52 protein-coding genes and 1 pseudogene (2 of these 53 only partly in view) are annotated in these 57,671 nt (G+C 44.8%); 34 read left to right on the top strand and 19 right to left on the bottom strand.

Features of this window, described 5'->3' with window-relative positions; all coding sequences use genetic code 11:
• Positions 1 to 665, bottom strand: the 5' portion of a protein-coding gene (locus J2W69_RS12910; protein ID WP_310279156.1) for a ComF family protein. The gene continues 37 nt to the left of window position 1, outside the view; only the first 665 of its 702 coding nucleotides appear in the window; its start codon is at positions 663 to 665; its stop codon lies off the left edge, out of view.
• A gap of 54 nt (positions 666 to 719) precedes the next feature.
• Between J2W69_RS12910 and bioH the strand changes: the two genes are divergently transcribed.
• From bioH to J2W69_RS12925, 3 genes are all read left to right on the top strand, one after another.
• Positions 720 to 1,475 carry a pimeloyl-ACP methyl ester esterase BioH gene (bioH, locus tag J2W69_RS12915; protein ID WP_310279158.1) on the top strand — a complete coding sequence of 252 codons (756 nt, stop codon included), beginning with the start codon at positions 720 to 722 and terminating at the stop codon, positions 1,473 to 1,475.
• Between the two features lie 127 nt (positions 1,476 to 1,602).
• Complete coding sequence (locus tag J2W69_RS12920; protein WP_310279160.1) at positions 1,603 to 1,872, top strand: excinuclease ATPase subunit; 270 nt, start codon at positions 1,603 to 1,605, stop codon at positions 1,870 to 1,872.
• A gap of 9 nt (positions 1,873 to 1,881) precedes the next feature.
• Positions 1,882 to 2,757, top strand: coding sequence for a putative metalloprotease CJM1_0395 family protein (locus J2W69_RS12925; protein WP_310279161.1), 876 nt, complete (start codon positions 1,882 to 1,884; stop codon positions 2,755 to 2,757).
• A 63-nt stretch (positions 2,758 to 2,820) separates the two neighbouring features.
• Here the strand turns inward: J2W69_RS12925 and J2W69_RS12930 are convergent, their stop codons facing one another.
• The 3 genes from J2W69_RS12930 to greB all read right to left on the bottom strand — a co-directional run bounded on the left by J2W69_RS12930 (position 2,821) and on the right by greB (position 7,128).
• Complete coding sequence (locus J2W69_RS12930; protein ID WP_310279162.1) at positions 2,821 to 5,148, bottom strand: Tex family protein; 2,328 nt, start codon at positions 5,146 to 5,148, stop codon at positions 2,821 to 2,823.
• 121 nt (positions 5,149 to 5,269) lie between these two features.
• Positions 5,270 to 6,634, bottom strand: a complete 1,365-nt coding sequence (locus J2W69_RS12935; RefSeq protein WP_310279164.1) for an aldehyde dehydrogenase family protein — start codon at positions 6,632 to 6,634, stop codon at positions 5,270 to 5,272.
• An 8-nt stretch (positions 6,635 to 6,642) separates the two neighbouring features.
• On the bottom strand, positions 6,643 to 7,128 hold the full coding sequence (gene greB / locus J2W69_RS12940; protein WP_310279166.1) for a transcription elongation factor GreB: 486 nt from the start codon (positions 7,126 to 7,128) through the stop codon (positions 6,643 to 6,645).
• A 300-nt stretch (positions 7,129 to 7,428) separates the two neighbouring features.
• Here greB and J2W69_RS12945 point away from each other — a divergent pair, with 300 nt between their 5' ends.
• The 3 genes from J2W69_RS12945 (at position 7,429) to envZ (ending at position 9,783) form a co-directional block, all read left to right on the top strand.
• Positions 7,429 to 7,632: a hypothetical protein gene (locus J2W69_RS12945; RefSeq protein WP_310279168.1), complete on the top strand. Its 204-nt coding sequence runs from the start codon at positions 7,429 to 7,431 to the stop codon at positions 7,630 to 7,632.
• Positions 7,633 to 7,740: 108 nt separating this feature from the next.
• Positions 7,741 to 8,466, top strand: a complete 726-nt coding sequence (ompR, locus tag J2W69_RS12950) for an osmolarity response regulator transcription factor OmpR (RefSeq protein WP_008897937.1) — start codon at positions 7,741 to 7,743, stop codon at positions 8,464 to 8,466.
• Positions 8,467 to 9,783 (top strand): two-component system sensor histidine kinase EnvZ, encoded by a 1,317-nt coding sequence (gene envZ, locus J2W69_RS12955; protein ID WP_310279171.1) that lies wholly within the window; start codon positions 8,467 to 8,469, stop codon positions 9,781 to 9,783. It abuts the gene before it with no gap.
• Between the two features lie 46 nt (positions 9,784 to 9,829).
• Here envZ and J2W69_RS12960 read toward each other — a convergent pair whose 3' ends face one another.
• From J2W69_RS12960 to hslR, 4 genes and pseudogenes are all read right to left on the bottom strand, one after another.
• The gene (locus J2W69_RS12960; protein ID WP_310279173.1) at positions 9,830 to 11,371 is read right to left on the bottom strand and encodes a phosphoenolpyruvate carboxykinase; all 1,542 of its coding nucleotides are present in this window, start codon (positions 11,369 to 11,371) and stop codon (positions 9,830 to 9,832) included.
• Positions 11,372 to 11,584: 213 nt separating this feature from the next.
• Positions 11,585 to 12,433: an Hsp33 family molecular chaperone HslO gene (gene hslO / locus J2W69_RS12965; protein ID WP_233079602.1), complete on the bottom strand. Its 849-nt coding sequence runs from the start codon at positions 12,431 to 12,433 to the stop codon at positions 11,585 to 11,587.
• A gap of 16 nt (positions 12,434 to 12,449) precedes the next feature.
• Positions 12,450 to 12,779 (bottom strand): annotated as a pseudogene (locus tag J2W69_RS12970) (S4 domain-containing protein); the annotation flags it as partial.
• A gap of 282 nt (positions 12,780 to 13,061) precedes the next feature.
• Positions 13,062 to 13,460, bottom strand: coding sequence for a ribosome-associated heat shock protein Hsp15 (hslR, locus tag J2W69_RS12975; protein WP_300996473.1), 399 nt, complete (start codon positions 13,458 to 13,460; stop codon positions 13,062 to 13,064).
• A gap of 538 nt (positions 13,461 to 13,998) precedes the next feature.
• Between hslR and J2W69_RS12980 the strand changes: the two genes are divergently transcribed.
• Positions 13,999 to 15,756 (top strand): P-loop NTPase fold protein, encoded by a 1,758-nt coding sequence (locus J2W69_RS12980; protein WP_310279177.1) that lies wholly within the window; start codon positions 13,999 to 14,001, stop codon positions 15,754 to 15,756.
• A gap of 603 nt (positions 15,757 to 16,359) precedes the next feature.
• On the opposite strand, the gene J2W69_RS12985 is transcribed toward J2W69_RS12980, so the two are convergent.
• Positions 16,360 to 16,701: a hypothetical protein gene (locus tag J2W69_RS12985; RefSeq protein WP_310279179.1), complete on the bottom strand. Its 342-nt coding sequence runs from the start codon at positions 16,699 to 16,701 to the stop codon at positions 16,360 to 16,362.
• Positions 16,702 to 17,155: 454 nt separating this feature from the next.
• Between J2W69_RS12985 and umuD the strand changes: the two genes are divergently transcribed.
• The 5 genes from umuD (at position 17,156) to J2W69_RS13010 (ending at position 23,237) form a co-directional block, all read left to right on the top strand.
• Positions 17,156 to 17,599 carry a translesion error-prone DNA polymerase V autoproteolytic subunit gene (umuD, locus tag J2W69_RS12990; RefSeq protein WP_310279180.1) on the top strand — a complete coding sequence of 148 codons (444 nt, stop codon included), beginning with the start codon at positions 17,156 to 17,158 and terminating at the stop codon, positions 17,597 to 17,599.
• Between the two features lies 1 nt (position 17,600).
• The gene (gene umuC / locus J2W69_RS12995; RefSeq protein WP_310279182.1) at positions 17,601 to 18,878 is read left to right on the top strand and encodes a translesion error-prone DNA polymerase V subunit UmuC; all 1,278 of its coding nucleotides are present in this window, start codon (positions 17,601 to 17,603) and stop codon (positions 18,876 to 18,878) included.
• A 328-nt stretch (positions 18,879 to 19,206) separates the two neighbouring features.
• Positions 19,207 to 19,776, top strand: coding sequence for a hypothetical protein (locus J2W69_RS13000; protein ID WP_310279184.1), 570 nt, complete (start codon positions 19,207 to 19,209; stop codon positions 19,774 to 19,776).
• A gap of 102 nt (positions 19,777 to 19,878) precedes the next feature.
• Entirely contained in the window at positions 19,879 to 20,538 is a 660-nt protein-coding gene (locus J2W69_RS13005) for a hypothetical protein (RefSeq protein ID WP_310279186.1), read from the top strand.
• Between the two features lie 323 nt (positions 20,539 to 20,861).
• On the top strand, positions 20,862 to 23,237 hold the full coding sequence (locus J2W69_RS13010) for a DUF4238 domain-containing protein (RefSeq protein WP_310279188.1): 2,376 nt from the start codon (positions 20,862 to 20,864) through the stop codon (positions 23,235 to 23,237).
• 795 nt (positions 23,238 to 24,032) lie between these two features.
• Here the strand turns inward: J2W69_RS13010 and J2W69_RS13015 are convergent.
• Complete coding sequence (locus tag J2W69_RS13015) at positions 24,033 to 25,424, bottom strand: DEAD/DEAH box helicase (RefSeq protein ID WP_310279190.1); 1,392 nt, start codon at positions 25,422 to 25,424, stop codon at positions 24,033 to 24,035.
• Positions 25,421 to 25,936, bottom strand: coding sequence for a hypothetical protein (locus J2W69_RS13020; RefSeq protein WP_310279194.1), 516 nt, complete (start codon positions 25,934 to 25,936; stop codon positions 25,421 to 25,423). The genes J2W69_RS13015 and J2W69_RS13020 overlap by 4 nt, the downstream gene beginning before the upstream one ends.
• Positions 25,937 to 26,069: 133 nt before the next feature.
• On the opposite strand from J2W69_RS13020, the gene J2W69_RS13025 reads away from it, so the two are divergent.
• The 5 genes from J2W69_RS13025 to J2W69_RS13045 all read left to right on the top strand — a co-directional run bounded on the left by J2W69_RS13025 (position 26,070) and on the right by J2W69_RS13045 (position 32,775).
• Positions 26,070 to 26,390: a helix-turn-helix domain-containing protein gene (locus J2W69_RS13025; protein WP_310279196.1), complete on the top strand. Its 321-nt coding sequence runs from the start codon at positions 26,070 to 26,072 to the stop codon at positions 26,388 to 26,390.
• 1,594 nt (positions 26,391 to 27,984) lie between these two features.
• Positions 27,985 to 28,242 (top strand): hypothetical protein, encoded by a 258-nt coding sequence (locus J2W69_RS13030; RefSeq protein WP_310279198.1) that lies wholly within the window; start codon positions 27,985 to 27,987, stop codon positions 28,240 to 28,242.
• A gap of 891 nt (positions 28,243 to 29,133) precedes the next feature.
• On the top strand, positions 29,134 to 30,315 hold the full coding sequence (locus tag J2W69_RS13035) for a DUF262 domain-containing protein (RefSeq protein ID WP_310279200.1): 1,182 nt from the start codon (positions 29,134 to 29,136) through the stop codon (positions 30,313 to 30,315).
• Positions 30,316 to 31,467, top strand: coding sequence for a HEPN domain-containing protein (locus J2W69_RS13040; RefSeq protein ID WP_310279202.1), 1,152 nt, complete (start codon positions 30,316 to 30,318; stop codon positions 31,465 to 31,467).
• A gap of 504 nt (positions 31,468 to 31,971) precedes the next feature.
• A complete protein-coding gene (locus J2W69_RS13045; RefSeq protein ID WP_310279204.1) occupies positions 31,972 to 32,775 on the top strand; it encodes a hypothetical protein in 804 nt (267 codons plus the stop codon).
• A gap of 218 nt (positions 32,776 to 32,993) precedes the next feature.
• Here the strand turns inward: J2W69_RS13045 and J2W69_RS13050 are convergent, their stop codons facing one another.
• From J2W69_RS13050 to J2W69_RS13070, 5 genes are read right to left on the bottom strand one after another with little or no spacing between them, the layout of a single operon-like run.
• On the bottom strand, positions 32,994 to 33,503 hold the full coding sequence (locus tag J2W69_RS13050) for a hypothetical protein (protein ID WP_310279206.1): 510 nt from the start codon (positions 33,501 to 33,503) through the stop codon (positions 32,994 to 32,996).
• Entirely contained in the window at positions 33,496 to 33,855 is a 360-nt protein-coding gene (locus J2W69_RS13055) for a hypothetical protein (RefSeq protein ID WP_310279208.1), read from the bottom strand. Before J2W69_RS13055 ends, J2W69_RS13050 begins: the two co-directional genes overlap by 8 nt.
• Complete coding sequence (locus J2W69_RS13060) at positions 33,852 to 36,632, bottom strand: hypothetical protein (RefSeq protein ID WP_310279209.1); 2,781 nt, start codon at positions 36,630 to 36,632, stop codon at positions 33,852 to 33,854. Before J2W69_RS13060 ends, J2W69_RS13055 begins: the two co-directional genes overlap by 4 nt.
• A gap of 9 nt (positions 36,633 to 36,641) precedes the next feature.
• Entirely contained in the window at positions 36,642 to 38,903 is a 2,262-nt protein-coding gene (locus J2W69_RS13065) for a hypothetical protein (protein WP_310279211.1), read from the bottom strand.
• Positions 38,896 to 40,137, bottom strand: a complete 1,242-nt coding sequence (locus J2W69_RS13070; RefSeq protein ID WP_310279213.1) for a hypothetical protein — start codon at positions 40,135 to 40,137, stop codon at positions 38,896 to 38,898. The genes J2W69_RS13065 and J2W69_RS13070 overlap by 8 nt, the downstream gene beginning before the upstream one ends.
• Before the next feature lie 294 nt (positions 40,138 to 40,431).
• On the opposite strand from J2W69_RS13070, the gene gspC reads away from it, so the two are divergent.
• From gspC to J2W69_RS13130, 12 genes are all read left to right on the top strand, one after another.
• Positions 40,432 to 41,340 carry a type II secretion system protein GspC gene (gene gspC / locus J2W69_RS13075; RefSeq protein ID WP_310279215.1) on the top strand — a complete coding sequence of 303 codons (909 nt, stop codon included), beginning with the start codon at positions 40,432 to 40,434 and terminating at the stop codon, positions 41,338 to 41,340.
• Between the two features lie 26 nt (positions 41,341 to 41,366).
• On the top strand, positions 41,367 to 43,439 hold the full coding sequence (gene gspD, locus J2W69_RS13080) for a type II secretion system secretin GspD (RefSeq protein ID WP_310279217.1): 2,073 nt from the start codon (positions 41,367 to 41,369) through the stop codon (positions 43,437 to 43,439).
• Entirely contained in the window at positions 43,439 to 44,947 is a 1,509-nt protein-coding gene (gene gspE, locus J2W69_RS13085; RefSeq protein ID WP_310279219.1) for a type II secretion system ATPase GspE, read from the top strand. Before gspD ends, gspE begins: the two co-directional genes overlap by 1 nt.
• The gene (gene gspF / locus J2W69_RS13090) at positions 44,947 to 46,167 is read left to right on the top strand and encodes a type II secretion system inner membrane protein GspF (RefSeq protein ID WP_310279222.1); all 1,221 of its coding nucleotides are present in this window, start codon (positions 44,947 to 44,949) and stop codon (positions 46,165 to 46,167) included. Before gspE ends, gspF begins: the two co-directional genes overlap by 1 nt.
• A 3-nt stretch (positions 46,168 to 46,170) precedes the next feature.
• On the top strand, positions 46,171 to 46,608 hold the full coding sequence (gene gspG / locus J2W69_RS13095; RefSeq protein ID WP_310279224.1) for a type II secretion system major pseudopilin GspG: 438 nt from the start codon (positions 46,171 to 46,173) through the stop codon (positions 46,606 to 46,608).
• A gap of 3 nt (positions 46,609 to 46,611) precedes the next feature.
• Positions 46,612 to 47,229: a type II secretion system minor pseudopilin GspH gene (gene gspH, locus J2W69_RS13100; RefSeq protein ID WP_310279226.1), complete on the top strand. Its 618-nt coding sequence runs from the start codon at positions 46,612 to 46,614 to the stop codon at positions 47,227 to 47,229.
• Positions 47,226 to 47,597, top strand: coding sequence for a type II secretion system minor pseudopilin GspI (gene gspI, locus J2W69_RS13105; RefSeq protein ID WP_310279229.1), 372 nt, complete (start codon positions 47,226 to 47,228; stop codon positions 47,595 to 47,597). The genes gspH and gspI overlap by 4 nt, the downstream gene beginning before the upstream one ends.
• Positions 47,584 to 48,195, top strand: coding sequence for a type II secretion system minor pseudopilin GspJ (gene gspJ / locus J2W69_RS13110; protein ID WP_310279231.1), 612 nt, complete (start codon positions 47,584 to 47,586; stop codon positions 48,193 to 48,195). Before gspI ends, gspJ begins: the two co-directional genes overlap by 14 nt.
• Positions 48,195 to 49,175 carry a type II secretion system minor pseudopilin GspK gene (gene gspK / locus J2W69_RS13115; RefSeq protein ID WP_310279233.1) on the top strand — a complete coding sequence of 327 codons (981 nt, stop codon included), beginning with the start codon at positions 48,195 to 48,197 and terminating at the stop codon, positions 49,173 to 49,175. Before gspJ ends, gspK begins: the two co-directional genes overlap by 1 nt.
• Positions 49,172 to 50,362 carry a type II secretion system protein GspL gene (gene gspL, locus J2W69_RS13120; protein ID WP_310279235.1) on the top strand — a complete coding sequence of 397 codons (1,191 nt, stop codon included), beginning with the start codon at positions 49,172 to 49,174 and terminating at the stop codon, positions 50,360 to 50,362. Before gspK ends, gspL begins: the two co-directional genes overlap by 4 nt.
• Before the next feature lie 144 nt (positions 50,363 to 50,506).
• On the top strand, positions 50,507 to 50,974 hold the full coding sequence (locus tag J2W69_RS13125) for a type II secretion system protein GspM (RefSeq protein ID WP_310279237.1): 468 nt from the start codon (positions 50,507 to 50,509) through the stop codon (positions 50,972 to 50,974).
• Positions 50,975 to 51,733, top strand: coding sequence for a type II secretion system protein N (locus tag J2W69_RS13130; protein ID WP_310279239.1), 759 nt, complete (start codon positions 50,975 to 50,977; stop codon positions 51,731 to 51,733).
• On the opposite strand, the gene yrfG is transcribed toward J2W69_RS13130, so the two are convergent.
• On the bottom strand, positions 51,708 to 52,397 hold the full coding sequence (yrfG, locus tag J2W69_RS13135) for a GMP/IMP nucleotidase (RefSeq protein ID WP_310279241.1): 690 nt from the start codon (positions 52,395 to 52,397) through the stop codon (positions 51,708 to 51,710). The two genes, J2W69_RS13130 and yrfG, sit on opposite strands and share 26 nt — an antisense overlap.
• Positions 52,398 to 52,458: 61 nt before the next feature.
• Between yrfG and nudE the strand changes: the two genes are divergently transcribed.
• A complete protein-coding gene (gene nudE / locus J2W69_RS13140; protein ID WP_310279243.1) occupies positions 52,459 to 53,037 on the top strand; it encodes an ADP compounds hydrolase NudE in 579 nt (192 codons plus the stop codon).
• On the top strand, positions 53,024 to 53,851 hold the full coding sequence (cysQ, locus tag J2W69_RS13145; protein ID WP_310279245.1) for a 3'(2'),5'-bisphosphate nucleotidase CysQ: 828 nt from the start codon (positions 53,024 to 53,026) through the stop codon (positions 53,849 to 53,851). Before nudE ends, cysQ begins: the two co-directional genes overlap by 14 nt.
• A 2-nt stretch (positions 53,852 to 53,853) precedes the next feature.
• Here cysQ and J2W69_RS13150 read toward each other — a convergent pair whose 3' ends face one another.
• Both J2W69_RS13150 and J2W69_RS13155 read right to left on the bottom strand, forming a co-directional pair.
• A complete protein-coding gene (locus J2W69_RS13150; protein ID WP_310279247.1) occupies positions 53,854 to 54,111 on the bottom strand; it encodes a YheU family protein in 258 nt (85 codons plus the stop codon).
• Entirely contained in the window at positions 54,111 to 55,118 is a 1,008-nt protein-coding gene (locus tag J2W69_RS13155; protein WP_310279249.1) for a hydrolase, read from the bottom strand. Before J2W69_RS13155 ends, J2W69_RS13150 begins: the two co-directional genes overlap by 1 nt.
• Positions 55,119 to 55,175: 57 nt before the next feature.
• On the opposite strand from J2W69_RS13155, the gene J2W69_RS13160 reads away from it, so the two are divergent.
• The 3 genes from J2W69_RS13160 to J2W69_RS13170 form a co-directional block, all read left to right on the top strand.
• Complete coding sequence (locus J2W69_RS13160) at positions 55,176 to 55,673, top strand: hypothetical protein (RefSeq protein WP_310279251.1); 498 nt, start codon at positions 55,176 to 55,178, stop codon at positions 55,671 to 55,673.
• Complete coding sequence (locus tag J2W69_RS13165) at positions 55,670 to 57,247, top strand: GMC family oxidoreductase N-terminal domain-containing protein (RefSeq protein ID WP_310279253.1); 1,578 nt, start codon at positions 55,670 to 55,672, stop codon at positions 57,245 to 57,247. Before J2W69_RS13160 ends, J2W69_RS13165 begins: the two co-directional genes overlap by 4 nt.
• A gap of 261 nt (positions 57,248 to 57,508) precedes the next feature.
• Positions 57,509 to 57,671: the 5' portion of a hypothetical protein gene (locus tag J2W69_RS13170; protein WP_310279255.1), read on the top strand. It continues 53 nt past the right edge of the window; 163 of the gene's 216 nt are visible here — the first part of the coding sequence; it begins with the start codon at positions 57,509 to 57,511; its stop codon lies off the right edge, out of view.

The raw sequence follows: 57,671 nt of genomic DNA on the forward strand, positions 1-57,671 counted from the left end.
ACGGTCTGGACTCCTTTGGCTTTGAGCAAACTGCTTAGATAATCCAGCGTGGCTCCTGTGGTGATCACATCGTCTACCAATACTATATGCCTGGGTAAAGCAGCGTGCTGCAGCTGAATTTTCCCTTTTAAGTTATCCAGTCGTTGCCTGCGGTTTAAGCCTATCTGATGAGGCACTAAATCCGGGCTTTGAAATAAACTCAGGCAGGGTATCTGCCAGGCTTGTGCCAGTTCCGACGCCAATAACTTTGCCTGATTAAAGCCCCGCTCCTGCAGCCTTTTTACCGAGATAGGGGTATAGCTGATGCAATCAGGTAAATCCCCACCTTGTTGTTGATAAAGCAGTGCCTGCTGGTAAAACAGCTGGCGTAACAATTCACCCGCAGCATGCTGTTGCTGAAACTTCCAGCTGCTGATCCAGTGTTTGTAAGGTTGCCTGTACCAACTCAGGCTATAGAGTCTGTCAAACTTTACTCTGGGCAAACCTTTGGCGACATCAGGCAATAACAAGGCATTGTGATCCACCCAGCTTAAATCCAGCTGGGGTAAATGGCCGTGGCAATAGTCACAAAGCTGGGTTTGTGCTTGCTGCACCTGCATATGGCACCATAAACAACAATTGGGAGCCAGCAGATGTACCAGTTGCTGCAATAAAGTCGCTTGCATCTGCATCCCTGCTTTGATAAAAGGCCAGACATAACACTAAGTATGGCCGAGCTGATGACAGAACAAACAAAATTTACCCAAAACCCGCTGGTGTTATTGCATGGCTGGGGTTTAAACCATCAGGTCTGGTCTCAGTTGCTGCAGGCTTTGCCAAAGGATCTTGCTGTTCACACGCCGGATTTACCTGGTTTTGGGTTATCACCTTGCCCAGCCTCTTATGATCTCGACAGTGTTTTAGCTGTGCTGGCCGACCAAATCCCGGATCAAAGTATCGTCATCGGCTGGTCATTAGGTGGTTTGCTGGCTATAGCTTTAGCCAGCCGATACCCGCATAAAGTGAAAAAGCTGGGCTTAATAGCCAGTTCGCCTTGTTTTATGGCCAAAGACAATTGGCCTGGTATGCAAAGCAGGGTGATGCAGCAGTTTGCCGTGCAATTGCAGCAGGATCTGGCTTTAACAGTGGAGCGTTTTTTGGCTATTCAGGCAATGGGCAGCAGTACGGCACGACAGGACATTAAACTGTTAAAACAGGCTGTGCTGAGTGTGCCTTTACCATCAGCTTTCGCCTTGCAAGGCGGGTTGGAGTTATTAGCGAGTTTAGATTTGCGGCAGGAATTTGCCGCCTTAACTCAGTCTGTTTTTATCATTTTGGGCCGTTTAGACTCTTTAGTGCCTGTTGCTATAGCGCCTTTACTGCAAAATTTGCGGCCAGGATTGCAGCTGGAGATACTGCAAAGAGCCTCACACGCGCCTTTTATTTCGCATCAAGAGGAGTTTGTTTCCCTGTTATCCCCACATGTTTCGCCATAAATCTTCACTAAATTAGAAAAAACTGCATTTTGGCGGCAAATACTTGCCGCCGGCCTTTCGTTTTTCCAAAAAATGGCTAATAATTACTCAGTTCAATTGGTCAGTTTAATTAGTCAACGAGGTCATGATGGAAATCAGTTCTGCCTTTGCGAGCGGTTTTCAGGGCTTTCAGCGTGCATCTGACGCTGTGACTGAAGCAACCGTCAATATAAATCAGCAAGCTGCTCAAAGCAGCAATCAGCGGGCACTGGAAACTCCGGTCGAGTCAAGGACTGGCCCATCGATGGAGCAAAGTCTGGTGACCTTAGGTAGTGAACAAATTAACGCTGAAGCCAATCTGAAGTCGGTAAAAACCGCTGACGAGATGTTGGGTTCTATTATTGATTTAAGGGTGTAAAAGGCTTTTATGTTACTCACTTCGAATTATCCAAATGTGCCATTGCACACTGGTAATCCGGCTATGGATATGGCCCGGCGCGATAACCTGCGCCGTGAAGTGATAGAACCTGTTGCCGCTATGGAACGCTCTGCCGCTGAAAAAGGCCTGATGGCAGATGAAAAAAGCCGCAATGGCAACACTTCTACTTATGAAGACGTGAAAACCAAAGGTCTGGAGTACCGTCAGGCCGTAGTGGAAAAAGAACAACAGTCTGATTCAGAGCAAAACAAACAAAATTCTTCCGGTCAGCAAGAAGATGACCCACAGCAGCAAAAAGAAGAACAGGCTGAACAAAAACGTATTGCTGAATTAAAAGCCCGTGATCGGGAAGTAAAAATTCATGAACAGGCGCATGCTGCTATTGGTGGTCAGTATGCCAGTGCTCCAAGCTACGAATACGAAACAGGCCCAGATGGTCAGCAGTATGCGGTAGGCGGTGAAGTCCGTATTGATATCTCAGAGATTCCGAATGACCCCCGCGCTACCATCCAGAAAATGCAGCAGGTGAAAGCCGCAGCCTTGGCGCCAGCTGAACCTTCAGGTGCAGATCGCTCTGTAGCAGCACAGGCCAGCCGGACTTTAATGGAAGCTCAGGCTGATTTGACCGCAGAAATTGCGGAAATGGTCAGAACCCGATCAGAACAGGTATCTCAAAGTTCAGTGTTATCTGACACTGGATGGGAACCCTATGAAGTGTCTGAAAGCAATCAGAGTGATTTTGCTGTGCCTCAGTTTGAGTCTTTGCAACGTGATCCGCTGATGACATTAAGAGCGGATGTTATTTCAGGTTTTTATGCCAAAGCCACCATGCCAGCAGAGCGCCCTTTGTTGCAAATGGCATAACAGCAAATACAGATAAAACAAAGGCCGGGAATTCCCGGCCTTTGTTTTATGACGGTAAAAAAACTACTTTTTAAATTTGGCAAAAGCCTGAGCAAAAGCATCACCCATAGCTGCATTTGGCACTTCAGCTGTTTTAGCTGGCTTAGCTGGCTTAGCTGCTTTAGACTGAGTTGAGCCAGAGCGTGACGCCTCTTTACCCGCTCCACCAGCGCCTTTCACTGCAGGTTGTTCGTCCATCCGCATGGTCAGAGCTATACGCTTACGGTCCAGTTCTACTTCCAGTACTTTGACTTTGACAATATCGCCTGCTTTGACCACCTGATGTGGGTCTGAGACAAACTTGTCGGTTAAAGAGGAAATATGCACTAAACCATCCTGATGCACACCTATATCAACAAAAGCGCCAAAATTGGTGACGTTGGTGACTACACCTTCCAGTAACATGCCAGGTTTTAAATCGGCCATGGTTTCTACGCCATCTTTAAACACAGCTGTTTTAAATTCAGGGCGAGGGTCACGGCCTGGTTTATCCAGCTCTTTAATGACGTCTTCTACTGTAGGTAAACCAAAATGTTCGTCAACAAATTCAGCCGGGTTCAGGCCTTTTAAGAAAGCGCTGTTGCCTAGCAATTGCTCTATTGGTTGACCAAATTTCGCCAGAATTTTTTCCACTAAAGGATAAGCTTCAGGGTGAACAGAAGACGAGTCCAGCGGATCATAACCTTTGTTAATACGCAGGAAACCGGCGGCCTGTTCATAAGCTTTAGGGCCTAAACGGGCTACTTTGAGTAAATCTTTACGCTGCTGGAAACGACCATGGGTATCACGGTACACCACGATATTTTGTGCCAGAGTTTTGTTTAAACCAGCGACGCGGGACAATAAAGGCACTGAAGCCATATTTAAATCCACACCCACGGCGTTTACACAGTCTTCCACTACCGCATCCAGTGACTTGGCCAGCAAGCTTTGGTTGACGTCGTGCTGATACTGCCCAACACCTATAGCTTTAGGCTCAACTTTCACCAGTTCAGCCAACGGGTCCTGCAAACGTCGGCCTATAGACACAGCACCACGTAAAGACACATCCAGATCCGGGAATTCCTGTGATGCCAGCTCAGAGGCTGAATACACCGAAGCGCCAGCTTCTGACACCATAATTTTGCTGATGTTTTGTTCTGGCAGCAGTTTGATCACATCGGCGGCTAACTTGTCGGTTTCCCGCGAAGCCGTGCCGTTGCCAATAGCAATTAGCTCAATTTTATGTTGTTTGGCTAAAGCAGCTAAAGTGCGGACTGACTTGTCCCAGTGATTTTGTGGTGCATGCGGGAATATAGTGGTTTGATCCACCAGCTTGCCGGTTTCATCAATAGCCGTCACTTTTACACCAGTGCGTAAGCCAGGGTCCAGCGCTAATGTAGCGCGCATACCGGCAGGGGCGGCCATTAATAAGTCTTTTAAGTTACGGGCAAATACCTTAATGGCTTCTTCTTCGGCCTGCTCCCGTAATTCACTTAATAAATCATTTTCTAAATGCAGGTGTAATTTTACTTTCCAGGTCCACTGCACAGCAGTACGCAGGAAGTCATCGGCGGCGCGGCCTTGCTGGCGTACATCAAAATGATTGGCAATCATTTGCTCACAGACTGCATGAGCAGAAGCATCATCGGCATCTGGCTGTAATTGCAGATTTAAAATACCTTCGTTACGGCCACGGAACATCGCCAGAGCGCGGTGTGATGGCACAGATTTAAAGGATTCTTTGTGTTCAAAGTAATCGCGGAACTTGGCGCCTTCCTGCTCTTTGCCCGCCACCATGCTGCTTTTCAGCACAGCGTTTTGGCTTAAATGACGGCGTAACTTGGCCAGCAAAGCTGCATCTTCAGCAAAACGTTCCATCAGAATGTATTTCACACCATCCAGCACAGCTTTAGTGTCAGCAAAACCTGCTTCGGCATTAAAGTAATTAGCCGCTTGTTGCTCAGGTACCAGGCTTGGGTCGTTAAATAAAGCGTCGGCTAAAGGCTCTAAACCTGCTTCAATCGCAATTTGGCCTTTAGTGCGGCGTTTAGCTTTGTAAGGTAAATACAAATCTTCTAAACGGGTTTTATTGTCCGCTGCTAATAACTCCTGCTTCAGTTCCGGAGTCAGCTTGCCTTGTTCGTCTATGGTTTTGATAATCACCTGACGTCTGTCTTCCAGTTCCCGCAAATACGTTAAACGCACATCCAGGTTACGCAACTGGGTATCATCCAGGCCACCTGTCACTTCTTTACGGTAACGGGCGATAAAAGGCACAGTAGCACCTTCGTCCATCAGTTGAATAGCGGCGGCAACCTGCTCAGGGCGTGCTGAAATTTCCAGAGCAATTTGTTTAATGATCATAGACATAACTTAAAGCTTCCTTAGCAGCTGGCGGCTTTACCAGAAGTAAAAGCCAGACTGGTTCATATCAATTGCGGCAATTGTCCACTGTTAAGGCCAAAAAATCCAATAGCAAAACGCTGAGCGCTTAACTTAGCCAGCCCAACACCTTACGTTTCCACTCTGCGTAAGGGGCAAAACGTACCGGCGGTTCAGGCCAAAGCGGGCGTTTCAGCACTGACTTCAGATGACTGAACTGCTCAAAACCTGCTTTGCCTGAATATTGCCCCATACCACTGGGACCTACGCCACCAAAAGGCAGCTCAGACACCGCCATAAACATCAGTACATCATTAATACACTGACTGCCACTGCTGATCTGTTCTACCCATTGTTGCTGATGAGTGCTGTTATTGCTGAACAAGTAGGCAGACAGTGGCTTATCGCGTTTTTGCACAAAACGCACTGCGGCGTCAAAACTGTTGATAGAAAGTATTGGCAACACAGGGCCAAAAATTTCCTCTGTCATCAGGCGGCTGTCAAGCGGTGGGTCCAACACTAGCGTAGGGCTGAAATACAGCTGCCCGGCATCAGTCACACCACCACAATACACTGCTACGCCATCCAGATAAGCTTGCACCCGCTGCAAATGACGTGTGTTGATCATGCGGCCATAATCCGGGCTGAGCTTAGGATCCGCGCCATACATCTGTTGCAGCTGCGCTTTAATTTCTTCAGCCAGCGCCTGACAGATATCTTTATGCGCCAGAATATAGTCCGGCGCTATACAGGTTTGGCCTGCATTCAGCCATTTACCCCAGGCAATACGCTGGGCCGTCAGCTTTAAATCGGCGCTGTTGTCGACATAAACCGGGCTTTTACCCCCCAATTCTAAGGTCACAGGCGTTAAATGTTCGGCGGCGGCGCGCAGTACAATTTTGCCAACCTGCCCATTGCCTGTGTACATAATATGATCAAAAGGCAGTTTCAAAAGCTCTGTGGTTTCAGGCACACCACCTTCCACCACCACCACAGCTTGTGGATCCAGATACAAAGGCAGCAAACGGGCCATAATGGCCGATGTAGCGGGTGCTAACTCAGAAGGTTTTACTACAGCGCAGTTGCCAGCCGATAACACTGCCACTAAAGGTGCTAACGCCAGCTGCAGCGGGTAGTTCCAGGCGCTGATAATAAGCACAGAGCCATAAGGTTCAGGCTGCACAAATGCCATCGAAGGAAAAGTACGTAAGCCTGTACTCACCCGGCGTGGTCTGGCCCAGCTGTTTAGTTTTTTCAGGCAATGTTTGATATCGCTGTGCAGATAGTTGATTTCACTCAACAGCGCTTCAAAGGCTGGTTTGGCTAAATCCTGCTGCAACGCCTGCAATAACTCAGTTTCGTGGGCGGTCAGTAACAACTGCAACTGCTTTAATTGCTGCTTGCGCCAACTCAGGCTTTTAGTCACGCCGCTGGCAAAGAACTCTTGTTGTTGACTTAATAACTCTTGATACATAACACACCTTAGCCTTTGGCTTGCGGATACCAGATTTTGTTAATCCACCATTCTTTGATGCCGGTGGGAGTGGGGACTTGCACTTCATCATCCACTTGTTTTTTGATCAAAGCGCGGGCCATAGGAGCGTCGATAGAGATATAGTCATTGCGGCCATAAATTTCATCAGGCCCAACTATCCGGAAGGTCAGTTGCTCACCTTCATTATTTTCAATTTCCACCCAGGCACCAAAAAACACACGCCCTTCCTGCTGGGGCGCATAATCCACTACTTTAATAACTTCAAGGCGCTTGCGTAAGTATCTGATCCTTCGGTCTATTTCACGCAAAAGCTGTTTGTTGTATTTATAGTCTGCATTCTCCGATCTATCGCCCAGGCTGGCCGCCCATGACACTTTGGCTGTGGTATCGGGGCGTTTTTCCCGCCATAAATGGTTCAATTCCTGTTGCAAGGCTTCATAACCTTCGCGGGTGACTAATTCTGTTTTACTCATGCTATCCGGTGTTGATCGTAAGAATAAGGATCTTTGTTCTGGTTCGACTTTATAACCATTTAACGGCGAAGTGGAAAGAGAAGGCGATGAATTTCAATAGATAAGCCCACGGCTTAAAAATATTATTTTTTCCTGCAATTAAATAAATCAACTAAAGCCATTAAAAATCAATTGTTTATGCATTGATTGAAAAATAATCCAAACTATTTGCCTGCTGTCATTTAGATGTAACAAAAATATGCTAGGCGAATTTGGCGGGGCCAACTATAGTGAAAATGTGCTTAATAAAGGAGGCCAACAATGAAAGCAAAATTAACAGGTCTGATAGTCCTTGCTATGGCTCTTGTGATGACAGGGTGCAGCTCTACAGCAGATTACGCTTATGTGATTGATAAAGAGACTTTAGAAAAACAGGAAAACTCAACCCGTCTGGGTGCTCATACTGGCCATGTGGTCTGGATGAATCCACCACTGCGTAAAGTAGAGAAGGTGCAACCTGAATAAGTTGCTTAAACCGAATCAGACAAACTTTGTAACAACTGAACCCGGCGCATGCCCTCCATGCTCCGGGTTTTTCGTTTATAGTGCTCTTCATTCTGTGGAGGGATTTATATGCTCGGACAAGAAACAACAAAAATTTTAGTAGTAGATGACGATATGAGATTACGTTCGTTATTAGAACGTTATCTGGTAGAGCAAGGTTATATTGTCCGTACCTCCGCCAACTTCGAACAGATGCAACGTTTAATGGAACGCGAAAACTTCCATTTAGTGGTGCTGGATCTGATGTTGCCAGGCGAAGATGGTTTATCCATTTGCCGTAAACTGCGCCAGCAGGAAAACGAAATTCCTATCATTATGCTGACCGCCAAAGGCGATGAAGTGGACCGTATTATTGGTCTGGAAATGGGCGCTGACGATTACCTGCCTAAACCTTTTAACCCTCGTGAATTGTTAGCCCGTATTCGTGCTGTATTACGCCGCAAATCCAAAGAGTTACCTGGCGCGCCATCAGTTGAAGAAAGTCAGGTCAAGTTTGGTCCTTTTGTGTTTAATCTGGCGACCCGCGAAATGCGTAAAGGTGAAGAGCTGATGCCTTTAACCAGTGGTGAATTTGCTGTACTTAAAGTGTTGGTCAGTCATGCCCGTGAACCTTTGTCGCGCGATAAATTAATGAATATGGCTCGTGGCCGTGATTATTCGGCGATGGAACGCAGCATTGATGTTCAGGTGTCACGCCTGCGCCGTATGCTGGAAGACGACCCTACTAACCCTCGTTATATTCAAACCGTCTGGGGTTTGGGTTATGTCTTTGTGCCTGATGGTGCTGTCAGCTAAATGCGCTTGTTTCCGCGCAGCGCTTTTGGTCAGACGGTCTTTCTGATAGGGATTTTATTGCTGATCAATCAGCTGGTGTCTTATTTATCCGTGGTTTATTACGTGATTAAGCCCAGCTATCAGCAAATTAACCATCTGATCGCTAAGCAAATTAAAGTGGTGTTTATCGATGTGGAGCACAACGAAGTGCTGCTGTCGGAAGAGCTGACCAGGAGATTCCAGCAAGCCACAGGCATAGAAGTTTATACCGATGCCACAGCCCCCTTAAATGGCTTAAACGAAGCCAGCTTTTATCAGTATTTTTCTGAGGAAATGTCACTGGAACTAGGTGGGCCTGCTGAAGTGCGTATAGCTCAGCAAAGCAGTTATGCCTTTTGGGTGAAGCCGCCGCAGGCTCCGCAGTATTGGGTCAAGGTGCCTTTAAGTGGCCTGGACGAAACTGACTTTTCGCCACTGAAGATCTATGTCTTTGTGATTGGCTTCTTAAGTGTGGCGGGTGGCTGGTTATTTGCGAGGCAACTGAACAGGCCTTTGCAGGGGTTACAGCAGGCGGCTCTCAAAGTCGGGCGGGGCGAAATGCCTGACCCTTTGCCTGAACATGGCTCTACCGAAATTATCGCTGTAACTCAGGCTTTTAACCGCATGGCCAAGGGTATCAGTCAACTGGAAAAAGACCGGGCTTTGTTAATGGCTGGGGTGTCGCACGACTTGCGCACTCCGTTAACCCGTATTCGTTTAGCCAGCGAAATGGTCAGTGAACAGGATAGCTGGATCAAAGACGGTATTGTCAGTGATATCGAAGATATGAACGCTATTATCGATCAGTTTATTGACTACATTCGCCATCACAAAGAAGAAGCACTGGATGAAGAAGATTTAAACCTGTTGGTGCAGGAGCAGATCAGCGCTGACCGGCTGCAAAAACGTGAAATTATTGCCAACCTGAATGAGCAAATACCGCTGGTGCCGCTGCGGCGCATTGCCATCAAACGGGTGCTGAATAACCTGATAGAAAACGCACTGAAGTATTCAGAAGGTGTGATTGAGGTCAGTACTGGTGTAGAACGTGCCAGCCGTAAGGTCTATGTGCAGGTGCGGGATCATGGCCCTGGTATCCCAGAACATGAAATGCAGCGTATGTTTGAGCCTTTTGCCCAAGGGGATACAGCCCGCGGCAGTGGAGGTTCAGGTTTAGGTTTAGCTATTATCAAAAAGATTGTGGATATGCACCATGGTCAAATCAGTATGCATAACCATGCTTATGGTGGCTTGGTGGTGACAGTGTATTTGCCTGTGAGCCCAACCAAAACGGCATAAAAAAGGCTCCAATGCGGAGCCTTTTTAATCAAATAAAATAAAAGTATTAAGCTACTTTTGGACCTGCGTTGCGGATCGCATCAGATACATCGTATTTCTTAAAGTTGTTGGCAAATTCAGTAGCCAGTTTAGTGGCGTACTCATCATAAGCAGCTTTATCAGCCCAGGTGTCTCTTGGGTTCAGCAAGTTGCTGTCCACACCTGTGACTTTCAACGGCACATTCAGATTTAACTCTGGCAAGTGCACAGTTTCAGCAGTGGCTAATTCACCGGAAACGATGGCGTCGATAATGCCGCGTGTCGTTGGGATATCAAAACGTGTACCCACACCGTGTGGACCACCAGTCCAGCCTGTGTTAACTAAATACACTTTGCTGCCGAACTCACGTACACGTTTGATCAACAGTTCTGCATATACGCCAGCTGGGCGTGGGAAAAACGGCGCACCAAAACAAGTAGAGAAAGTGGATTCAATAGCAGATGTTGAACCAATCTCGGTTGAACCCACTTTGGCGGTGTAACCACTTAAGAAATGGTAAGCAGCAGCTTCTTCAGACAGTATAGAGACAGGTGGTAAAACACCACTGACATCACAAGTCAGGAAGACTACAGCTTTAGGTTCACCGGCACGGTTTTCCAGTACACGTTTTTCCACATGAGCTAACGGATAAGCTGCACGGCTGTTTTGGGTCAGGCTGGCGTCTTTGTAATCCGGAGTACGGTTGGCATCTAACACCACGTTTTCCAGAATAGTACCGAAGCGAATCGCATCCCAAATCACAGGCTCGTTTTTCTTCGACAAGTCTATACATTTAGCATAGCAACCGCCTTCGATGTTAAACACAGAGTTTGGTGCCCAGCCGTGCTCGTCATCACCAATCAGGAAACGTTTAGGGTCAGCAGACAAGGTTGTTTTACCAGTGCCTGACAAACCGAAGAATAAGGTGGTGTCACCTGCTTCACCGACGTTGGCCGAGCAGTGCATAGGTAATACACCTTTGGCTGGCAACAGGAAGTTTTGTACTGAGAACATTGCTTTTTTCATTTCGCCGGCATAACGCATGCCTGCTAATAACACTTTGCGCTCTGCAAAGTTGATCATCACAGTACCGTCACTGTTGGTGCCGTCACGTTCAGGGTTACATTCAAACGAAGGTACGTTCAGAATTTGCCAGGTTTCTTTGCCGGATCTGTTCCACTGAGCCGGAGTAATAAACATATTTTTAGCAAAAATATGCTGCCATGCGGTTTCAGTGGTCACTGTCATCGGAATGTAGTGTTCCGGGTCCGCACCTACTTCAAGGTGAGAGACAAAATGTTCTTTGGTCGCAATAAAATCGCTGACACGAGCCCAAAGCGCAGAAAACTGCACAGGATCAAAAGGACGGTTAACGTTGCCCCATTGAATATCCTGCTCTGTGCTGGCTTCTTTAACGATAAAACGATCAGTAGGTGAGCGACCAGTTCTGTGACCGGTTTTAACCACCAAAGCGCCGTTATCCGCTAATACACCTTCGTTGCGACGAATAGCGTGTTCAACTAAATCGGCCACTGTTAAATCAATGTGGCGGGTGATTGTAGAGGTCATTGTAGGGTGACTCCTTGAGGTACGTAGGTCAGTAAATTTATGGTTTTTAATAGGGTTCCGCCCGATTGTACTCCATTTGGATGGCCAAAACATCCAGCAATAACGGCTTTTGTTGGAAATTTCACGGAAAAATGAAAGGTTACGAGATGGGTTACAGAAGTGTTTTAGCTACAGTGGGGCAGAGATGCACTCTGCTCCACTGCAAGATGTTTACTAGAACTTATTCAATAATAAGGATAATTCAGCGCTATCAAACTGATAAGTGCTGTTGCAGTAGTCACAACTGATCTCCAGTTTGCCTTCTGCTATATGCTCTTCAATGGCAGTTTTGCCCAGACTGATGATGGCTGATTCACATTTTTCACGTGAGCAACCGCAGACAAAACGTATAGCCTGATGCGGAAATACTTCGACTTCCTCATCATGGTACAAACGGTGCAGCATTTGTTCTGTAGGTAAGTTCAGCAATTCATTGGCTGTGATGGTGTCTGTTACTATCACCAGATCGCTGAAGTCCTGTTTGGCTTTTTCCGGATCAACAGGCAACACCTGTAGCAACAAACCTGCAGCGCGGCTCTGATTTTCGGTCAGATCAGTGAACAGATATAAACGAGTGGGTAGTTGTTCTGATTGAGCAAAATAAGCTTCTAAGGTATCGGTCAGACTGTCGCCGGTCAAAGGGATAATGCCCTGATAACGTTCGCCTTGTTTAGGCGTAATAGTCACCAGCATATAACCTTCACCTATCAGATCACGAAAACCTGTGGCGCCAATTTCCGCTTGCAGCCGCGCTACACCGCGGAATTCCTGCTCTGCGGTGCCATTCACCGCTGCAAAACGTACAGGGCCATCCCCTTGCAACTGCACAGCTATATCGCCATCGAGCTTTAAGGTGGCGGTCAGTAAACTGGTTGCAACCACCAGTTCAGCCAGTAATTGTTTCACCGGGTAAGGATAATCATGGTTTTGCAGCATTTGTTGCAAACTGTCAGAGACATAGGCGATTTCGCCGCGCATATCGCGTTGATTAAATAAAAAACGTACTAAAACATCTTGATTCATAACATTACCTTAGGGCCTAGGATTGCTGTGATTTAATCAGCAGCAACTGCCGACGCATTTTTTTGTCAGGTTTGGTGTCCGGATGAGGCGCAAACAGCAAATTCATTTTACGCAATTCAGCTCGTTCCAGTTTCAGCTTCTGACTTTCTTCTGTTTCCTGATACAGGGTTTGTGCCAAAGGCGCAGCCAGCCTTTTTTCAGACAAGGCCATCACAATCACAGTTCTTTCGTCTGTACCTTGTGTCAGTTTAATGCTGGCCCCAACTTCCACTGTTCTGCTGGCTTTACAGCGCTGACCATTATAATGAACTTTTCCGCCTTCGATCATGTCTTTTGCCAGTGCTCTGGTTTTGTAAAAGCGACAAGCCCAGAAATTATATGTTTCAAATTATGTATCCACTTAAAGGCCTGCAAAGCCAAAAGCTAGGCAAATACTGACTTTAATCGACTAATCCACTGAGAAAAGTGGGTACATTTTTAAGAATACATTTATTTCAAGCGTTGTTGAGTCGAAATTCCAGTATCAAGGATACAAAATTCGCGTTTTTATGCCTTGGACTCAAAGCGATTTTCCAGACCAAAGGCCCAAAAAAAGCTCAAAACCGATCACATCTGAAATTGAAGCCGATTATGATTGCTGCGATTTAAGTAACAACAATTGTCGCCGCATTTTTTTGTCAGGCTTGGTATCAGGATGTGGAGCGAAAAGGTTGTTCATTTTTCGAAGTTCGGCCCGCTCCAAACGTAAAGTTTGGCTTTCGCTGGTTTCCTCGTATAACGCCTGAGCGAGAGGTGCAGCAAGCCGTTTGTCTGATAAACCTTTTACGATGATTGTTTTTTCATCAGTACCCTGTGTGAGTCTAATGGTCGCGCCAACTTCAACCATTCTGCTCGCTTTGCAGCGCTGGCCATTATATTGGACCTTTCCACCCTCAATCATGCTTTTTGCCAAAGTCCGGGTTTTATAGAATCTCGCGGCCCACACCCAGCTGTCCAAGCGAACGGAATCAACATTATCTTTACTCATAAGTCCTCGAAAAGCGATGCCAAGGTCTGCTACCAATAGTATGAATTAATTATACATGATGATGGCTTTTAGAGTGATTTTGACTTGCGGGGGTGATTGCATACACGAATTGGCAACGATGCTCTTTTTTCCTTCCTAAACTCGACTTTATCAACTTTAAGCGCCACAGAGATTAATATCAAACAGATCGGCGCTATGCGCCAAAAGCCGACATTGCTTGTACATCTTGGCTAATAAACAGTGTTATTTGCTTTCGCCAGAAAACAGGCACGCGTCGGACAAACCAACAGGCTCATTTATTTGTTGCTGAAGAAGGAAAAACTCTCTAATTTTGAAACTTAGAGCGTGCCAATCTAAAGATAACAGGCCTGAGATAAGCAAAAATGTGCTAATACGATTTTGGCAGCAGTTAGCTGTGGTTGTCTGCTCTTATTTTTTATCAATAAGTTATTGCGGCTTGGTTATCTGGTAAAACCAGAAAAAAGCGTGCCGACATAATATACAAATGTTAATTAGCACTGTTAGCGTCGAGGTTACTGTGAAGCAAGCGGATCAAATAATAGAGCTACTGCAAGACACTTCATTTCCGCAGGTTGTATTGCTCGATGGAGCGTGGGGAAGCGGTAAAACACATTTTATAAAGCACTATTTAAGAGCAAGGATTGAAAAACATTTCAATCAAAAAGTTTATTTTTTTTCTCTTTATGGAATTTCTAGCATTGATGACTTTAGAGATAAAATCATCTCATTGTCACTAACTGACAAAGAGGAAGCATCTGTATTCGCAAAATACTTCTCTAAAGCCATTGATGGTGCAGCCCTAAATTTAGGAGAAAGAGGAATTGGTGCTGTATTGAGTGGAGCGGCTGGAGCATACAAATATAAATTGTATGGTGAGCTTGATGATTGTGTATTGATCTTAGATGATTTAGAGCGTGTTGCTGATGAAAAGTTAATTAAAAACATTCTAGGTGAGAGCTTAAATCTAGCCGAATCAAAAGATATAAAAGTACTCATTGTCGCAAATGAAGATAAACTTAATTGTAAAAGTGATATTGAAAAAGTATTTGCTGACAAATATAAATTTAGCTTTACTCATGAGGAGGTCGTTTCAATTCTTAAAGCGCAGAATGAAAACCTCAATGACCAATTAGCTAACGAACTTCTTCTAAATATAACCTCTATAAATTCAAAAAACATTAGAGTCCTAAAAAGAGCTGTATCCAAGTTTTCACGTATTCAAAAAGAAGTATCTAAAGTGGACAATGTTGTTCTTGACCAAGCCTTATCAAGAATCTTAGGGGATGTAGTCCGAATATGTTGTGCGAAATTTGAGTATTCTTTCTCTAAAGAGAAAATCATTGATGCTATTAATACAAGACTTACTAGGCAGATGAATAAAAGCGAGGGAGAGAGTAAAAATGAATATAAAAAATTGGATGAAATATTTTCTGGTAGTTTCTACGGTTCGAATGAAAAGTTAATAAGCTACTGCTGTGATGGTATTTATAAGTTCGATAATATAAAAGTAGAGCTTAATTTACCAATAAGACGGACATTACTTGATGCTATGAAGTATCCTTGGGTGCAAAATCAATTATCCGAAAGTGAATTTCAAGAAGGAGTATTACTGTTAGAAAAATTCATCTCATCAGAAAATGATGTAGATATTTATGAATGGTTCAGTATCTGCGATACGTATCTCTACATGTTAATTAATAAAGTTATCGACTCAACTAAGTATACGGAAGAAAGTTTATTGATATTATGCGATTGTGTAGATGTTGGTAGGTTTAAAAATGCAACTGCAGAGGATGAATTTAATTATAGATTTCGAATAAGTTTTAATAATGGCGAGATAAGTAAAAAGTTTTACTTGAAGAAAGCTGAACTAGATCTGCTAAAGACAGAAGATAAAAATTCAAAGTTCTCTCAAGATTTTCTTTTATCATGGGCTAATGTACAGGATAACGTTTACCAAAACATGATGCATACACCTATTTTTAATAATCTTAGTGTAGAGACGATAGACGCAGCCCTTCGGTCTTGGTCTAATGGAGATGTATTTCACTTCACTAGATTCATTATGGAAAGATATCGTTTCAGTAATATTGAAGAATTCTTTGAGCCTGAATTAGAAGCTTTAAAAAATATATCTTCAATGGTTGATAATTTACGTAAAGAGCTAGGCGTAGGATTAAAAGTTGCAAGTTTGGCTGATCTTCATAGTACTTTACTTGAAGCACATTCTAGAATGGTAAAACATATATCTATGAAACAGGGAGCTGCTAGTTAACAGGTTTCTTAAACGGACAATAAAACAGCTAGCTTTTGCTCATTCCTCGCTAATTTTAACCAGCTGTTTTATTGCTGCTTAGCGTTAGCCTTGAAAGGCACAACAACAGGAGATGATAATGAGTAGGCGCGATATACCTAACTTAAGAACGTGGCCCCGAAACCTGTCTACCAGCCAATGTGGTGGTCTCTCGACCGCCCAATATGGCGGAATGTCCACGTCGCAGTATGGAGGTGCATCAACCTCTCAGTACGGTGGTCTCTCTACATCTCAATATGGCGGCATGTCTACATCTCAATACGGAGGACTATCAACCTCGCAGTACGGAGGGTTATCTACGTCTCAATACGGGGGATTATCCACATCTCAGTATGGTGGGCTTTCGACGTCACAATATGGTGGACTTTCAGCATCTCCTGGCGGTGGAATGTCTACATCTCCCAGCAACGTTTACAAAAGCAATATTCCTCCATGGCCTCATTTTTTGCGAGAACTCGAAGTTCGCGGCTATGAGAAAGAATCTAAGTTAATCCGTCAGTATTTGCCGGATTTTCTATGGCCAGAGAACTATTTCTAATTTACTCTAATTTTCATAAAGATACTTTAAACAAAGTCTTGTGTAGTAAGTACTTTGTCCGCAACTTTAATCCCAAGAAATGAGGACACGCACAAACACAGACAGATACAGATCTCCAGCCACAAACCTAGATAGTTGCCTAGGGCAGCAGAGCTGTAGGACTTAACAAAAATCATTGGCGCATTGAAATAGAATGCGGTACAGATAGCTGCTGCAAGTATGTAGCTGGCGTAACGTTCAAATGTTTTCAGTGGTTTAAGGTATCGATGCGCTTTCAGTTGCCCTATCGCAATGGATAGCCTTAAACATATACCAAATACAATACCGAGTGCCGTGAGCAAAAGCGGGAAGACAATGTTTGCTTCCATGATCTACTCCCTGATCTATGCATCTTAGAAATTAAGCCTAGCACAGAAATTCCCTAATTTAGAGGCGATGTCCCCTTAAAATTGCCAGAGACCTATTTCGATGCCTGGCTTACACCAATCTCTGATATAGGCTAATTAAGACCTCTGCTAAATCCACATTAATATGCATCCCTTACAGGAGCAGACGCAAGAAAACCAAGCCGGCTAGGACACGCAAGCAGCCAATTTTACTTGCTGCATGATGGATCCACGTTGAGATGGTGCCGTTGATTAGTTAATAAATATCTGAGTAATATCAACGAGTGTGGGCCGTCAGTGTTAGCCTTTGTCTTCTGGCAGGAAGTGGCAAAGTGAATGTTGACGGCCTTCGCTTTTTCTAAAGCTTAGCAACCATGATTGACATTCTGTAAAAATCAGCGATCATTAACTGTGTTTATATACAGTATTTGGTGCTATGACAATTCAGTTTATAGGGTTCGCAGAACCTACAACCCACTACAGTATTCCGTTGTACCAGAGCAAAATCCCTGCTGGCTTCCCTTCGCCTGCACAGGACTATGTAGAGCAAACGCTGGACTTAAACGAGCTTTGTATTAAGCGACCTGCGGCAACCTACTTTGTTCGGGTTGAAGGGGATTCAATGATTGAGGCGGGTATTCATCCTGACGATATTCTGGTCGTAGACCGCTCCGTCACACCGCAGCATGGCGATATTGTGATTGCTCAGGTGAATGGCGAATTTACAGTGAAAGAGCTGGCATTGACGCCTGAAGTGCAGTTGGTCCCACGCAATAAAGCCTACAGACCTATCACCTTTACTGATGATGCTGAGCTGGCGCTATTCGGTGTAGTCACCAACATTGTCAGGCAGATGACCCGTACAAAACGAGCCCAGTAGTATGAGTCGCGTATTTGCTTTGGTGGACTGCAACAACTTCTATGCTTCATGTGAAAAGTTATTCCGGCCTGATTTGGCCAATCGTGCAGTGGTAGTGCTTTCGAACAATGACGGCTGTGTCGTAGCTCGCTCAAAAGAAGCGAAGGCTCTGGGCGTTAAAATGGGTGTAGCAGTTTTTCAAATCAGGGAGCTGTTAGAGAAAAACAACGTTGTGGCGTTTTCGTCCAACTATGCACTCTATGCCGATATGTCAGCTCGGGTGATGTGTACTTTAGAGGAAATGGCTCCGGCTGTTGAAGTGTATAGCATAGACGAAGCTTTTCTGGATTTATCGGGAGTAGCCAGTGCAGTCAACTTAACAGAATTTGGCCATCAAATTCGCCAACGTGTTCAGCAGTGGATTGGCATTAGCGTTTGTGTCGGGATAGCACCAACAAAAACCTTGGCAAAGCTGGCGAACCATGGCGCTAAGTCGTGGCCTAAAACGGGTGGTGTGGTGGATTTAACGAGTAAGGAGCGTCAACGCAAGCTGATGGCCTTATTGCCTGTCAATGAAGTGTGGGGTATTGGTGGCAGGCTTACTAAGCGGCTGGAAGATATGGGTATTCATACGGTACTGGATTTGGCTGATGCACCCACCAAGCTAATACGCCAGCAATTTTCAGTCGTGGTCGAGCGTACAGTGATGGAGTTGAATGGTGAATCCTGCATCGAGCTTGAAGACATACCGCCTACTAAAAAAGAGATTGTCAGCTCAAGAGCTTTTGGCGAGCGAGTCACAGAGCTGGCTGCAATGCACGAGGCAATCTCTGAATACGTGCATAGGGCCTGCAAAAAACTAAGGCAAGAGCGATGCCAGGCGAAACGTATCAGTGTCTTTTTAAGAACTAGCCCCTTTAGTGATCATCAACTAGACCCTTACTACTCAAATAGCCGAAGCGCAGAACTAAGCTACCCATCCGACGATACCCGCGATTTTCTGCATGTAGCCGGTAAGCTTTTAGATGCTATTTGGAAAGACGGATTTCGGTATGCCAAGGCTGGAGTCATGCTTTCAGACTTCTATGCCCATGGCGTATGCCAGCAAGACTTATTCGCTACCAGCGACACAGTGCGGGGTAACTCTGCGTTGATGGGGCTGATGGACCAAATCAACGAGCAAATGCCAAACTCTCTGTACTTCGCCAGCAAAGGCACGAAGCAGTCTTGGGGGATGAAGCGCGAGCTGTTATCGCCTGCTTTTACCACTAGCTGGAATGCTCTGCCCAAAGCTAGGTAACTGATAATTTGAATTGTTTAGCGCCAAAAGCGGGCATTGGGTGTTGTGGTAAATGCCTGAAAATTTCTTCTTTTACTAACACAAGCCGTTGGATAAATTCCCAAATGTCTAGCTTGAGTAAACTCAAGAACAACTAGCTTACTGCCCGCATAAATTTCGCCGGGCGCAAATTTACTGATTTCAGAAAAATCTGTTGAAATAGAGGTACATCAGCGCTAGCTTGGTATGAGTTAAACTCAGGAAAAAAGGCAATAAAATTTCCGACCTGCGGGCAGACTGCCTTTGGAAACGGATTTTTAATCACCCTATCGTAGAGTAAGGTAATTTAATGGAAGATCCAGTGGTCCGAACTTTTAAAGAGTTTATGGAAATAGTCAAAAAAGAAAGCGATCGTGGATCAGTATTAGTTGCTGTATCAATGATTGAAGAGATATTGTCGAGTCTTCTTAAAGCTCGTTTGCTTCCATCATTAGACAAAACCGACGAATTATTTGATATTGGTTATGCCCCTTTCAGCTCATTTTCAGCGAAAATTGACTTGGCATATCGGATTGGTTGTATAAATCAAGAAGTGCGTAGAAGTTGTCATATTCTTAGAAAAATTAGAAACGACTTTGCACATGCAACCGACATCAAGGGTTTTTCTAATTATGGAACGCAAGATCGAATAACAGAGCTACTTAAACTAAACAAAGAAATGGTTTCAAGCTACGAAGAGTTGCTAGTATCAAAGTCTGAAAGACTTGAAACTCCTATACAGAACTTTAATGATTTCATTGATAAATTCGGTTGGCGCTTCGCGTTGGAACTAGTATTTGCTGGTCTTGCCGGTGGATTGAAAAATTATAGCTTTTGTATTGAGCCACTTGAGGCTGCAGGTGCTAACAAACCGCTGTAGTCGCAGCGTTCGCTGGGACAAAAGTAGGCTGCCTCGCTTCGCTCAGTATTTTCGCACACGTTTTTGTCCCTTGGCGGGGCGTTATCTTTAATGGAGAGAATTGTGGCTGATATCTACAAGCGGAGATTCTTAGAAATTCATCAGCAGATGGAGTTGATTCTTTCGTCAAAAAAGTCGACCTATAGCGAGTTCCTAGGTAAGAACCAGATTGAGATCGAGCCGAATGCGCTGTTGGAGTGGAAGGTAAAGGCAAGAAGCCTTCTAACAAAAGCCTGCGGTCAAGATTCCGAGCACGTTAAGGAGTTCTTAAAGAACGAAGATGTTGGGCTATATGGAACCAATCTAGGCACTCTTGAACGCCTAAAGGCCATCCTCTTAGCGGCAAAAGAAGACTATGAAGGTGGATATCTAAAGTCTACGAGATCGCTCGTTCAGGCTGAGGTATTCGATTCCGAGCTTGAGCAAGCTCGTGCGCTGCTTCATGCTGGGTATAAATCCCCAGCTGCCATTGTTGCTGGCGTAGTTCTAGAAACGTCGCTTAGAGAGCTCAGTGATCGGGCTGGAATTGTGCATGCTAAATTGGACAAGATGAATGCAGATCTAGCGAAGGCAGGTATATACAGTACGCTTTTGCAGAAGCGAATCACCGCCCTTGCCGGAGTTAGAAATTCCGCGGCTCATGGAAAGTCAGAGGAATTCTCCGAGAAGGACGTAGAGGACATGATCCGCGATGTAGAACGATTCATAACTGAGAATCTATAGAGTTTTGAAACATAACAATTCGCTGCAGGGGCGAGGCACCTTACGGCCCGCGACCTGGGCTCAAACGTTAATTCCGCTTCACGCTCATAACTGACTTTAAGGTCAGGTTGAAATCTCTTAGCTGTATAAGATCAGATATGAGCTACTTGTAGCGGCACATTGAATTTAGCCAAAATGTTTACCACTACATTATGCTTTCCATTAAAAGCGTACTTTGGCAGTAATCACAATAACGCCCACCACAGTAGTTACAATTGTTATACTTAGAGTGACTTAAACCTAGAACTTAGCCCCCAACAGGGAATTATGATCAAGTAGGCGGAATGGCAACAAAAGACAATCATTATGTTCCTCAATGGTATCAAAAAGGTTTTGTGAGTGAGCGTGATAACCAGCTCTGTCACTTAATCAAAAAAGAGATACGTTTGCCTACCGGCGAAATGAAAACAATCCAATCTCAAAAATGGTATACACCTGCACAACAATTTTACAAAGAGCATCTTTATTCAACGTTTTTTGGTGCCTTAGTTAATGATGAGATTGAGCAAAAACTTTTTGGCCCAATTGACGATAACGGTTCTCTCGCTGTTCGCGCATTTATGTCTGACGATCAGGCTCTATGGCATCATAGTTTTAAGGCTTTCTTCACTTACATTGACGCACAAAAACTTCGAACACCTAAAGGTTTGGACTGGATCAGAAGCAAGTACCCAGAGTTAAGTCAGGTAAAGTTAATGATTGAAATGCAGGCTCTGCGAACCATGCATTGCACTATGTGGTCTGAAGGGGTTCGCGAGTTAATTTCAGCAGAAGACTCAGAAGTGAAATTCATTGTTTCTGATCACCCAGTAACTATTTACAACTACGCTTGCCCACCTGATTCTGAGTTTTGCGCTTATCCTAATGACCCTGACATAGCTCTGAAAGGTTCTCAAACGATATTTCCACTAGACAAAAATCGCTGCTTGATTTTGACAAACCTCGAATATGCTCGAGAGCCTGAAAACGCTAATCCACTAGAGCAGCGAACTCATGCGACACGTATTCGTCAAAGCATGGTTATGACGATTGAGTTTATCAATAGCCGCAAGTTAAAAGCCGATGACGTAACCAAGATCAACTACATCATAAAAAGCAGAGCCAAAGAGTCAGTTGCGGCTGGTAACATTGATTGGCTTTACCCTGAAAAGGATGTTAAGTGTGATTGGGCTGAATTGAGACACGTATTATTGCCCCCAAGGGCAGGGGTGCACTTTGGGGGAGAAATGTATGCTCACTTTGAAGACGGCACTGTCCATTATCAGGATGCCTTTGGTAGAACAACTCCACCGAGTGATTATTTAAACAAAGATATTGATGAAACACGATTAGGTCGCAACGATAAGTGCGGCTGTGGTAGCGGCAAAAAATACAAAGTTTGTTGTCAAAACGTGCCTTTAAAATTGCGTGCGACTTGGAAGGTTCTCAGTATTAGGGAGCGTCAATTAGCATTCTGCAAATGTATACGTGATGTCTTGGGACTTGATAGTGGGAATACTTGGGTAGACGTACGGCGAAAACTTGCTAGTGACCAGATTAAGCAGATTTATGAGTTCTATGCGGTACTATGGCCTCGTGAAACGGATATTTACTCGCTAATGCCAAAATCTGATGGCAAGTTTAGAGGCTTATATACGGGTCTATTAGATGCACGAACAATTGGCAATAATGCGCTACCTATGGCATCAATGTTTGATGAGTATCTGATTGAGACACCGGTAACTAACCCTAACATCATCAGACCAGAATTTAGCCCAATAGAGAATCCAGCCAAATTCAAATACCAAGCATTAAAGGAATTTATGTTCATGCTTGCGTTGGAGCCATATATTGGACTTGGTTTTGTTAATTTGATCCCAGACCCAAGCGAGTTTGATTTGCCTCTGATGAGAGCAATGATGGAAATGGCAAGTGCCCGGGGAGATAGTCGAGATTTAATTACGGAGCAAGACCGTCGATTACATTTCAAGCTATCAATTGAAGACCTGTTGAATTCAACGGCTTTATTACCACGACAAGCACGAATTCAGTTATTGATTGATGAATTTGGTATGGTTGAAGATGGTGCTAATCAACTGGTCGATGAGTTAGATAGAGCAGCAGAGTCTTCACCGTTGACACTGCTGCAACAAGCAGAGCTCAGAGATGGTGGGCAGTTCATAATATCCAAATTGGGACCAAATTATGAAATGTCACTGCTAATTGCGCAAGCGACCGGCTCTGTTCTTGTGACAGACAGCAGTTCCAGATGGCAGGAATTCCTCTCTTCCCAACGCATAATTAAGGGGGGACCGTTCGGGCCATGGCATGATGTTAATAGCCAACTTACACTCCTGCCAATTGATGAATTGTTTCTAGATAAATTCCAGAAGTCTCAAGGTTTTTTTGCTATTGCTCGCCATTTGCTTAAAGCAACTGACAAGTTTGTATTGGACAACAATCGTAATTCAAAACATTTGACAATGATTGCCAGTCAAGCCAGTGACTTTAAGAAACAACTCGAGCAGGTTTCCAAAACCTTACAATTGGCTCGCCTGAGGATTGTAAGTCCTGAAGGCGGATTCAGTGATGCCAATGTCCAGCGGTTACTCGCTCGCTCTAGCTGCCTCGAATATGACAAATATGTCAGATCACTCTACGCTATTGGGCTTAAAGACTAATCATTCTTAGACTTATATTCTTGAATACTTTGCTGCAGCTTGCGTTTGGTTTAACAATGCTTTGCTGCCAACTTGATAACAGCCTAATTAACCATTATTAGTCTGAAAGCTTTACACGTCGACGGCAATGCCTATTTGCTCTTTGTGGTCTTTCGAGGAGCGAACATTTTTGTGGCGTACAAACGGTAACCATTGGTGTGCTTGTTGTGAAACCCATGGTAAATTGGGATGGAATTTGAGGGAAATATCACGAAGATCTATAAAGTACCCTCTTGAGCAGATTTGTACCAAATTTACGGTCTTGCCAGGCTAATCTGTGTTCATGTTTTTTAGAGGAAAGCTGCAATGTCTATTCAAGCAATAGGTATAGTTTTGTTGTCTTTAAGCGCTATCACTCTTTTCGGAGGATTGTTATTCATTAAGATTAAGCACAACGCTAAAAGTAATTAACGAGCAGAACCTTGATTGGATGCTTCTATTTTTAACGTGAGGTGCGCCTAACTTCACAGATTTCACATAAAGCCGCCCCAAATTGCTTACTATGGTCAAATAGCATGGGAAATCTTTCATAAATCAGGGGCAACTGCTCGCATGTCAGAGTTTGTTGTCCGTTAAGGTGCGATTCGATATCTTCCGACACGTCCAGCTGATACAGAAAATCCTTAGTCGCTAAACTGCTTTGCTCTACCAATATCCCGAGCTGTTCTGATCTGTCTCAGTGCAGAATTCTGCGTCTAGAAAAAATAACCAAGACTAGTTGGCTTAATATCTCCCAGAGCCTTTGTTAAGTAGTCGTCAACCAATCAGTGCCAGAACCCGCTCTGTAAACTTACCTTGCATCCAGACACTCAGCAGCTCTTCCCCAGGAGCGGTTTTGATAGTTGCAGCCTGGGGCATAAACTCTCCCTCTAGCAACAGCTCGCCTGGTTGCTTTGCAAATTCACTGTGCAGCTCTAACGGTACCTTGCGATTTGAACCGTTGGATGGTTCACCCGGCACTACCTGAAGCATGTTCAATCTGGTTGTCACTTGCTGCTCCGGTATTTCTTGCCCCAACTGCTCTGCATATTTGACGAGTCCTGGCTCTGCTAGGCAATAGAGCCAGCCTGAATAGTTAGATTGATCAGATTGCAAACGAAGCACACGACCAAGAACCTGCCTGAAGAATAGCTCGGTTCTTGCCAGACTTAACAAACAACAAACGCGCAGCCGTGGTATATCTGTGCCCTCGGCTATCATTCCGACGCTGATAATCCAACTAGTCGAACTTGTTCTGAAATGTTCAATTTTTTGCTGTGCGGCTGAATCGTTGTAAGTGACCACGACACAGCTTTGCTGAAATTCATTGTTTAGCAACTGAGTCAACTGGTGAGCGTGTGCGATGTTTGCGGCAACCACTAATCCGGCAGCTGATGGCTGTTCCTTTTTAAGTTCTACAAGTTTTAGCAGTGCCTGTTTGAGCATAAAACGTTGTGTATCTATGTTCAGCAACATTTGCTGGAACCGTACTTCGCCAGAATTGAGCGCACAAGCTAATGACGGAAACTGCTCTGAGCCAGAATCACGTTTGACCGTGATTTTATTGTTATCAATCAGCACAATGTGCGGACTCCGACACACTCCATCACCAATAGCTTGACGTAGGCCATATCGATAATCCAGTAAGATTTGGCCCTCAGGATCTGAATATTTCGCCATTGCGATACGCAATTGGTCGGAGCGCCACGGGGTACCTGTCAGTGCCAAAGTAAATCGTGCATGCTCCTGAATACGGCGCAAAATAACCTGCCCCCAGGCGTTAAAACCTGTTTCATCGCCTGCACAGTGATGAATTTCGTCAAAGACCACAAATACCCGGAACCGCTTCAGCAATAACCAAAACTTCTCCGGCAGATTCAGCATTGCTTGATAGGTCAGAGATGTCCCCACATCACCTAGCTTGCCATCAAATCCACTAGCAAATTGCAACTCAAAGGTCTCCTTCAAGCCTTGAGCAATAGTTAACGATGGTGAAAAACAAAGAATAAAATCAATTTGTCTCTCTTCCAACAATCGTTTGGCCACACCTGCTGCCATCAATGACTTGCCGGCACCAGGTGTGGCCAAACAAAGAAAATGCCTGTGGCCGTTAGCATATTGGTTCAATGCAGTTTCGATACATTCCTGCTGCCAGAAACGTAGTTTCATGGTTGTTCGCACTCAATAAGCAGGCGTCTTAGTACTTCAACCTCACCCAATTTACTCAGGGATTTTTCCTTATACTCCATGTGCATTTTGCTGAGCTTTTGACGCAATTGGGGATAAGTCTGTATTTTTTGTTGGCATTGATCTGCAGCGCTACTACTGACCCAGAGCTCACGTTCGGCTTGGGCCAGTTCGTCCCGCAACTGTTCTTTCAGGGCTGGAACCGCAGGATCTTCAACGACTTTGCTTATACCAACATCCAAGTCACGCAATACATTAGCTTGCTGAAAAAAAAGGTTACCATCCGGCGTATCCTGTCTCACTAGATAGCCTTTTTTTGCAAAACGGTCGACCACCCGATAGAGCGACTGATAGACAGTTTTTGTACTTTGTGTTGGAAAGTGACGTTTGAATTCCTGAAGTAAATCCGAAAAGGAAAATTCAGGAAAGCCATTTGCAAGCAGCGATTTAACGACGAGCGTCGGAGATAACTGCTGATCCGACAATGTATGCATGAGAATGTCTGCCTTAACACCGCACTCCCTATGGGAGTACATAGATGAACATAGAAATACTGAGGATTCCTAAGTATACTCCCCTTGGCATTCCTTAGACAATCTAAGTATTCAGAGCTCACCGTATGCAACAGTGTCGCAACTTATCCCTTTTACCATCCGACTTAAACAAGCCAGAAAAGCTGCAGGAATCAGTCAGACTAAGCTGGGCTTGCGTATTGGTTTTGAAGCGGGCTCAGCGAGCAGCCGCATGAATCACTATGAAAAAGGCCGGCACCTGCCTGACTTGGAAACAATGAAGCGGATGGCGAAGGAGCTAAATGTCCCTTTAGCTTACTTTTTCTGTGAAAGTGATGATGAGGCTGAGTTATTAAAGTTATTCAGCCAGATGGGGTCTTTGCAAAAAGCAGAATTACTTATCGATTTGAAGAAGAAAAATTCAAGCGACCAGTAAACATGTACTACCAGCGTCGCTGAAAATACCATGTAGCTAGAGTGGAGCTTCGCATCAGAAATGGAAAGCTCTCTGGCTGTTGTCGAACTGCTGCTTTTCACTCAGGCTGGGTAAAAACTCGCTTTTAGCCTTATCTCGACATTTTCACAGGCTGCACTGAAAGCGGACATTCGGCATGATGTAAGCGAGACAAACTTTGGAGTACTTTAAGTTAAGTCGAATTTGCAGGTTAACTCCTCTCGGGCACAGAGCACAAATATTTGTACCCATAGATCGCCAAACATTGAGATTAAAGAGTTCAATGCACTGAAAATCATATTTATAAGTACCCGGTTCGACAAATAAAAGTGATATGGCTTAAGATTGAAAATCAACCATATCCAATGGAATAGCTACTTAAAGGGATATTCATCACCAAGGTTATGAAGCAATTTCGAGTGCTCCAATTTCTTGGTATAGGAAGCACACTTCAACAGTTAAATTGACAACGCTCATCAATCTATCAGTGAGCTACACAGCTTTCCATTCTGAAAAACCTTCGACGGAAGACCTTTATTCATAGGATGACGGCATTCGTTGCAGTAGCTTTGCCAGCCATCAGGGTTGTTGGGGCTAATCCTTGCTTCTGTAGTCGTAAAATGTGTTGGATAAGCGTGATAAACGTGTTCGGAACCATGAGTGTCTGAACAGTGAGGACACGACTTGTATTCATCCCCAGCAACACTATCGAATTTGTGCAGCATTCCGTTTGTGAGCTTTTTATTGCAGCAACTACAGGGCATAGCGGCTCCTTAAGTTAAACGTTTCTAGCCAATATAAGGTCAATCTGTAGTGTTCTGTAACTGAACTAGTAGATAAAAAAACCAATTAAAATTACCTAAAATTAAAATTTATTTCTTTACTTGTAAAGAGGCATCAAGAGCAAATGCCTCCCTTTTTACGGAGCTGGTTTTGCTGCTAGCAAACGCCCGGATCAAAACGTGCTATTCAAGCGCATTTACCAGCGTTGTATGCAAACGTCTTTTGAATTAGTGCAAACCTGTTTGTATTATCCGACTACTGACCTTTCGAGGCATTAAACAAAATGGGCGATTAACTTCTGCCCTCAACATGTCAAAAGACCTTACAGTTAATCAAACACTGGCCGTGTTTTCCATTCGGCCAACCTAACTTAGTTCGATGGCGAGAGCAGTCCGAGCCAGGTGCAAGCCAAACAGGGGCGAATAGGCTTTTTGCCGCAGAGCTAATTTATTAGCCAGTTGTCCTTACAACTAATTTCAGAGGTGTGTTTGATGGCAAAATTCAATGCTGAGCTTGAAGCTATCTCAGGAAATTGAGCATTTCAGGCCTGATATTACTGAGGTTTATCTTCGTTAACGTTTTGTGTTCTGGTCGATTTATCGATTCAGTTGTCTTCCAAATTCCACATGTAGAACAGCCTTAATAGCCAACAACTTTATTTTTCCGCTGGACAATATTGCCCCTTCAGATGTGTAGCATAGGTATCGCTTGAATTTGTCGTGATGCCAGACTGCATTGCAGCTGGTTCACAGCTTTGTAGAGCAAATTATTTTAAATTTTTTAAGGATACGATATGCAAAGAAAAACTTCTCAACTGCCGCTGTGGTGGCACATCTACCCAAAACAGCACATGGTATACGACTACCTTAAGTTGTTTGTTTACCTGGTATTAGGCGCATTAGCAGCTCAGATGGCTGGCCCCGTAGAAAGGCCGTTACCATTTCAGGAGTTACGCCAAGTGCAGCACTCTTTCGGTCCATCCGCTTCTGGCGTCGTCGACAGACAGAGAAGTTATCAACCTCAACTTTCGGCCAAGGACCAATCGGCCTGAATAATACCGGCTTAGTTGGAGAGCGAAATGATGAAAGAGCCCGGGATTGCCGGGCTTTGTTTCGTTTGATTAATAAGCGCTTCATTGGTGATTCATCCTGAAGTAGAACTTGCCCCGTTGGTTGATTGCATTCAATTTACTATGCAACTGCAGCTGATTCTTACCAACAGTTGCAGCCAGCTTGCTGTTTTAGCTAATAGCAGCTTTGTGCCAAAAGCCGACATTAGCGTCTAATGTTGCTGAATCGTTGCTTTTCACTGAAAGCGGACATTCGATAAACCTTGGCGAACGACATTTGGAAGCTCACAAAATTGAATGTCAGCGTTGCGTCTAATTGCTATGTGGACATGCTAAAAGTATGCGTACCATCTCAAACACTTGTAGTTCAATGAACCCAATATGTAGTGGGCACCTTAAACTATAAAAATATAGTCCTAAAAAACCCTCGCATACCGTAAAGCCCGAGCGCGAACGACCCACGACGTAGAGCGCTCCGGAAGGATCCGTAAAGATTCAACGGCTTCTCTCTTTGCGCTCCGTGAGACAGCTATCTACGGGCCTTTGACTTTGAAGTAAAAGCCGTGTGTGCTGTGGTTTAAATTGCCTTCCAAACCTGAAAACCCGAGTGCAAAAGATTGTCTCCCGTAATTGCCCCGGAAGGACTCGTTAGCGCAATTAAGAGTTAGGCTTCAGGTTTGATCCTTAGTCTGATTTATCCAAAGACGGAACTTGAGTTGTTTAAAATGTTATTTTTGTATTTCTTGGTGTCATCAAAAAGGTAGAAAAAAAACAATGGATTATTTCTTTCGGCGTTGCTATGTTGGGTATATAACATAGGGCAGTTTCACTTTATAGTGTTTTGCAAAAGATAAACGTGAGGAGTATATCGCGATGAGTTTACTCGTTGGGGAAGAGATTAAGATAAATCCAGTAAGTCAGGTTGCTCTTCAACTGTCAGATGATGACATAAATAAGAAATATCGCGACGGTGAAATAAGAATCGTGACTGAGCAAGCTAGGTATCCATTAAATACGATATCAGCTATGGTCCATAGTAAAGAATATAAGATGAACCCCGAATACCAAAGGCGCCATCGATGGGACAACCAAAGACGTTCAAGATTGATTGAGTCTTTGATAATGAATGTTCCACTACCACCGATTTTTTTATATGAATATGAGTATTCAAATTACGAAGTAATGGACGGTTTGCAGCGGTTAACGGCAATATCCTCCTTTTATGATGGTGAGTATCCTCTTGAAGGTCTAGATAAATGGCCTGAATTAAATGGAAAAAAATATTCTGAATTGCCAAAGTTAGTACAGCAAGGCATTGATCGGCGGTATATATCATCAATTATTCTTCTTCATGAAACTGCGAAGACCCCCATGGAGGCTGATGCACTAAAACAGCTTGTTTTTGACAGAATTAATAGTGGTGGTGAAAAGCTAACTCCTCAAGAAAGGCGCAATGCCAATTTTGATGGAAGGATGAATAGACTTTGTATTTCCCTGTCATCGAATGAATATTTATGTAGATTGTGGGAAATCCCGCTTGCCACAGCTTCTGGTGACAGTATCCATTCTGCTAGATCTGCTAATAAATTATATAAGACTATGGGAGATGTAGAGTTAGTTCTTAGGTTTTTTGCCTACAGGCAACGGACAGATTTACAAAAGTATTCTCTAGAGGCCTATCTAGATTTTTATCTAGACAATGCAAATAAATTTTCAGACCAATTACTACAGTCTCTTTCTGAGTTGTTTCAGGAGACGATAAAGCTTGCTTACGATATTTTTGGCGAAATGGCATTTTATCTCTACAGGAATAGAAAGACTGGTTGGAGTTGGTATGAGCGCCCAACGACCGCAGTTTACGATCCAATGATGATGGCTCTGAGTAAAAGAATTAATGCCAAAACCACCTTAGTATCTAAACGGCACTTGATATTAGAAAAAATTACAGAATTCTATCAAGTTAATTACGAAAGCTTTGAGGGAAGAAATACAAACCCAGCAGCCCTTCAGGAGCGAGATGGAAAATTTGATTTGTTTTTTGACGAGTTTATTTGAATGACTCGAGCATTTGATTCTTTTTTACAGTCAATTGATGAAATTAAATTATTTATGAAGTTTGAAAGCTTTGCTCAGGGCTTTTTTTCTAAAGACATTAATGAGTTCAAAATAAATGCAGAATTGTCTGATAAGGTAGAAAGTATATTATCTTCACTACCTAAAAGATCTTTAATACAATCAAAGGTTTACCTGTACAAAAGTATTATTATATCACTGTATGGAAGCTTGGAGAGATATGTCGAAGATGTCATTAAGGAGTATCTTGAAAACTTGGTATCTTTTTGTGGTGACTTTGAGAAATTGCCAGCAGAGGTAAGGAAAAACTACATCTCTGTTTCTCTAGATTATTTATCTAAGACTCAGAAAAAGAAGGCGGTATCAAGCTCAGTAATAGAGTCTTTGACGAAATCGGCTATCGATAACCTCTATTTTTTTTGTAAAAATGAGTTTAACTCGAAGATGAACTACGACGCTTTTACCGCGCATACGTCAAACTTCAGATATGACTCCATAAACGATATATTTCTGCGAGTTGGAATTCAGAACATATGTGGTGAGGCTCTTAATGATGGCGAGCTAAAAAATGCTCTGTGTGAGAAGAATTACTTACTCAAGGACACGGATAAGAAAGTTCTTGAATCAATATTAACATCTGAGTTAGGTGATCTTGCTCAGAGAAGAAATGAGATCGCTCACGGAGTACCTATTCTTGACATAGATTCATATGATCTAGCTATTTCAAGAGTCAAATTATTGGAGTTTTGTGTTAAAGCTATCGACTCAGTCGTTATGAAATCGTTGGCGCAGCATATGTACTCTGTATCAAGTGTATTTTCTATCGGGAAGCCAACTAAATTATTCATAGAGAATTCGCGTATCGGTTTTGAGCATATTAATAGTTTAAATGAAAAGTGTGGTAGCGTGTTATCAAGTGAAGTTAGTCACATGATACGTGTTGGAGGAGCATTCTTTGCTGTGAACATTAACTCTCCTAATAAGGTTTTAATCGGCAATATTAAGTCTATATTTTATGATGGGAGATTAGTCCCCGAATTAATGTTACCAACACCTAATAGCGTCGTTATTTCACTCGATATTGCGGTAAGAGATAGTTTTAAAAGGAGGGATTTTCAGTTTTTAGTGGTTTGATTTATGAACTCTTGGCATGAAGTATTTCAGTAATTTAATTACGCTTACTATTCTTCAACCTATATCGTGAGATACTTTCAGTGATTCTGATAAACGCTTTGGCGTCAGGGACCCTTTAATTGGTATCAGTACTCCGAATACTTTCCATATAGTGGCACACTGAATTTAGCCACCTACACTCAGGGTGTACGAAAAACCGATGTCCGCAATTTAAGGCAAAGCCGACATTCGTTTTTTCGAGGCACCTTGTTCTGGACGACTGCAATTCGCTCATAGCACCGTTTCATGAATAAAAAACGAGTTGATGTAGATACGCAACAGTTACCGAGAGATGTGCATAAATTGTAGTAGCTCATATCTGAGCTGACAGTATAGTCAACAGGTTCCAATCTGACCTGACAGTCATTTATGAGCAAATAATGGACCATTGTAGAATGCATTTTTTAAGCTAGCCGATAGCTGGTTAACATTCAGAACAAAGAACATTGGATCATAGTGACTAAAATGCGGCGAGAACAAACCTCTTACCATTTACTAAAAGTACATCCCCACCAACAAAGGCCTGATTGTGAGACGTCTTTCTATTGCTTGGCGAAAATCAAAGAAAGTTCATCAGGAGATGAATTTCTTTCCGAAAAACACCGTGTATCGATAGAACTCAGCATTTTTGAATCTTCAATAAAAAATAGTTGGTACGACAGCAGAGTGATTGAAAACCCGAGTTTTGATGTCGAGTTGAGTCGTAGTGGTGACGACAAGTATCACATGAAAACACTTCATTTCTATGTGGACACGCCCTGGGCAAGAGATAGAGGATTGGGCAAATATATGATGATCAAAATTTTCAATATACTCAAAGAGAAAGTTGATCACGATTTTGTTGGAAAGCTGTTTTTTAGCCTCTCAGCTAACCAGGGAAAGGATGAAAAAAAGCGAAGATTACGCAATCATTTTTATAAGAGCATAGGTTGTACGCTAGAAGGACACGAAGATAATCCTGATGCATGGAATACAGCAGAACACGCTCGAGCTTTATTTAACTTTGATTTATTGCCAACATCATGGAACAAAGAAAAGGTTGAAGAAATATCCTTAGCGCAAGGATTTCAAAATCTTTTTTCTGAGCGAAGCCAATTATTGGAAACCATAAAAAAACAGGAATCAATGTTGGAATATCATAAGGAAAATACGGCCATTGTATATAAGTGGCGGTCTCGCCTAGAGATTTTTTGGATCTGGGCAGCTAGGCTTACTTTTTTATCCTTGATAGTAATAAGTATTAAAACTTGGCTTAATGATAATTTTTAGAAATCATATTTCTACGAATGTTGACCGTTGTGGTCTATTGTAAAGATTTAAGTAAACCACATTCCGATTATGAACTCATTTAAGAGTATTTTAATTTCCGCAATTGGCACTGAGCTGACTGTCAGCTTAAGATTAAGCTCAGTCATGAAAAACGTCAGATGAAATTCAGACCTATCCACAAAATGCCTCAAGGTTTTGCTGAACGTTTTTGCTCATGCTTACACCAATTTCAGGTTGCGCTTCACATCCAATGGCAGGCGTTGCAGCGTTAGTTCCAACACTTCATCCGTAGTTGTTTTTGAGATCAGCTTATCCCTCGCTTTCAACTCCCTGACTTTTTGTATCAGCTCATCTTTGGTCTTACCTTTATCACCCGAATAACGACTAGCAAGCTTCGCATCTTTTGTCTTTAGGAGTTTGTCGTTTTTTTCGATCAACTCTTTTTGTAGTGCGCTGGCATAATTGACGGAGTGGAAAATCGCCTGCATCTTCACACCCACCACTCTTGCGACTTCTGACTTTGAAATTTCAGAGGTAGATTTTTTAATAAAGTCTGTTTTTTTGCTGTGTTGACGGATATACCTGAGCTTTTGTTGATAGAGGCTTTGGATTGCCTCATACGCTGCACCAGAGCTATTTGAATCAGATACCCAATTCGGTCGGATTGGTTTCGCTGTTGACTCCTCCAGTGCATCTGCATCAAGAAATTCATCTAAATAATCACTCATGCTGCCTGTCCTCTCTGTGCATCTGCTTACTCTTTAGGAGTTTGTCGTTCTTCTCAGCCAGTTCTTTTTGGAGTGCGCCGGCATAATTGACAGAGTGGAAAATCGCCTGCATCTCCACACCAGCCACTCTTGCGACTTCAGACTTTGAAATTTCATAGGTAGATTTTTTAATAAAGTCTGTTTTTTTGCTGTGTTGACGGATATACCTGAGCTTTTGTTGATAGAGACTTTGGATTGCCTCATACGCTGCACCAGAGCTGTTTGAATCCGATACCCAATTCGGTCGGGCAGGTGGCAGGGTTGAAGCTATGAGCGCATCTTTATCAAGGAATTCATCAAAATAACCACTCATGCTGCATGCCCTCTCTGTGCATCTGCTATCAATAACGTTTCTTTTAGTCTCGAAATGAACTTATCGTATATCGGGTTATTGCTGTTGTGGCGCAGTTCTTCCACGCGCTTTAACGCCAATGTTACCGTGTGGTAGTTTGATTCTTTAATGAACCAGGGGAGGTCAGGGTTTCGACACGCTGCCACATCCTGCATTGTGTAGACGACAATCCCATTGAAGTTACCCTCTGCGATATCCGCATTTAGACACCCCAAGCATAATCTCGGCTGGGCGTTTTGGCGCTGAGGTTCGCCATTCACACTGCACTTAGCATTTTGCTGCGTCCCGTCCCGAAGCAGGCAACTTGCCCACGGATTTGACTTTATCGCCAAGACACGTTTTACAGCAGCCTGCGCAAGTTTTTCTTTTTGTTCTTCATCCGAATAAACGTGTGTTATCGCCACTGCTTTTGATAAGAAGCGATCAACCCCTCCGGCATATTCGCGATGTTCATCTTGAATACTGTCCATGTGTAACCTCACCACAGAATTGATGACATGACGGGTCGCTATTTGCTGGATAACGCGGTATTCCTTATCACGTAGATATGCCATGAAAAAACGCTCATCAAGGTGTTTGAAGTGCGACCTGATAAACCGTCCGACATCACCTCGATAACGCCTGAGCACCGCTTCTGCAAAGATATGCCGAAATGCATGTGGAGTTGCATAGACGGCATCACCTAAAAACTCACTTCGAACGAAGCGCACGCCAGCTTTATCCAGCTCAACTTCACCGCTTTTAAGCTTATTCTTGGTCTCCTCGCTTAAATGCTTATCAAACAGCGCTGTGATATCGCTTGGCGTATTACCATCGATATACGCTCTCAACCGAATGCCGAATGTTTTTCTAGGGTCAGGCTCTTGTGCCATCAATACCCGTGGCAATGCATCATTTAGGTCATTTTTCATTTTTATTATCGCCCTCATGGGCGCTTCATCGAATCGATAAGTGGATTCAAGCGTGTTAAGAGCGGTTTCATCCTTCTTGGTCAGTGATACTTTATCTTTGAGGTACTTCCATGCTTCAATATCTTTAAATACCGAATAATGATTGACAAAATTCGCCCAGCAATTAGGCATGGCTTTTTGAATCTCTGGTGCAGAGTCTTCTTTTTGTGTTGCCGTGGTTGCCTGGTATATCGCTGGGTCAGTCTTATCTGCCAGATTGAGATGCGCCAGTTGTGCGGCCAATATGTAACTACCAAGCGTAATTTCTCTCGGGAGTGGGGTGTTGCTGCTGGTTTTTGGTACCTTCCAGCGAACATGAAACCGCCACGGGGTGTATTGGTTGTCTAGCGGGTCTGGGTTGATGTCAACATCGATATTGGACATACTAAAGCCGTACTCACTGGCTCGCCACCCTGTCAGCCCTACAAATCCGGTAGCTCCTGCATCCTCAATCAAAGAGGCAATTTTTTTAAAATATTCGATACCATTTAGCGGACGCTTATCTAATTGATTAGGTAAGGCGTTTGACTGAGATCTAAGAAACGCCCTAATGCCTTGGATATCAGAAGGCATTTGTGTTCTCAGCTCCGATAGAATATTAGCTGTTATCGATTCGAACTCTGGCAATGTCACTGATAACGCAGCTGCTTCATCAGGTAGCGCGGTTTTGCAAAGCGTCGCTTGATATTCTTGCCAAATAGCCTGTTTGGATTTGCCATGCTTACCAAACACATCCACAAATAGCAGCGACCGAATAAACTCCTGCGCATCATACCGCTCAGGTAATTGACACTCTTTTGCAATGCGGTTGATGGTATCAAGCTTAAAGGCATTGACGATTCGCTCTGTAGATGTAAATGCCTCAAAAAAATGCTGATGCACAAACGACTCAATGGCAATTATTTTTATCTCAGCAGGCTTACTACTGCCAAGAGACTCCCGAATCGCCTTAACAGATTGGCCGCAAAGTACTTTCCCTAAAATCAAAGTCGTTGAGTTTTTACAGATCTTCAGATTTTCATTGCCTTGTTGCGCATCAAATAATGCCTTGTAGGTATGCCGGAATGCACTGATATAGGGACAATGCTTCTCGAAAAGAAGCAGACAATGGTCGATGTAGTGTTTGCCGACATCCAGCCCCAAATAGTTAAAGCTATTACCTGCTTTGTAATCAAGTCGAGTCATATCCATGATAGATAAACATGTCTCATTAAGCGCAGAAAGTGCTTTTTTTTCAGAGATACCGCTAACAACATTGGTCACACCATAGCGGTTAAGGATCTGCTGGAATTTTTTAAGTGTCAGCGGATCGAATCTAGTGATATAAGCAGGTGCAGACAGGCGTTTTTTTACCCCTTCTTTGGTGACATTGTGCGTTAGGCACAACCCATAAAACTCCTCTACATGTAAAGCATCAAGCTGGTCTAACTGCTTTACATGCAGGTAATGAAAAAGCAACGCGAGTTTGTCGATGATTTGATAATAAGACGTTTTTCGTACCTTAGTTTCAAATGTCACATCAAGCCATATCAGCTTGGCAAACTCGATGAGATTTAGCGGAATATAATGCCCATCAAACCTGGTGGTGACCGTCTCGGCAAATTGCACTGAGGGTTGTTCGAATAACGTAAAATCAACCGTGATAATATGTTTTGAATACTGAAATCGCCACACATTGTCAGTCAGCGCTGGGTTATCCAGTGGGGATAACTGGGCGAGCTTATTCTGCATCAGTTTCGATAAGGTGGTATTGGTCAATAGTTGCGCTGCATAGGTAGCAATAGGCATATCAATTTCCTATGAAAGCTGAGCAGTAAAATGTGGTGGTAGATGCGACTGGTATTGGTCGTACATTTCTTGACCTTTTTCAAGGCTCGCTTTCGAGAAGCGCTTATTGTCAAACAGGCTCTCTATCCATTCAGCGGTTGGCAGCGCGGTGAAGAATAAAAACTCCGGCGCACATACTCGCAACAAAGTATGTTTTTCCTGCAACTGCACTAAAAAGTGCTTTAGTTTCAACACCGTTTCAGGGCTGTCTTGAATGTATATCGTATCAGGTAAATCGCCTTCAACTTGCGCGCCCGTGCTGACAAGCCCCAATTCGTCGACGCGACCACTAGTTTGCTCGGTCACGACTTTAAGGCACGCCAACACATCATCGGCGCGTGCCTTCATATGCTCAACCGCTTTAGTAAACTCGCTTTCAAAAAGCTGTTTATCACTCTCACTTGCCTTAAAGACATTCACGTATAAATCCCGCATCACCGCTCGGGTGACACGTCCGCAATTGTTTTGCCATTCTTGATTCAGTTCCACCAGATAACATTCTCGCTCTGTATAATTGGTATGGCTTCGCAGGTTGATGAGGCTTGTCGGATCAAAACTGTCCGAACTTGCATAGACTGCACTGGTTTTGATATGGGCAAAGCCGAAAAATGTTGCTGGAAGCACAAGTTCGCAGGACGTTTTAGCTTTTCGAGCGCTCATAGAGCTCATCCCGTTGCATAACATAGCCTGCATCGCCTTAGGAAACACAGGAGCAACCCGCTGAGCTTGGTGTTTCTCATTAATCACATGCCATAGTGCAGTGCCTACGCAGGCTAAAAACAATAAGCCTGTTTCACTGGCAGGACCAACAGCATCCTTTTGAATCACTGGTGTCAGCGGCTTATCCTGCTCCCTCAGTCCTGTTACATCCTTAATATATCGGAGCACTGCTTTGCCGGTATCATCTTTTGTTTTTAAGGTCTCGACTTGGTGCACATTATTTTTGGTGCGACCTTTAAAATAATCACTTTCGATGTGAGTAATAGCGCCATTGATACGCCTGACAAATTTAAAGTCGCGCAGGGTAAGCTTTGGTATATCGCTTGCTTGCACCGTCTGAAAGGCCATCATATAGCTAAATAACAAGGACTCTGCCAGTGAGACTGGCATTGTCTCATTATCAGGGGAGGAGTCAGCGTGAAGCGCAAGCCTCCTTAAAAAGTCAAAATCAAATAACCCCGCCTTTTTTATAGTGGTAAAGAACCCATTGGTGCGGTAGCCAGATGTCGCTTTTATCGGTTGGTTTGCCAGTAGTTTGTCGAATATCTCTTTTCGACATGGCGGTAAAGTCTCAGTAAAGACCACCAGTTCCAGCGCATCCTTTAAATGAGGGATATCATCGATAAGTTGCATCAGCTTTTGTCTGAGACGATTAAACATTTCAGTCTTTGCGCTTCTGATACGCTGTGGCTTTGACTGAGCATCTGTCACGGTAATCTCTGCTAATAACGGAATATCTTCTGGCTTTAAGCCTGCCAGCCTGAAGCTATCAATGAGTGCATTTTTGCAGGTTTGTAAATATAGTAGTGTATTTTCGATGGTGATCCGAAACGAATTCATCAGCACTTTGGGCGAGCCTAACCGCGTGTATAACTCATGGCCTATACCAATATCATCACGGCGCAGCCAGGTATGTTGTGAAAACCATTGATTAAGGTTTATTGGATCAGCCTCCTCCCTTGGCGCAACAGGGGTTTTTGTCAGTGATACAAGATATTCACGTTCGTAATCGGTGAGAGTTTCAGTAAACGCGCCAAGGGCCAGCGCGTCTACTATCATTAATTTGGTTTGATCAAGTCCTGTGGATTGTGTTTTCACGCCCCCCACACTGACGCGCCAAGTTTCATAATCTTTAAGCCAGGTGGCACGGTTTTCATCGGTCAAATCTATGATATCCAGATAGCGCCACACATGCTTAAATACTGCTAGCCCTTCTTTTCTTGCTTCTGAAAAATCATCCGTCATCAAGTAGCGATACGCAGCAGCGTTGAATACGCCAAACATTAACTGTCGTGTTCGGGAGTGATCTGGTTCTAAAGTGATTGTAAACGCTGGGAGGTGCCGACTCTTTGGGATGTGCAGCACAGTGTCGTTAGGGTTGTAAGGAAGCGGTATGACATCTTGATTGGCTTGAATCTCATTTGCTATTAACGCTTGCTCATCCAGTAATACTTGTTGCAATTGCAGATCATAGAACGCCTTTTTGGAGAGGGTGTCGATAATGTCAGTCATACAGAACTCCCGAGAGAAACGCCTCTTTGATGTGGCAGCTTCGTATGTATGTTTTGGTAGTTTCAGGAGCTTTACCGTCTTTGGCGTTATGCCCCATCAACTTTGCCACTAGCAGGTATACCGCTGATGTGGCTGTCACACTATCGATTTTTACCTGATTTTCTTTACAGGCATCGTAAAACTTATCCGTACCAAAACTATGCCTTAATACGTGACCTGTATGATCATCTTCCAGCATCTGCAAATGTCCTGGTAAAGCACCACTTCTCTGCAACTCGAACACTTTCTTTTTAGTTCGCGTAAAAGCTCTGGATGCCGCGTTTTTGGAAATCGGTGTGCCGTAATCGTTGTAACTCGCATTAAGCAGTAGGGTGTTCTCAGCTGACTCAGGGCGCTCGTTGTCACAATATTCCTTGTAACGTTCCAATAGGCTTCGGTGGATATAAAGCGTTCGGGATTCACCCCCACCGGTGTTACGAGGCGCTTTGGTGTATTGACCTTGCAGATAATACCTGAACTCCATTTGCTCTGGATGTTGTGCCATTTCCAAAAACAAGGACTTGAAACCAGGATGCTTTTTATTGCCTACCATAAAGTCCTCAATTAACAGCCCTTGATTTTCTTTACTGCGAAGCCCTAACTCGCCGCCACCGCGAAGTAGCAACTCATCTCGAAGACTGTCGGTATTGCGGTACAAAATGGAACGCAATTCAGGGGTAAGGTATTTTACTGAGGTTCGACGTTTCGTGTTCCTTTTCATTACCGACTTTAATCTTGGTTTTACCCGAATATCTTTGGCATTGGTAAATCCAGTCATCGCCAGGTAATTGTAATAATCCCGAAGAGCCATCAAATAATGCTCTACCGTATGCTCACCAGCTCCTTGCTCTTCAATGATGACCGTGTTGATGTAGTAATTTAATAACTCTTCAGGAATATTGTGATGTCTATCGATACTGACCTGGGTGTTGAGTTGACTGTACTGAACTAACCAGTTGAAGAAGTGCTCTAATTTATTGTGAAGTATCGTTAGCGTGACATTGGATATTTCTTCTTCCAAATAAGTTGTCGTTGCAAACTTATGCTCTCCATCGCGGGTCACTCGCTTCCAAACTACACCCGTTCGACTAACGGCTTTGCTGAATAATGTAGGAAGTAGAAGTATAGAAAGGTCTTCTGCCATAAAAATATGGCATTGATGATATTCAGATTTTTGAGAGGAAATAAATTGCATGCAGATATACTTATTGAGATACCTGCATAGTAATAGCAAATAAGTGTAACTATGGATACAAATTTAGCATTTAAATACAACTACATATTTCACAGCCATTTATCTAAACGTAATATAAGTGTGGTAGGCTGGTTTACCGATTTATCCATGCCTTTTCTCCGCTGCTGTTGCGTATCTAAGTATAGTCTGAGACCCTTTGAACAGAGTAAGGGTTCTGAATTCTGATATGTAGGCTTGTTGAGGACAAAACAACTGGGTAAGATGCAATGAGTTATGTAACAGAATTATTAAAGAATGAATTGGTCTGCTTCCACCCAACCTGCCATTGAATGGCTGAACCGTTTGCCGCAACAGCGCCTGAACTTCTGGCTGTCAGGGCTTTTTGTTGTGCTGTTTTGCTGGTTATTGGCGAAGTTAAGCTGGCAACTAGTACCTGTTCCGCAAGCCGAAGCCATTAGTGCTGCTGTTACTGTAACAGGCAAGACTGCTCCTGATCTGAAAGCATTGTTAGATGCCAGTTTATTTGGTAAAGCATCAGCACAAGCAGAAGTAGCCCCTGTTGCTGCGCCTACTACAGCGCCTAAAACTACGTTAAATGTCAAACTGACCGGCGTAGTGGCTATTGGTGGCAAACCTGAACAAGGTTCTGCTGTGATCGAAAGTCAGGGTTCTGAACAAACTTATGGGGTGGATGATAAAATTGAAGGCACCAGCGCCAGTTTAAGTCAGGTATTTGAAGACAGAGTGCTGCTGAAAGTCTCGTCTCGTTTTGAAACTCTGATGCTGGATGGCATAGAGTTTCAACAAATGGCTGCAGACAACGGGTCATTGCGGGAAGTGGATTACCGGCCGCAACCTGAGCCTATGATGGACGGGCCTCAGCCTCCTATGGAAGAGTTAGCGGATGTACGTCAGGAAATGATGTCGGAGCCGATGAAGTTTTTCGACTATATTCGTGCTTCGCCTCAATACCGCAACGGTCAGCTCTATGGTTACCGTGTCATGCCGGGTAAAGATCCGGCCTTGTTTGAACGCATGGGTTTAAAAGCCAATGACGTGGCTGTGGAAATTAACGGTACGCCGTTAAATGACATGCAGCAGGCCATGATGGTGATGAATGAATTACGTGAAGCAACTCAGGCTTCTATTAAGGTTGAACGTGACGGCCAGACCAGAGACATTGTCTTTAGTCTGTCACAATAATAATTAATTAAGATGGTTAAACTCTAATGAAGTCAGTGACATCTTCTCGTTTGCATATTTCCCGTTGGTTTGGTTTAGGTGCTATAGCCCTGTTGAGTTTTTTTGCAACTGCAACTGAATATCAGCCGAATTTCAAAGGCACAGATATCAACGAATTTATTAATATCGTTGGTAAAAATCTGAATAAAACCATCATTGTTGACCCTCAGGTCCGTGGTCGTATTAACGTGCGCAGCTATGAAATGCTGAACGAAAAACAGTATTACCAGTTTTTCTTAAACGTACTGGAAGTTTATGACTTCTCCGTCGTTGAAATGAAAAGTGGCGTGCTGAAAGTGGTGCGACAAAAAGATGCCAAAACCTCGAATATTCCGGTGGTCAGTGACAACGATGCTGCCGTGGGGGATGAAATGGTCACCCGTGTGGTGCAGGTAAAAAACGTTTCAGTACGTGAATTAGCACCTTTGCTACGCCAGTTTGTGGATCAAAGTGGCGGCGGCAGCGTGGTGAACTATGACCCGTCCAACGTCATTATGATGACGGGCCAGGCCGAAACAGTGAATCGTTTGGTCGACATTATTTCCCGGGTCGATAAAGCCGGTGATCAGGATTTAGAAATCATCAAACTCAGTTACGCTTCTTCGGCTGAAGTTGTACGTATTCTGGAAAATATTTATAAAAATCAGGGCAAAGCTGAACAACCTGAGTTTTTAATTCCAAAAATTGTCGCCGACGAGCGCACCAACAGCGTCATTGTCAGTGGTGAACGTCAGGCGCGGGAGCGTGTTGTTGCTTTAGTGCAGCGCTTAGATGCTGAGCTGGAAAGTCAGGGCAATACCAGGGTGTATTACCTGAAATACGCTAAAGCTGAAGATTTAGTCAAAGTGCTGCAAGGCGTCAGTGCCAGTATAGCGGCTGAAGTTCAGGGGGGAACTCAGGCGCAGGGGGCCCGCACAGCAAGTAAAAGCCGTGATGTCAGTATCGAAGCTCATGCTGAAAGTAATTCATTAGTTATTACGGCTCAGCCAGATGTGATGCGTTCACTGGAAGATGTGATTCGTCAGGTTGATATTCGCCGTGCTCAGGTTTTAGTTGAAGCCATTATTGTGGAAGTGGCTGATAACGCCGGTGCTAATTTAGGTGTGCAATGGATTAGTGCTCAGGGGGGGATGACTCAGTTTAATAATGGCGTAGTACCAGTCAGCGCTATAGCTGCTGGTGCTGCTGCTGCAAGAACGGTAAAAGGCAACACTGTCATTATCGACGGACAAACTACAGTAAATCCGGACCAGGATGGTAACTATGAACCACTTGCTAAAGCCCTGGGCGGCGTAACAGGTATGATGCTGGGTGTGGTGAAAAACGACTGGGGCGCTATTTTGCAGGCCGTGACCACTGACAGCAATTCCAATATTCTGGCCACTCCTTCTTTGACCACCCTGGATAACCAGGAGTCCTCTTTTATTGTTGGTGAAGAAGTTCCGGTGAAAACCACCACCAGCCCTGGTTCAGGTGGCACCAACCCTTTTACGACCTTAGACCGTATTGAAGTAGGTATTAAGTTAAAAGTTACGCCTCAGATCAACGAAGGCAATGCGGTTAAATTAACCATAGAGCAGGAAGTGTCTGGTCGTAACGGTGATATTGAAGGCAACCCTATTATCGCCAAAAGGGAAATTAAAACCACAGTACTGGCCGACAATGGCGCTACCGTGGTTTTGGGGGGGTTAATAGATGAAGATGTGCAACAAAGTGAATCTAAAGTGCCGCTTTTAGGTGATATTCCTGTATTGGGTGCCTTATTCCGCTCTACTTCTTCAAGCAAACGTAAACGTAACCTGATGATCTTTATCCGAGCCACTATTATGCGCGACGACGGTTTGCTCAGTGAAGTCAGTCAGCGTAAATACAACTATGTGCGGGCGCAGCAACTGGCTCAGGGCGAAAAAGGTATTAACCTGATGCCTGGCGCTGAAACCCCAGCTATGCCGGAATTTGACGATACGTTAATTATTCCGCCGACTTTTGATGAATACCTGCAGAAAAAAGAAAGTCAGGATAAAGACGTTGTGAAGCCTGCAGAGCCGGGAGCTAACTAATGTCTGCTGTTGATCTGAACGAGATGCAGCCGGTCGCAGCCAAAGTGCGTTTGCCTTTTGGTTTTGCTAAACGTTTTGGTGTCTTGTTGCAGGCTCAGGCGGATGGCTGGTTGTTGTATGTTAACCCGCAAACACCACCGGCCGCCTTGCTGGAAGTGCGGCGTTTGTTGTCTGTTTCTTTTAAAGTGCAGAAACTGCAACAGACTGAATTTGATGCGTTATTGGAGGCTTCTTATCAGCGTGATTCCTCTGAAGCTCAGCAAATCATGCAGGACATTGGCAACGAGGTGGACTTAGCCTCTTTAGCGGACGAAATTCCTGAAACTGAAGATTTGTTAGAAAACGAAGACGACGCGCCGATCATTAAACTGATCAACGCTATGCTCGGCGAAGCTATTAAGCTGGGCGCTTCGGATATTCATGTCGAAACCTTCGAAAAAAATCTGGTGGTGCGTTTTCGGGTCGATGGCGTATTGCGTGAGGTATTAAAACCCAACCGTAAATTATCCAGCTTGCTGGTGTCCCGTATTAAAGTGATGGCCAAACTGGATATAGCGGAAAAGCGTGTGCCACAAGATGGTCGTATCAGCTTGCGTATCGCAGGCCGGGCTGTGGATGTGCGGGTGTCGACTATGCCATCCAGCCATGGTGAGCGGGTGGTTATGCGTTTGCTCGATAAAAATAACTCGCATCTGGATTTAAACAAGCTGGGTATGACACCAGCTATACAAAAAACCTTCTCACAACTTATTTTAAAACCACACGGCATTATTCTGGTTACAGGCCCCACAGGTTCAGGTAAAAGTACCACCTTGTATGCAGGCTTGACCGAAATCAACACCAAAGACCGCAATATTCTGACGGTAGAAGATCCTATTGAATATGAGCTGGAAGGCATAGGCCAGACGCAAGTCAATACCAAGGTGAATATGACCTTTGCCCGTGGTTTACGCGCTATTCTGCGTCAGGATCCTGATGTGGTGATGGTGGGTGAAATCCGTGACTTAGAAACTGCACAAATTGCGGTGCAGGCCAGTTTAACAGGCCACTTAGTGTTAAGTACTTTGCACACCAATACCGCTTCCGGGGCTATTACCCGTCTGGAAGATATGGGCGTTGAACCCTTTTTATTATCCTCCAGTTTATTGGGGGTATTGGCGCAGCGTCTGGTTCGTACTTTATGTGTGCATTGTAAACAGGCGCACGAACCGGACAAAGAAGAGCGGGCTTTACTTGGTGTGGCAAAAAAAGAAGGATCAGTCATTTACCGTGCTATAGGCTGTGAGCATTGTAATCAGACAGGCTATCGAGGCCGAACCGGTATTCATGAGTTACTGGTGGTTGATGAACACACCCGTGAATTAATCCACAACGGCAAAGGCGAGCAGTCGATTGAGAAATACATTCGCACTCAAGGCCCCAGTATCCGTCAGGATGGTTTCAGTAAAGTATTAACAGGTGAAACCACACTGGAAGAAGTGTTGCGTGTGACCCGAGAGGACTTGTAGTGCCAGCTTTTGAATACCAGGCCATGGACGCCAGAGGGCGTCGTAGTAAAGGTGTACTGGAAGCCGACAATGCGCGTCAGGCCAGGCAATTATTGCGTGAGCAAAAACTGACACCGCTCAGTTTAGAGTTGGCTTCACGGCAGGAAAAACTGCTGGCGTCCGGTAAAAAATGGTTTCAGTCCGGCATCAGTGCCAGCGAACTGGCCTTGATCACCCGCCAGATGTCGACCTTAATAGAAGCAGGTTTACCGATAGAAAATGCTTTGCTGGCGGTGTCTGAGCAATGTGATAAAGCCCGTTTGCAAAGCATGATGATGTCAGTGCGCTCTAAAGTAGTGGAAGGGTACAGTCTGGCCGAAGGCCTGGCAGAGTTTCCTTATGTGTTTGACCATCTGTTTACCTCTATGGTGGCTGCGGGAGAAAAATCAGGCCATTTAGATGCGGTATTAAACCGGCTGGCTGATTACACTGAACAACGTCAGCATATGCGTAGCCAGATTATGCAAGCGCTGCTTTATCCCGCTATTCTGACCTTTTTTGCTGTGGCAGTGATCAGTATTTTGCTGGCCGCTGTGGTGCCGCAAATAGTGGGGCAGTTTGAGCATATGGGCCAAAGTTTACCCGGCTCTACGTTGTTTTTAATTGCCGCCAGTGAATTTTTACGTTCCTACGGTTTGCTGGTGCTGCTGGCTATTATTCTGGCCATAGCGGCCTTTAAGCGGGCGTTGAAAAAACCGGCTTTTAAACTGAAAATAGATACTCATCAGTTAAAACTTGGCCTGATTGGTAAAGTCAGCCGGGGTTTAAACACGGCCCGTTTTGCCCGTACTTTAAGTATTTTAAATGCCAGTGCTGTGCCTCTGCTTGAAGCGATGCGGATCAGTGCTGATGTGCTGGATAACAGCTTTATGCGCCGGTCTATTGCCGAAGCGACGCTAAAAGTGCGCGAAGGTTCTTCACTGAAAAATGCGCTGGAGCAAACTAAATTATTCCCGCCTATGATGCTGCATATGATTGCCAGCGGTGAAAAAAGTGGACAGCTCGATGGTATGTTAGAGCGCGCTGCCAATACGCAGGACAGGGAATTTGAAACCCTGGTCACTGTCTCACTAAAAGTATTTGAACCTGTTTTAGTTGCCGCTATGGCTGGCATAGTTTTATTTATTGTGATGGCGATTCTGCAGCCTATTTTGGCATTAAACAATTTAGTCGGAGGTTAAAAAATGCAACAACAAAAAGGTTTTACCTTATTAGAAGTGATGGTGGTTATTGTTATTCTGGGTGTCATCGCCAGTATGGTAGTACCTAACTTAATGGGCAATCAGGAAAAAGCCGCACGGCAGAAAGTGGTAGTGGATATTCAGCAGCTGGAAAATGCGCTGGATTTATACAAGCTGGATAACGGCTTTTATCCAACCACAGAACAAGGTTTACAGGCTTTAGTGACTCAGCCTACCTCTGAACCAATGCCACGTTCTTTTCCTGAAGGTGGTTTTATTAAACGTCTGCAAAGAGATCCATGGGATAACGAATATCAGTTAGTCAGTCCGGGCGAAATGGGCCGTATTGATGTGTATTCGATGGGGCCAGACCGTGTTGCAGGTACAGACGACGACATTGGCAACTGGAACATGGATGCGCCGGACCCACAGCGAAACTAAAAAATGAAACATCACCGCGGTTTTACCTTGCTTGAAATCATGTTAGTGATGCTGTTACTGGGTTTAATGGCATCTTACGTGGTGGTGAATTTTGTCAGCGAATCCCGCACGGCGCGTCTTCAGAAAGAAACCAACCGCCTGCAGCAACTGGTGCAGGTGGTGTCTGAAACCGCCATTTTAAAACAACAGGATTTTGGCCTGGTGCTGAGCGGCAAAGGCTATCAGTTTCTGGTGCACAACGGGGTACAATGGCTGGAAGTGGGGGAACCTAAATTTATGCAGTTTCACCCCTGGCCAGAAACAGTGCAGGCAGAACTGGAACTGGAAGGTTTAAACTGGGCAGAAGACAGTATTTTAGGCCAGGAAGAATTCCGCAAGTTACAGGAAGAGTTACTAGAGCAACAGGCTGAAGAAGAAAACAAAGACGGCAAAGCCAAAGACCCGACCAAGGCTCGCGAAAGACCATTGTTGCCAAATATCTATATTTTGTCTTCAGGCGACATCAGCCCTTTTCAACTGGTGCTTTCGGATGAAACAGAGCGTCCTTTTTGGTATCAGACACTGATAGGCGAATACAGTATTCCGCTGATTAAGTCTGAACTGGAAAACAGCAGACCATGAGAAGCAAAGGCTTTACTCTGATAGAGTTGTTGATTGCAATGGCCGTGTTTGCCACAGCCGGCGCTGCTGTGATGAAAACAGCATCTGAGCATATGAATTCTATCTCTCATCTGGAAAATATGACCTTTGCATCCTATGTGGCAGAAAATCAGCTGAATGCGGTGTTTCTGGAGAAAGTCTGGCCACTAAAAAGTGAACAGAAAACCGTAGAGTTTGCCAACCGTAACTGGCTGTGGCAGCAGCAAATAAACAAAACACCTGACGCTAATTTTAGTGCTGTAGTGGTGAAAGTCAGTCTGGCCGATAACCCGGAAAAAGTGCTGTATCAGTTGCAAACTTATGTAGGTAAACCTGATGCTGAACGTTAACAGGGTCCGTGGTTTTACCTTTATTGAAATGTTATTGGCGATGGCAATTTTTGCCTTAGTAGGTTTAGCTTCAGCCAGCGTTTTATCAAGTGTAACTGAGTCTGATGCAGCATCGCAAAAAGCCGCTGAACGACTGGCACAAATACAACGTTTTTTCCTGATTTTAGAGCGCGATTTAGCGCAAATCAGTGCACGGCAGATCAGGGTGGACGGTGAAGAGCCATTACGTTCGCCTTTAATAGGTGAAAAACTGATGCTGGAAAGTGATGAAGGTGGTTTTGCTTTTGTGCACAGCGGCTGGCGTAACCCGGGTATGGTGTTACCTCGCAGTGAAATTCAGGCTGTGGCTTATCGTTTACGTGAAGGCAAAATTGAGCGGCTTTTTAGCTTGTTTCCTGATTCAGTAACGGGCACTGAACCCAAAGTACAGCCTTTGCTGGACAGGGTGACTGGTTTTAAAGTGGAGTTTTTAAAAGATGAAGAGTGGCAGGAAAACTGGAATGAAGAGAAGTTACCTAAAGCTATTCGTTTAACCATCAGTCATGAGCAACTGGGTGAAATGCAGCGCTTTTATACACTGATGAATGGGTTAACCTGATGCGGCGTCAGGCAGGTGTGGCTTTAGTGGTTGTGATGATGATTGTCGCCTTTGTGGTGGTGATTGCCGTGGGCATGAGTGGACGTTTGCAGCTGCAGTTGCAGCGCCAGCTGAATTTGCAGCAACAACAACAAGCCTATTGGTATGGTATAGCGGCAGAGCAAGCCAGTATTCAGTTGCTGAAAAGCACGGTAGCAGGTAAAGAAACTGTGAACCTGTCCCAAGACTGGGCCTTGTTGGGTGCCACTTTTCCGGTCGACAATGGCAGCATTACCGGCAAGCTGATTGATTTGCAAAGTTGTTTTAACTTAAATAATTTACAACGACCTGCCGGGCAGCAGCAGGTGGGGGCTGGCCAGACGACCAACCAAAAAGCCTTTCAGCGTTTGCTGGAATTAAAGGCAACAGATTTGTCGATGCCAGCTGAGTATTTAACCGCCCGCGTCAGCGACTGGCTGGATGCAGACAGTTTATTGCAAACTGCAGGTGGTGCAGAACAGGATGACTATGCTGGTTTGCAAATGCCGTTTTATACCGCCAATAGTTTAATGGGCTCGACCTCAGAATTGCGGGTCATGCTGGATTTAACCCCGGCAGATTATGAACTGGTACGGCCCTGGGTTTGTGTGATCCCCAAAAGCAGCACCAGTAAACTGAACCTTAATACTATTACGGTAGAAAATGCGGCCTTATTAGCGGCTTATATTCCTGAACTGGATGAAGGGACGGCGTCAGATTTAATTAGCAGCAGGCCAGAAGAAGGTTTTGCCACTATAGATGAAGTATGGGCCAGTCCTCAGTTGGCGAATATCAGCGTCACGGATGAGGTTAAAGCCATGATGACAATAAATTCTAATTATTTTGTGCTCGAAACCACAGTGACTTATATGGATACCATCTTTAATCTGGCTTCTGTATTGGTGATTGACGAGCAACAAAAAGTAAAAGTGATAGCGCGGCGGTTTGGAGGCCAGTGGTGAACGAACAATTAATAATAAGACTGGGCAGTCAGCCACAGCAGCCAATCAGTTGGTTGGTATGGTCCGCCATCAATAAAGAGATTATCGCCAGCGGTCAGTTGGCATCTTCCGACGAACTGGCTGCGTTGTCAGAACGTTTAGGCCGTCGTCCCGTGGTGGCTTTAGTGCCAGCTGCTGACGTGGTGTTAAGCGAAGTGTTATTACCGGCCAAACCCAACCGTCAAATTATCCAGGCTTTGCCCTATATGCTCGAAGAAGAGCATGCAGAGGATATTGAGCAGTTGTACCTGGCTTTGGGCTTATGTCAGCAGCGTGGTAAAGAATACTGGCAACAAGTGGCTTTATGTAAAAAAACTCAATTGGAACAATGGGTCGGCTCATTGGTTGTCGCTGGTTTTCAGCCCATCCAGTTAGTGCCAGATGCGTTGTTATTACCAGAACATCAGGACGGAGCTTCCGCCATTGAGTTGTCTGGTCAGTGGTTATTGCGGCAGGGCCCATGGCAGGCATCCAGTATTGAACCGAATTGGTGGCCTGATTTTTTAAGCCTGGCCAATATCGAACTCATTTACAGTTATAGCCCATGGCCAACAGAGATATTGCAGAATGTCCAGGCGGCTGAACCTGAATTGCCACTGGCTTTGTTAGCGCAGCAACTGCCAGAACAACGCTTTAGTTTATTGCAGGGCCAGTACGCACCGAAAAAAGCGAAGAATAAAGTCTGGTCATTATGGCAAACCTCCATAGTGCTGGGCGCCAGCTGTTTAGCTTTGTATCTGCTCGTCTTAGGTGCTCAGGTGTGGCAACAAGGCCAACTGCTGCAGCAACAAAGAGCAGAACTGGTGACTCTGTATAAAAGTCGCTTCCCTGCTGAATCAACCCGGGATATTTCCCGCCAGCTGGCCCGTAAGTTACAAGGCGCAGGCAGTGGTCAGGACGCCAGTTTATTCAGCTTACTGAATGAATTGCAGCAGGAATTGGCTGCGACAACCAATATGCGTTTAGACAACTTACGCTACGACCAAAAAAACAGTGAATTGCGCTTTCAGGCTGAAGCGGACAGCTTCCAACGCTTTGACCACTTAAAAACCCGACTGGAACAAAAAGGTTTTGAAGTGAAACAAGGGGCTTTAAGTAATGACGCTGGCAAAGTGCAGGGCACTGTAGCGATGAAGGTGAAAGCATGAAAAATTGGCAGGATAGACAATTTTCACAGCCGCAGGCTGCCCGTCAGGATACGGCACATGGAGGTGCCGTATGAAAAATTGGCAGGATAGACAATTTTCACAGCCGCAGGCTGCCAGTCAGGGTAATGCATATGGAGGTAGCTTATGAGCCGAATGCAACAACAACTACAACGCTGGTGGCAATCGCTACAAAAACGTGAACAACAACTAGTGCTGGGTGCTGGTGTCACTTTAGCTCTGGCGGCTTTTTATTGGCTGCTATGGGCACCTTTACACCTCAATTACCAGAGTCAACAAGTGCAGTTGCAACAGGTCAGTCAGCAGTTGTTGCAGGTCAGCAATTTTCCTGTGGTCTCCACACAGACCAAAGTGCAGGGCAGTCTGACCGATATAATCAGCTCCAGTGCCCGCACTCATAAGATTCAGGTCAGCCGGATGCAGCCACAAAATGATCAGATGCAGGTGATGCTGAACGATATTAGTTTTGATCAACTGCTGACCTGGCTGCATGCTTTGCAGTACCAGCATAATGTCAGCATAGTGCAACTGGATCTGGCAGTGGCCGATGCCCCGGGCATGGTACGTGTCCGTCGTTTATTAGTTGAGTCGTAAATGAATTATAAAAAAATAATACCTGCCGCTATTGGCTTTTATCTGGTGTTTTTAGTGCTGCTGGCACCTGCGGCCTGGTGGTTAAAGTTAGTGCCTTTACCAGCACAAGTGCAATTGGGTCCTGTGACCGGCACTTTATGGCAAGGTCAGGTACAGGCTGTGTCGCTGAATGGCTATGTGTTACCCCAGGTCAACTGGCAATTGAGCCCCTGGTCTTTATTGGTGGGAAAACTGGCGTTGAATTTGGATATAGGCCAAATCCGGCAAACCACTTTGCCTTATGCCAAAGCTCAGTTGTCTTATGGTTTCTCCGGTCTGGAGCTGCAATCCAGTCAGCTACGTTTACCCGTAGAGCCCATAGTGCCTTTACTGAAATTACGTTTGCCATTTCAGGTGGCGGCCAGTGGCACTATGTTGCTGAATATTCAGAATTTCAGTATGGGGCAGCCCTGGTGTGAACAGCTGTCGGGCAAAGCCAGCTGGCTCGAGGCGAAATTTCAGGCGCCATCGGGCTGGATCGATCTTAAAGCCATAGATGCCAATTTAAGTTGTGAACAAGGTCAGTTGCAACTGGTGACTGAAGCTGGCAATCCGCTGGCGCTGCATGTCACAGCTTTAATAGGTGAACAGGGCAAATACCAGCTTAATGGTACTATGAAACCAGACGCCAGCTTGCCAAAAGAAGTGCATCAGGCGATGCAGTTTGTTGGCCAGCCGGACGCTGAAGGGCGCTTTACTCTGAAGTTACAGAGCAACTAGCTGTACCGTGAATAGCCGCCAGTAACACCGAATAATCTTCTATAGCCGGAAACTCAGTGATAGCTCTGCTGGGTTTTTGGCTGTCAGGATTGGCCACAGCCAACAAGTGGCCAATACCAAAACGTTGCGCCGATTGTAAAATGGGCAAACTGTCGTCGACAAACAAAGTGCGCTTCGGATCAAAACCAAAACGTTGTTGCAGCTGCTGCCATAACTCCTGTTGTTCTTTTGTCACGCCAAATTCATGAGTCGACACCAGTATGTCTATGTAGCTGGCAAGCTCAGTACGCTCTATTTTTAGTGACAACGAATCCGGGTGGGCATTGGTCACCAGTATCACTTGGCGGCCCGAGTTCTTTAACGCAGTTAAAAAAGCCGGTGAATCGGCGCGCATCTGAATTTTATCCATCACTTCACGTTTTAATGCGGTGATAGGCAGCGCCAGTCTTTTGGTCCAGTAATCCAGGCAATACCACTCAATTTTACCGTTCAGTTCATGGTATTCGGCTTCCAACTGTTGTTTGGCGTCCGTCAGACTAATACCACTGAGTTCTGCCCAGCGTTTTGGTAAATGCTCCAGCCAGAAGTAGTTATCAAAGTGTAAATCCAGCAAAGTACCGTCCATATCCAGCAAAACGGTATCAATTTGTCTCCAGTCCAGCATAGGTTTTTCCAGCTAATCCATTTATAGTAAGGCGATGGCCCATTGTAGCAGAGGCAGTTTTATGGCGCAGCGCGACAGCGACAAAGAAAAACCGCAGATTTTAGAGCAAAAACTGGTCGCACAAAGCCGGCTGTTTAAAATTGAACAACTGGATCTGCAATTCAGCAACGGCGAAAAACGTACTTACGAGCGGATGAAAGGCGGTAGCCGTGGCGCCGTGATGGTGGTGGCTTGCCCTGATCCTCAGCATTTTTATCTGATCCGTGAATACTGTGCCGGCACCCATGATTACCAGTTAGGTTTCCCTAAAGGCCTTATTGACCCGGGCGAAACAGCAGCTGAAGCCGCCAACCGTGAACTGCAGGAAGAAATAGGATTTAAAGCGGCCCGATTAATTCCGTTAAAAACCGTGGCCTTAGCTCCAGGTTACTTTAGTGCTACAATGCATATTGTATTGGCATTGGATTTAACAGCGTCCAGCCTGCCGGGCGATGAACCCGAACCTTTGGAATTGGTCCCCTGGCAGTGGCAACAGCAGTTTGAGTTGTTAGATCAAAGCGATTTCACTGAGGCCCGCAGTGTAGCGGCTTTGTTTTTAGCCCGAGATTATCTGGACAAGCATCAGGATGTTTTTAAGTAGGTTATTGGAACCAGTCAAAGACGCAGCTCGTGCAGCTGGGGATACCTTGTGGTCTATGTACCAGAGTGGCGACTTTGAATCCAAAAATAAAGCGGATGAAAGTCCTGTCACCAGCGCTGATTTAGCGGCCAATGCACTGATTTTAAACGCTTTAACTGAACTTGCTCCGGAAATTCCTGTTGTCTCTGAAGAAATGCATTTACTGCCGCTGCGCCAGCGCCAGGATTGGCCACGCTATTGGCTGATTGACCCTATGGACGGCACTCAGGAGTTTATTGCCCGCAGTGGCGATTTTGCCGTCAGTATAGCGCTGGTGGAGCATGGCTGGCCTGTATTGGGGGTTATTTACTGGCCGAAAGAAAAAATCTGGTATTACGCTACCCGTGGTAATGGCGCTTTTAAGCAGCAGCAGCATTTGATCAATCGTATTCAGGTCAATCAGCATCAACCTGGTGATGTACTTAAAATAGCCGTCAGCCGTCGTCAACCCATTGAGCATATTCATCAGTTGCTCAACACTCCGGCCAGTTCAGAATTTATTGCGTTGGGCAGCTGCTCACTAAAAAGCTGTTTAGTGGCTGAAGGTGGCGCCGATTGTTACTTACGTTTAGGCCCAACAGGCGAATGGGATACCGCTGCTGTGCACGTGATAGTCGAAGAAGCGGGCGGAAAAATTCTGGATAGTCAGTTTGCGCCTTTAAGTTATAACCAGCGTGAAACCTTATCCAATCCCGACTTTATGGTAATTGGCCGCTCTGAAGTGCCATGGACAGAATTGATCCGGGCCCATAGTGCAACCCGGACTTTAGGCTGATTTCAGAACGCGTCATTCTCCAGCTCACCTTGTTTTACCAGCTGTCGCCATTGCTGTTTGGTGATGATGTCCACACTTTCATGTAACTCTGAATACAAGATCACCAACTGGTCGGCTTTAAGCTGAAGTTTCACCTGAGCCACTTTATCGCTCAGGCTAATATCCTGCTCACCATACTCAGTGCCCTCACGTAATACAAAAGCTTCGATCAGGCCATCGAGCGTATCTGCGGACAATTCCTGGTAGGGGATCAGTAACATCAGTGGTTTCCTAAAAATTGGGTAAGGTAAGGTGGCAGTTGTTGCTCCAGATAATACTCCGCTTTAAAAGGTGTATTGCTGGTAACAAAACCAACATGACCACCATGTCGGGATAACAACAACTGCACATAAGGTGGCATTTCATCAGCTTTGGGTAATACAGCTGGTGATAAAAACGGGTCATCTTTGGCATGCACCAGTAATAAGGGCACACGTACTTGTTTTAAAAAGGCTTTGCCACTGGATTTTTGGTAATAGTCATCTGCATTCTGAAAACCGTGTAGGGGGGCTGTCAGCAAATCATCAAAGTCCCTGATGGTTTTTAATGCCAGAATTTGCGCTTTGCTGACGGGCAAAGGAAAATCTCTGTGTCTTTCCAGTTTACGCAGCATAGTGGCTTTTAAGCGGCCCAACAGATACTGCTGATAGACTTTGCTGCCACCCTGGTTGATACGCTGTGCACTGGGAGCTAAGGCCAAAGGCGCTGACACGGCCACCGCAGCTTTCAGCACGCACTGTGCTCCCTGTTCGCCACAATACTTCACCAACACATTGCCACCTAAAGAAAAACCAACAGCGGCCAACTGACGGCCCGGATAACGCAGCTGAAGCTGAGCCACCAAATAGGCCAGGTCTGCAGTATCCCCTGAATGGTAAGCGCGAGGCAGGCGATTGGCGACGCCGTTACAACCGCGGAAATGCATTAAAACCGCTGTAAAGCCTTGTTGCTGTAAGGCGTGCAACATACCAGCTGCATAGTGGCTATGGATATTACCTTCCAGACCATGCAACACCAGCACTATTGGCTTATCTGCCACCAGCTCCGGGTTTTCTGTCCAGTTCAGTTGAATATGATCGCCATCCGGTAATGCCAGCATTTCTGTTTCTGTCGCCAAAGCGCGACGAGGCGCCAGATATTTGGCCACTATGGTTTGCAGATGGCAGTTACGTAACCACCATGCAGGCTTAAAAGCCGGGGGAAGTTTTACAATTTCAGGGGCTTGCAAAATCAACAGTCCTACTTAACAATCAAAGTCACTTTCTCTGGCCGGACCACAACAGCAATGAACAGACGCCAGTTTATTTTTCGCTCTCTTGCGCTGACAGTAGCTGCCAGCACAGGCTACGCAGTATATCAGTATCAATCTCTGCAAGGCAGTGACAATGCGGCTGTTCTGGTATTGGATGCGTTATTACCCGCTGTGCTGATGGGGGCTTTACCTGCTGACTCTGCTTCGCAACAATTGTCGTTGCAGCAAAGCCGGGATGCGGTCTTAGACTTTCTGGCCTATTTACCTCAACATCAGCAACAACAACTCAATCAGTTATTCCAGTTATTGCAGCAGGATCTGGCGCGGCTGGCATTAACGGGGCAATGGTTGCAGCTGGCAGATTTACCGCTGTTGCAGCGTCTGGATTTGTTATTAAGCTGGCGCGACAGTTATTTTTCTTTGTTACAACAAGCCTTTAGTGGTTTGCGCGAACTGATCTACGGCGCTTTTTATGGTCAGCCACAACATTGGCTGTCTCTTAACTACACCGCGCCGGAGTTTAATCCATGAAAAATCTGATTGCCGATGGTGTAGCCGCAGGCTGGTCTTATCTGGATGCTTCCACTTTAACTGCAGATAAGCAGTTTGAAGCAGACGTGGTGATAGTAGGTTCTGGTGCCGGTGGTGCTATGGCGGCTGAACAGCTTAGTTTAGCTGGCCTTAAAGTGATTATTCTGGAAATGGGCGCTTTGTATGAAGGCAAAGACTTTCAGCAGCAGGAGCGCTGGGCTTATCCTGCTTTGTATCAGGATGGAGCTGGCCGCAAAACCCTGGATCAAAGCATAGGTATATTGCAAGGCCGCACTGTAGGTGGCTCTACTACGGTTAACTGGACTACTTCTATTCGCACCCCGGAAAAAACACTGGAGTATTGGCGTGCTGAATTTGGTTGTGATTTTAGCTCCGACAATTTAGCGCCTTATTTTCAACAGGCCGAACAGCGGCTGAATATCCATCCATGGCCAGTGCCACCTAATGCCAATAACGATAAACTGAAACAAGGCTGTGAAGCTTTAAGCTGGCAATACACTGTGATTAACCGCAATGTCAGCGGCTGCGCCAATCTGGGTTATTGTGGTATGGGCTGCCCCATTAATGCTAAACAATCCATGCTGGTCAGCACTATTCCATCGGCTATGCAGGCAGGCGCTATGCTGATAAGCCGGGTATCGGCCCGTGAGCTGAAATGGCAAAATGGGCAAATACAATCATTAGTTGCTGTGCCAGTAGACCCGTATTTTCAGCCTGATTTCAAACTGAAACTGAGCTTTAAAGCAAAATATTACATAGTAGCCGCTGGTGCTATAGGTTCGCCTGCTTTGCTGCTGCGCTCCAAAGTGCCCAATCCTTCAGGTCGGTTAGGTAAACATACGTACCTGCACCCCAGTGTGATTTCCGGTGCTTTGTTTGACGAGGTGATAGCCGGGCATAGCGGCGCGCCCCAGTCGATTTATTCCGACCAGTTTGTCTGGCCTTCGAACGGGCAGATGGGCTTTAAGCTGGAAGTTCCGCCACTGCATCCTGTGTTAATGGCAACCAAGTTAACAGGCTTAGCGCAGTCCCATGCTGCTTTGATGCAGCACTTTAATCAGTTGCAGGTGGTGATTGCATTGCTGCGCGATGGTTTTCATTCGGATAGTCAGGGTGGCACTGTGTTGTTGTCTGATCAGGGCGAGCCCATGCTGGATTACCCTCTTTCAGATTATCTGTGGCAAGGCGTACAGGACGCTTATCTGGCTATGGCCGAGTTGCAGTTTGCGGCTGGTGCTAAGTCGGTATTACCTGTTCATCAGGATGCTGTTTTATATTCCAGCTGGACGCAGGCCCGTGAGGCTATTAAAGCGCTGCCACTCCAAAAATACCGCGCTACTCTTGCATCCGCTCATGTGATGGGAGGCTGTAATATGAGTGCCAATCCGGGCAAAGGGGTAGTTAACCTGCAAGGCCGTCATCATCAACTGGAAAACTTGTCTGTATTTGATGGCTCTGTTTTACCCTCCAGCCTGGGTGCTAATCCGCAATTGACTATTTATGCTCTGGTGTCTTCGTTCACTGAAAAGCTGCTTGCTGAATGGTCTGCTTAACCAACACACACTGAACTGCGTCCAGCCTGTGCATAAATCTGTACGATTGTTATGCAGATCACTTTGTCAGGAAATTGAATTGTGTGAAAAAGGTGATTTAATTGTTTATTGAAGGTTAATTTTGAGGCGGCCTGTATTCCTAAGCTGATACAGGTCGCCACAGCTTTTGCTGAACGACGTAGTGATAAGTGTCTGGCTGTATCAGCTGGTCGCAATCCGGAAACGGATTGCTAAACTTAGTGAATCTCAAGGAGAGATACTATGCGTGAATTAACATTAGAGCAAGTTGAAGAAGTAAGTGGCGGTGGACTGAGCAGCGCAGAAGCAGTTGGCATTTTAAGCGGTATGGGCGTTGCTAAGTTCGGTCTTGGTTGGGCTACCATGGGAGTAGGTGCTGCTTTTGCCGCTGGCCCTCTGATTGTTA

Source organism: Rheinheimera soli (genome assembly GCF_031457405.1).
Taxonomy (GTDB): domain Bacteria; phylum Pseudomonadota; class Gammaproteobacteria; order Enterobacterales; family Alteromonadaceae; genus Pararheinheimera; species Pararheinheimera soli_A.

Coding starts and splice junctions, on each gene's coding strand:
- umuC (WP_310279182.1), top strand. CDS start 17,601: ATGAGTCGCGTATTTGCTTTGGTGGACTGCAACAACTTCTATGCTTCA.
- envZ (WP_310279171.1), top strand. CDS start 8,467: ATGCGCTTGTTTCCGCGCAGCGCTTTTGGTCAGACGGTCTTTCTGATA.
- J2W69_RS13070 (WP_310279213.1), bottom strand. CDS start 40,137: ATGCAATTTATTTCCTCTCAAAAATCTGAATATCATCAATGCCATATT.
- greB (WP_310279166.1), bottom strand. CDS start 7,128: ATGAGTAAAACAGAATTAGTCACCCGCGAAGGTTATGAAGCCTTGCAA.
- J2W69_RS13040 (WP_310279202.1), top strand. CDS start 30,316: ATGACTCGAGCATTTGATTCTTTTTTACAGTCAATTGATGAAATTAAA.
- J2W69_RS13055 (WP_310279208.1), bottom strand. CDS start 33,855: ATGAGTGGTTATTTTGATGAATTCCTTGATAAAGATGCGCTCATAGCT.
- J2W69_RS13125 (WP_310279237.1), top strand. CDS start 50,507: ATGAGCCGAATGCAACAACAACTACAACGCTGGTGGCAATCGCTACAA.
- hslO (WP_233079602.1), bottom strand. CDS start 12,433: ATGAATCAAGATGTTTTAGTACGTTTTTTATTTAATCAACGCGATATG.
- cysQ (WP_310279245.1), top strand. CDS start 53,024: ATGTTTTTAAGTAGGTTATTGGAACCAGTCAAAGACGCAGCTCGTGCA.
- J2W69_RS13060 (WP_310279209.1), bottom strand. CDS start 36,632: ATGCCTATTGCTACCTATGCAGCGCAACTATTGACCAATACCACCTTA.
- J2W69_RS13065 (WP_310279211.1), bottom strand. CDS start 38,903: ATGACTGACATTATCGACACCCTCTCCAAAAAGGCGTTCTATGATCTG.
- J2W69_RS13020 (WP_310279194.1), bottom strand. CDS start 25,936: ATGCATACATTGTCGGATCAGCAGTTATCTCCGACGCTCGTCGTTAAA.
- gspK (WP_310279233.1), top strand. CDS start 48,195: ATGCGGCGTCAGGCAGGTGTGGCTTTAGTGGTTGTGATGATGATTGTC.
- J2W69_RS13050 (WP_310279206.1), bottom strand. CDS start 33,503: ATGAGTGATTATTTAGATGAATTTCTTGATGCAGATGCACTGGAGGAG.
- gspG (WP_310279224.1), top strand. CDS start 46,171: ATGCAACAACAAAAAGGTTTTACCTTATTAGAAGTGATGGTGGTTATT.
- J2W69_RS13010 (WP_310279188.1), top strand. CDS start 20,862: ATGGCAACAAAAGACAATCATTATGTTCCTCAATGGTATCAAAAAGGT.
- ompR (WP_008897937.1), top strand. CDS start 7,741: ATGCTCGGACAAGAAACAACAAAAATTTTAGTAGTAGATGACGATATG.
- J2W69_RS12925 (WP_310279161.1), top strand. CDS start 1,882: ATGTTACTCACTTCGAATTATCCAAATGTGCCATTGCACACTGGTAAT.
- J2W69_RS13130 (WP_310279239.1), top strand. CDS start 50,975: ATGAATTATAAAAAAATAATACCTGCCGCTATTGGCTTTTATCTGGTG.
- J2W69_RS13000 (WP_310279184.1), top strand. CDS start 19,207: ATGGAAGATCCAGTGGTCCGAACTTTTAAAGAGTTTATGGAAATAGTC.
- J2W69_RS12945 (WP_310279168.1), top strand. CDS start 7,429: ATGAAAGCAAAATTAACAGGTCTGATAGTCCTTGCTATGGCTCTTGTG.
- nudE (WP_310279243.1), top strand. CDS start 52,459: ATGGCGCAGCGCGACAGCGACAAAGAAAAACCGCAGATTTTAGAGCAA.
- J2W69_RS13035 (WP_310279200.1), top strand. CDS start 29,134: ATGAGTTTACTCGTTGGGGAAGAGATTAAGATAAATCCAGTAAGTCAG.
- J2W69_RS13160 (WP_310279251.1), top strand. CDS start 55,176: ATGAACAGACGCCAGTTTATTTTTCGCTCTCTTGCGCTGACAGTAGCT.
- J2W69_RS12920 (WP_310279160.1), top strand. CDS start 1,603: ATGGAAATCAGTTCTGCCTTTGCGAGCGGTTTTCAGGGCTTTCAGCGT.
- gspJ (WP_310279231.1), top strand. CDS start 47,584: ATGCTGAACGTTAACAGGGTCCGTGGTTTTACCTTTATTGAAATGTTA.
- J2W69_RS13165 (WP_310279253.1), top strand. CDS start 55,670: ATGAAAAATCTGATTGCCGATGGTGTAGCCGCAGGCTGGTCTTATCTG.
- gspI (WP_310279229.1), top strand. CDS start 47,226: ATGAGAAGCAAAGGCTTTACTCTGATAGAGTTGTTGATTGCAATGGCC.
- gspC (WP_310279215.1), top strand. CDS start 40,432: ATGAATTGGTCTGCTTCCACCCAACCTGCCATTGAATGGCTGAACCGT.
- J2W69_RS12935 (WP_310279164.1), bottom strand. CDS start 6,634: ATGTATCAAGAGTTATTAAGTCAACAACAAGAGTTCTTTGCCAGCGGC.
- gspE (WP_310279219.1), top strand. CDS start 43,439: ATGTCTGCTGTTGATCTGAACGAGATGCAGCCGGTCGCAGCCAAAGTG.
- hslR (WP_300996473.1), bottom strand. CDS start 13,460: ATGAGTAAAGATAATGTTGATTCCGTTCGCTTGGACAGCTGGGTGTGG.
- J2W69_RS12985 (WP_310279179.1), bottom strand. CDS start 16,701: ATGGAAGCAAACATTGTCTTCCCGCTTTTGCTCACGGCACTCGGTATT.
- yrfG (WP_310279241.1), bottom strand. CDS start 52,397: ATGCTGGACTGGAGACAAATTGATACCGTTTTGCTGGATATGGACGGT.
- gspD (WP_310279217.1), top strand. CDS start 41,367: ATGAAGTCAGTGACATCTTCTCGTTTGCATATTTCCCGTTGGTTTGGT.
- J2W69_RS12930 (WP_310279162.1), bottom strand. CDS start 5,148: ATGTCTATGATCATTAAACAAATTGCTCTGGAAATTTCAGCACGCCCT.
- J2W69_RS13015 (WP_310279190.1), bottom strand. CDS start 25,424: ATGAAACTACGTTTCTGGCAGCAGGAATGTATCGAAACTGCATTGAAC.
- gspH (WP_310279226.1), top strand. CDS start 46,612: ATGAAACATCACCGCGGTTTTACCTTGCTTGAAATCATGTTAGTGATG.
- J2W69_RS12960 (WP_310279173.1), bottom strand. CDS start 11,371: ATGACCTCTACAATCACCCGCCACATTGATTTAACAGTGGCCGATTTA.
- umuD (WP_310279180.1), top strand. CDS start 17,156: ATGACAATTCAGTTTATAGGGTTCGCAGAACCTACAACCCACTACAGT.
- J2W69_RS13030 (WP_310279198.1), top strand. CDS start 27,985: ATGCAAAGAAAAACTTCTCAACTGCCGCTGTGGTGGCACATCTACCCA.
- bioH (WP_310279158.1), top strand. CDS start 720: ATGACAGAACAAACAAAATTTACCCAAAACCCGCTGGTGTTATTGCAT.
- J2W69_RS13150 (WP_310279247.1), bottom strand. CDS start 54,111: ATGTTACTGATCCCCTACCAGGAATTGTCCGCAGATACGCTCGATGGC.
- J2W69_RS13045 (WP_310279204.1), top strand. CDS start 31,972: ATGCGGCGAGAACAAACCTCTTACCATTTACTAAAAGTACATCCCCAC.